Source organism: Deinococcus peraridilitoris DSM 19664 (assembly GCF_000317835.1).
Lineage (GTDB): Bacteria > Deinococcota > Deinococci > Deinococcales > Deinococcaceae > Deinococcus_A > Deinococcus_A peraridilitoris.
Genome location: NC_019789.1, coordinates 54,855 through 110,675, shown reverse-complemented (window position 1 = coordinate 110,675; position 55,821 = coordinate 54,855). Strand labels below are relative to the sequence as shown.

The 55,821-nt window shown below is 61.7% G+C and carries 58 protein-coding genes and 1 pseudogene (1 of these 59 cut by a window edge); 32 read left to right on the top strand and 27 right to left on the bottom strand.

Going from position 1 to position 55,821, the window contains the following annotated elements; genetic code table 11:
- Nucleotides 1-355 precede the first annotated feature (355 nt).
- The 5 genes from DEIPE_RS19250 to DEIPE_RS19225 all read left to right on the top strand — a co-directional run bounded on the left by DEIPE_RS19250 (nt 356) and on the right by DEIPE_RS19225 (nt 5,745).
- A complete protein-coding gene (locus tag DEIPE_RS19250) occupies nt 356-1,543 on the top strand; it encodes a cysteine desulfurase-like protein (RefSeq protein WP_015231255.1) in 1,188 nt (395 codons plus the stop codon).
- A gap of 724 nt (nt 1,544-2,267) precedes the next feature.
- Nucleotides 2,268-3,368: an IS4 family transposase gene (locus DEIPE_RS19240; RefSeq protein ID WP_015231253.1), complete on the top strand. Its 1,101-nt coding sequence runs from the start codon at nt 2,268-2,270 to the stop codon at nt 3,366-3,368.
- 594 nt (nt 3,369-3,962) lie between these two features.
- Nucleotides 3,963-4,367 carry a hypothetical protein gene (locus DEIPE_RS19235; RefSeq protein ID WP_041231778.1) on the top strand — a complete coding sequence of 135 codons (405 nt, stop codon included), beginning with the start codon at nt 3,963-3,965 and terminating at the stop codon, nt 4,365-4,367.
- A gap of 296 nt (nt 4,368-4,663) precedes the next feature.
- The gene (locus tag DEIPE_RS22625) at nt 4,664-5,287 is read left to right on the top strand and encodes a ParA family protein (protein ID WP_052326829.1); all 624 of its coding nucleotides are present in this window, start codon (nt 4,664-4,666) and stop codon (nt 5,285-5,287) included.
- 173 nt (nt 5,288-5,460) lie between these two features.
- Nucleotides 5,461-5,745 (top strand): hypothetical protein, encoded by a 285-nt coding sequence (locus DEIPE_RS19225; RefSeq protein WP_015231250.1) that lies wholly within the window; start codon nt 5,461-5,463, stop codon nt 5,743-5,745.
- A gap of 95 nt (nt 5,746-5,840) precedes the next feature.
- Here DEIPE_RS19225 and DEIPE_RS19220 read toward each other — a convergent pair whose 3' ends face one another.
- From DEIPE_RS19220 to DEIPE_RS25105, 3 genes are all read right to left on the bottom strand, one after another.
- Entirely contained in the window at nt 5,841-6,803 is a 963-nt protein-coding gene (locus DEIPE_RS19220) for a tyrosine-type recombinase/integrase (protein ID WP_015231249.1), read from the bottom strand.
- Nucleotides 6,804-7,028: 225 nt separating this feature from the next.
- On the bottom strand, nt 7,029-7,436 hold the full coding sequence (locus DEIPE_RS19215) for a PIN domain-containing protein (RefSeq protein WP_015231248.1): 408 nt from the start codon (nt 7,434-7,436) through the stop codon (nt 7,029-7,031).
- On the bottom strand, nt 7,433-7,981 hold the full coding sequence (locus DEIPE_RS25105) for an AbrB/MazE/SpoVT family DNA-binding domain-containing protein (protein ID WP_245557674.1): 549 nt from the start codon (nt 7,979-7,981) through the stop codon (nt 7,433-7,435). Before DEIPE_RS25105 ends, DEIPE_RS19215 begins: the two co-directional genes overlap by 4 nt.
- Nucleotides 7,982-8,125: 144 nt before the next feature.
- Between DEIPE_RS25105 and DEIPE_RS25600 the strand changes: the two genes are divergently transcribed.
- Nucleotides 8,126-8,920, top strand: a complete 795-nt coding sequence (locus DEIPE_RS25600; protein ID WP_015231246.1) for an IS5 family transposase — start codon at nt 8,126-8,128, stop codon at nt 8,918-8,920.
- Between the two features lie 148 nt (nt 8,921-9,068).
- On the opposite strand, the gene DEIPE_RS19190 is transcribed toward DEIPE_RS25600, so the two are convergent.
- The 8 genes from DEIPE_RS19190 to DEIPE_RS19155 form a co-directional block, all read right to left on the bottom strand.
- Complete coding sequence (locus DEIPE_RS19190; RefSeq protein WP_015231245.1) at nt 9,069-9,989, bottom strand: AEC family transporter; 921 nt, start codon at nt 9,987-9,989, stop codon at nt 9,069-9,071.
- Nucleotides 9,990-10,007: 18 nt separating this feature from the next.
- Nucleotides 10,008-12,194 carry a glycoside hydrolase family 31 protein gene (locus tag DEIPE_RS19185; RefSeq protein WP_015231244.1) on the bottom strand — a complete coding sequence of 729 codons (2,187 nt, stop codon included), beginning with the start codon at nt 12,192-12,194 and terminating at the stop codon, nt 10,008-10,010.
- Nucleotides 12,195-12,207: 13 nt separating this feature from the next.
- Nucleotides 12,208-13,239: a tagatose 1,6-diphosphate aldolase gene (locus tag DEIPE_RS19180; protein WP_015231243.1), complete on the bottom strand. Its 1,032-nt coding sequence runs from the start codon at nt 13,237-13,239 to the stop codon at nt 12,208-12,210.
- Nucleotides 13,211-14,089: a PfkB family carbohydrate kinase gene (locus tag DEIPE_RS19175; RefSeq protein ID WP_157449093.1), complete on the bottom strand. Its 879-nt coding sequence runs from the start codon at nt 14,087-14,089 to the stop codon at nt 13,211-13,213. The genes DEIPE_RS19180 and DEIPE_RS19175 overlap by 29 nt, the downstream gene beginning before the upstream one ends.
- Complete coding sequence (locus tag DEIPE_RS19170) at nt 14,086-15,390, bottom strand: L-fucose isomerase (RefSeq protein ID WP_015231241.1); 1,305 nt, start codon at nt 15,388-15,390, stop codon at nt 14,086-14,088. Before DEIPE_RS19170 ends, DEIPE_RS19175 begins: the two co-directional genes overlap by 4 nt.
- Nucleotides 15,387-16,181, bottom strand: a complete 795-nt coding sequence (locus tag DEIPE_RS19165) for a carbohydrate ABC transporter permease (RefSeq protein ID WP_245557686.1) — start codon at nt 16,179-16,181, stop codon at nt 15,387-15,389. Before DEIPE_RS19165 ends, DEIPE_RS19170 begins: the two co-directional genes overlap by 4 nt.
- Before the next feature lie 119 nt (nt 16,182-16,300).
- Nucleotides 16,301-17,176: a carbohydrate ABC transporter permease gene (locus DEIPE_RS19160; protein WP_015231239.1), complete on the bottom strand. Its 876-nt coding sequence runs from the start codon at nt 17,174-17,176 to the stop codon at nt 16,301-16,303.
- 78 nt (nt 17,177-17,254) lie between these two features.
- The gene (locus tag DEIPE_RS19155) at nt 17,255-18,496 is read right to left on the bottom strand and encodes an ABC transporter substrate-binding protein (RefSeq protein ID WP_015231238.1); all 1,242 of its coding nucleotides are present in this window, start codon (nt 18,494-18,496) and stop codon (nt 17,255-17,257) included.
- 131 nt (nt 18,497-18,627) lie between these two features.
- Between DEIPE_RS19155 and DEIPE_RS19150 the strand changes: the two genes are divergently transcribed.
- Genes DEIPE_RS19150 through DEIPE_RS19140 form a run of 3 tightly spaced genes read left to right on the top strand, consistent with a single transcriptional unit; the run spans nt 18,628 to nt 21,790 of the window.
- Entirely contained in the window at nt 18,628-19,311 is a 684-nt protein-coding gene (locus DEIPE_RS19150; protein ID WP_015231237.1) for a GntR family transcriptional regulator, read from the top strand.
- On the top strand, nt 19,308-20,732 hold the full coding sequence (locus tag DEIPE_RS19145) for an NAD-dependent succinate-semialdehyde dehydrogenase (protein ID WP_015231236.1): 1,425 nt from the start codon (nt 19,308-19,310) through the stop codon (nt 20,730-20,732). Before DEIPE_RS19150 ends, DEIPE_RS19145 begins: the two co-directional genes overlap by 4 nt.
- Nucleotides 20,729-21,790, top strand: coding sequence for a M24 family metallopeptidase (locus DEIPE_RS19140; RefSeq protein WP_052326828.1), 1,062 nt, complete (start codon nt 20,729-20,731; stop codon nt 21,788-21,790). Before DEIPE_RS19145 ends, DEIPE_RS19140 begins: the two co-directional genes overlap by 4 nt.
- A gap of 380 nt (nt 21,791-22,170) precedes the next feature.
- On the opposite strand, the gene DEIPE_RS19135 is transcribed toward DEIPE_RS19140, so the two are convergent.
- On the bottom strand, nt 22,171-23,235 hold the full coding sequence (locus tag DEIPE_RS19135) for an IS630 family transposase (RefSeq protein ID WP_015231234.1): 1,065 nt from the start codon (nt 23,233-23,235) through the stop codon (nt 22,171-22,173).
- 260 nt (nt 23,236-23,495) lie between these two features.
- Here DEIPE_RS19135 and DEIPE_RS25595 point away from each other — a divergent pair, with 260 nt between their 5' ends.
- On the top strand, nt 23,496-23,834 hold the full coding sequence (locus DEIPE_RS25595) for a transposase family protein (RefSeq protein WP_083865900.1): 339 nt from the start codon (nt 23,496-23,498) through the stop codon (nt 23,832-23,834).
- A 97-nt stretch (nt 23,835-23,931) separates the two neighbouring features.
- Nucleotides 23,932-24,321 carry a transposase gene (locus DEIPE_RS19130; protein ID WP_157449092.1) on the top strand — a complete coding sequence of 130 codons (390 nt, stop codon included), beginning with the start codon at nt 23,932-23,934 and terminating at the stop codon, nt 24,319-24,321.
- Here DEIPE_RS19130 and DEIPE_RS19125 read toward each other — a convergent pair.
- From DEIPE_RS19125 to DEIPE_RS19115, 3 genes are all read right to left on the bottom strand, one after another.
- Nucleotides 24,289-25,419 (bottom strand): M20 family metallopeptidase, encoded by a 1,131-nt coding sequence (locus DEIPE_RS19125; RefSeq protein ID WP_015231233.1) that lies wholly within the window; start codon nt 25,417-25,419, stop codon nt 24,289-24,291. The two genes, DEIPE_RS19130 and DEIPE_RS19125, sit on opposite strands and share 33 nt — an antisense overlap.
- A gap of 124 nt (nt 25,420-25,543) precedes the next feature.
- Nucleotides 25,544-26,836 (bottom strand): amylo-alpha-1,6-glucosidase, encoded by a 1,293-nt coding sequence (locus DEIPE_RS19120; RefSeq protein WP_015231232.1) that lies wholly within the window; start codon nt 26,834-26,836, stop codon nt 25,544-25,546.
- A complete protein-coding gene (locus tag DEIPE_RS19115; RefSeq protein WP_245557685.1) occupies nt 26,823-27,656 on the bottom strand; it encodes an ROK family protein in 834 nt (277 codons plus the stop codon). Before DEIPE_RS19115 ends, DEIPE_RS19120 begins: the two co-directional genes overlap by 14 nt.
- Before the next feature lie 265 nt (nt 27,657-27,921).
- Between DEIPE_RS19115 and DEIPE_RS19110 the strand changes: the two genes are divergently transcribed.
- The 8 genes from DEIPE_RS19110 to DEIPE_RS25590 all read left to right on the top strand — a co-directional run bounded on the left by DEIPE_RS19110 (nt 27,922) and on the right by DEIPE_RS25590 (nt 34,266).
- Nucleotides 27,922-29,004 (top strand): ROK family transcriptional regulator, encoded by a 1,083-nt coding sequence (locus tag DEIPE_RS19110; protein WP_015231230.1) that lies wholly within the window; start codon nt 27,922-27,924, stop codon nt 29,002-29,004.
- Between the two features lie 36 nt (nt 29,005-29,040).
- Nucleotides 29,041-30,267, top strand: a complete 1,227-nt coding sequence (locus tag DEIPE_RS19105) for an ABC transporter substrate-binding protein (RefSeq protein WP_015231229.1) — start codon at nt 29,041-29,043, stop codon at nt 30,265-30,267.
- Nucleotides 30,268-30,310: 43 nt separating this feature from the next.
- The gene (locus DEIPE_RS19100) at nt 30,311-31,186 is read left to right on the top strand and encodes an amidohydrolase family protein (protein WP_015231228.1); all 876 of its coding nucleotides are present in this window, start codon (nt 30,311-30,313) and stop codon (nt 31,184-31,186) included.
- Nucleotide 31,187: 1 nt separating this feature from the next.
- Nucleotides 31,188-32,078 carry a carbohydrate ABC transporter permease gene (locus DEIPE_RS19095; protein WP_015231227.1) on the top strand — a complete coding sequence of 297 codons (891 nt, stop codon included), beginning with the start codon at nt 31,188-31,190 and terminating at the stop codon, nt 32,076-32,078.
- Nucleotides 32,071-32,952: a carbohydrate ABC transporter permease gene (locus DEIPE_RS19090; protein WP_015231226.1), complete on the top strand. Its 882-nt coding sequence runs from the start codon at nt 32,071-32,073 to the stop codon at nt 32,950-32,952. The genes DEIPE_RS19095 and DEIPE_RS19090 overlap by 8 nt, the downstream gene beginning before the upstream one ends.
- A gap of 333 nt (nt 32,953-33,285) precedes the next feature.
- Nucleotides 33,286-33,597 carry a hypothetical protein gene (locus tag DEIPE_RS24555; RefSeq protein ID WP_052326826.1) on the top strand — a complete coding sequence of 104 codons (312 nt, stop codon included), beginning with the start codon at nt 33,286-33,288 and terminating at the stop codon, nt 33,595-33,597.
- Nucleotides 33,518-34,123 (top strand): molybdopterin-dependent oxidoreductase, encoded by a 606-nt coding sequence (locus DEIPE_RS22615; protein ID WP_169316625.1) that lies wholly within the window; start codon nt 33,518-33,520, stop codon nt 34,121-34,123. Before DEIPE_RS24555 ends, DEIPE_RS22615 begins: the two co-directional genes overlap by 80 nt.
- The gene (locus DEIPE_RS25590) at nt 34,015-34,266 is read left to right on the top strand and encodes a molybdopterin-binding protein (RefSeq protein WP_425387769.1); all 252 of its coding nucleotides are present in this window, start codon (nt 34,015-34,017) and stop codon (nt 34,264-34,266) included. The genes DEIPE_RS22615 and DEIPE_RS25590 overlap by 109 nt, the downstream gene beginning before the upstream one ends.
- 250 nt (nt 34,267-34,516) lie before the next feature.
- Here DEIPE_RS25590 and DEIPE_RS19080 read toward each other — a convergent pair whose 3' ends face one another.
- A complete protein-coding gene (locus tag DEIPE_RS19080; protein ID WP_245557673.1) occupies nt 34,517-34,825 on the bottom strand; it encodes a hypothetical protein in 309 nt (102 codons plus the stop codon).
- Nucleotides 34,826-35,422: 597 nt separating this feature from the next.
- Here DEIPE_RS19080 and DEIPE_RS25585 point away from each other — a divergent pair.
- Nucleotides 35,423-35,797 carry a carboxymuconolactone decarboxylase family protein gene (locus tag DEIPE_RS25585; RefSeq protein WP_425387759.1) on the top strand — a complete coding sequence of 125 codons (375 nt, stop codon included), beginning with the start codon at nt 35,423-35,425 and terminating at the stop codon, nt 35,795-35,797.
- Nucleotides 35,798-35,841: 44 nt separating this feature from the next.
- Nucleotides 35,842-36,036, top strand: a complete 195-nt coding sequence (locus DEIPE_RS25580; protein ID WP_425387758.1) for a hypothetical protein — start codon at nt 35,842-35,844, stop codon at nt 36,034-36,036.
- A gap of 365 nt (nt 36,037-36,401) precedes the next feature.
- Here the strand turns inward: DEIPE_RS25580 and DEIPE_RS22610 are convergent, their stop codons facing one another.
- Together DEIPE_RS22610 and DEIPE_RS19065 are read right to left on the bottom strand one after the other, a co-directional pair.
- A complete protein-coding gene (locus tag DEIPE_RS22610) occupies nt 36,402-37,418 on the bottom strand; it encodes a cysteine hydrolase family protein (protein ID WP_015231224.1) in 1,017 nt (338 codons plus the stop codon).
- 64 nt (nt 37,419-37,482) lie between these two features.
- The gene (locus DEIPE_RS19065; RefSeq protein WP_015231223.1) at nt 37,483-38,988 is read right to left on the bottom strand and encodes a PQQ-dependent sugar dehydrogenase; all 1,506 of its coding nucleotides are present in this window, start codon (nt 38,986-38,988) and stop codon (nt 37,483-37,485) included.
- A 714-nt stretch (nt 38,989-39,702) separates the two neighbouring features.
- On the opposite strand from DEIPE_RS19065, the gene DEIPE_RS25575 reads away from it, so the two are divergent.
- Complete coding sequence (locus tag DEIPE_RS25575; RefSeq protein ID WP_083865897.1) at nt 39,703-40,083, top strand: NAD(P)H-hydrate epimerase; 381 nt, start codon at nt 39,703-39,705, stop codon at nt 40,081-40,083.
- Between the two features lie 626 nt (nt 40,084-40,709).
- On the opposite strand, the gene DEIPE_RS19060 is transcribed toward DEIPE_RS25575, so the two are convergent.
- Both DEIPE_RS19060 and DEIPE_RS19055 read right to left on the bottom strand, forming a co-directional pair.
- Nucleotides 40,710-41,474: a Crp/Fnr family transcriptional regulator gene (locus DEIPE_RS19060; RefSeq protein WP_015231222.1), complete on the bottom strand. Its 765-nt coding sequence runs from the start codon at nt 41,472-41,474 to the stop codon at nt 40,710-40,712.
- Between the two features lie 11 nt (nt 41,475-41,485).
- Nucleotides 41,486-42,061, bottom strand: a complete 576-nt coding sequence (locus tag DEIPE_RS19055) for a TetR/AcrR family transcriptional regulator (protein ID WP_015231221.1) — start codon at nt 42,059-42,061, stop codon at nt 41,486-41,488.
- A 275-nt stretch (nt 42,062-42,336) separates the two neighbouring features.
- Between DEIPE_RS19055 and DEIPE_RS19050 the strand changes: the two genes are divergently transcribed.
- The 10 genes and pseudogenes from DEIPE_RS19050 to DEIPE_RS25090 all read left to right on the top strand — a co-directional run bounded on the left by DEIPE_RS19050 (nt 42,337) and on the right by DEIPE_RS25090 (nt 50,864).
- Nucleotides 42,337-42,933 carry a YceI family protein gene (locus DEIPE_RS19050; RefSeq protein ID WP_015231220.1) on the top strand — a complete coding sequence of 199 codons (597 nt, stop codon included), beginning with the start codon at nt 42,337-42,339 and terminating at the stop codon, nt 42,931-42,933.
- Nucleotides 42,934-42,936: 3 nt separating this feature from the next.
- The gene (locus tag DEIPE_RS19045) at nt 42,937-43,359 is read left to right on the top strand and encodes a hypothetical protein (protein WP_015231219.1); all 423 of its coding nucleotides are present in this window, start codon (nt 42,937-42,939) and stop codon (nt 43,357-43,359) included.
- A 228-nt stretch (nt 43,360-43,587) separates the two neighbouring features.
- The gene (locus tag DEIPE_RS19040) at nt 43,588-44,142 is read left to right on the top strand and encodes a carboxymuconolactone decarboxylase family protein (protein ID WP_015231218.1); all 555 of its coding nucleotides are present in this window, start codon (nt 43,588-43,590) and stop codon (nt 44,140-44,142) included.
- Between the two features lie 225 nt (nt 44,143-44,367).
- Nucleotides 44,368-45,348 carry a thioredoxin-disulfide reductase gene (gene trxB / locus DEIPE_RS19035; protein ID WP_015231217.1) on the top strand — a complete coding sequence of 327 codons (981 nt, stop codon included), beginning with the start codon at nt 44,368-44,370 and terminating at the stop codon, nt 45,346-45,348.
- A complete protein-coding gene (gene trxA, locus DEIPE_RS19030) occupies nt 45,345-45,683 on the top strand; it encodes a thioredoxin (RefSeq protein ID WP_015231216.1) in 339 nt (112 codons plus the stop codon). Before trxB ends, trxA begins: the two co-directional genes overlap by 4 nt.
- Nucleotides 45,684-45,713: 30 nt before the next feature.
- The gene (locus tag DEIPE_RS19025) at nt 45,714-46,295 is read left to right on the top strand and encodes a carboxymuconolactone decarboxylase family protein (RefSeq protein ID WP_015231215.1); all 582 of its coding nucleotides are present in this window, start codon (nt 45,714-45,716) and stop codon (nt 46,293-46,295) included.
- A gap of 704 nt (nt 46,296-46,999) precedes the next feature.
- A complete protein-coding gene (locus tag DEIPE_RS25100) occupies nt 47,000-47,854 on the top strand; it encodes a trehalase-like domain-containing protein (RefSeq protein ID WP_245557672.1) in 855 nt (284 codons plus the stop codon).
- Nucleotides 47,779-48,798 (top strand): glycoside hydrolase family 15 protein, encoded by a 1,020-nt coding sequence (locus tag DEIPE_RS25095; RefSeq protein WP_245557671.1) that lies wholly within the window; start codon nt 47,779-47,781, stop codon nt 48,796-48,798. The genes DEIPE_RS25100 and DEIPE_RS25095 overlap by 76 nt, the downstream gene beginning before the upstream one ends.
- A gap of 875 nt (nt 48,799-49,673) precedes the next feature.
- Nucleotides 49,674-49,970 carry an EthD family reductase gene (locus DEIPE_RS19015; RefSeq protein WP_015231214.1) on the top strand — a complete coding sequence of 99 codons (297 nt, stop codon included), beginning with the start codon at nt 49,674-49,676 and terminating at the stop codon, nt 49,968-49,970.
- A gap of 126 nt (nt 49,971-50,096) precedes the next feature.
- Nucleotides 50,097-50,864 (top strand): annotated as a pseudogene (locus DEIPE_RS25090) (NAD(P)H-hydrate epimerase).
- 169 nt (nt 50,865-51,033) lie between these two features.
- On the opposite strand, the gene DEIPE_RS19005 reads toward DEIPE_RS25090, so the two are convergent.
- The 7 genes in view from DEIPE_RS19005 to DEIPE_RS18975 are tightly spaced (at most 58 nt apart) and all read right to left on the bottom strand, a layout consistent with a single transcriptional unit that may run on beyond the window.
- A complete protein-coding gene (locus DEIPE_RS19005) occupies nt 51,034-51,291 on the bottom strand; it encodes a cyclic nucleotide-binding domain-containing protein (RefSeq protein ID WP_157449087.1) in 258 nt (85 codons plus the stop codon).
- The gene (locus tag DEIPE_RS19000) at nt 51,263-52,543 is read right to left on the bottom strand and encodes a glycoside hydrolase family 1 protein (protein ID WP_015231212.1); all 1,281 of its coding nucleotides are present in this window, start codon (nt 52,541-52,543) and stop codon (nt 51,263-51,265) included. The genes DEIPE_RS19005 and DEIPE_RS19000 overlap by 29 nt, the downstream gene beginning before the upstream one ends.
- Nucleotides 52,544-52,601: 58 nt before the next feature.
- Nucleotides 52,602-52,979, bottom strand: coding sequence for a PRC-barrel domain-containing protein (locus tag DEIPE_RS18995; RefSeq protein WP_157449086.1), 378 nt, complete (start codon nt 52,977-52,979; stop codon nt 52,602-52,604).
- A gap of 48 nt (nt 52,980-53,027) precedes the next feature.
- On the bottom strand, nt 53,028-53,528 hold the full coding sequence (locus tag DEIPE_RS18990; protein ID WP_015231210.1) for a DUF1440 domain-containing protein: 501 nt from the start codon (nt 53,526-53,528) through the stop codon (nt 53,028-53,030).
- 30 nt (nt 53,529-53,558) lie between these two features.
- Nucleotides 53,559-55,187: a GMC family oxidoreductase gene (locus tag DEIPE_RS18985; protein ID WP_015231209.1), complete on the bottom strand. Its 1,629-nt coding sequence runs from the start codon at nt 55,185-55,187 to the stop codon at nt 53,559-53,561.
- Complete coding sequence (locus DEIPE_RS18980; protein WP_015231208.1) at nt 55,180-55,794, bottom strand: gluconate 2-dehydrogenase subunit 3 family protein; 615 nt, start codon at nt 55,792-55,794, stop codon at nt 55,180-55,182. Before DEIPE_RS18980 ends, DEIPE_RS18985 begins: the two co-directional genes overlap by 8 nt.
- On the bottom strand, nt 55,784-55,821 hold the final stretch of the coding sequence (locus DEIPE_RS18975; protein WP_015231207.1) for a hypothetical protein. It continues 976 nt past the right edge of the window; only the last 38 of its 1,014 coding nucleotides appear in the window; the start codon falls outside the window, past its right edge; its stop codon occupies nt 55,784-55,786. The genes DEIPE_RS18980 and DEIPE_RS18975 overlap by 11 nt, the downstream gene beginning before the upstream one ends.

The window sequence follows — 55,821 nt, the reverse complement described above, 5'->3', positions numbered from 1 at the left end:
TTGGTGGGCGCCTGACAGTCGCGTAGTGGGCCGCGGTGGCGCTCGTACTGATTGCAGGTGTGGGCGCGACGCTCGCAGACATCGGGCGACGCATGGGTTACCAAGCGCATGATCCTGGAACCCATCCATCGGTACGTCCACCACAAACACCCCCACCCACAGGGGCGAGTCCAACCACGCAATTGGCTCTGTCGCGGCGACCATCGCGTTCTCCGTGGACGGTAGTGGAGCAGGTTTCCGCGTGCCCATCTTCACAGCAACCGGTAAAGGGAGCTGATCACGCCACGGCGCATCCTCGACCTCGTGCAGGAACGTCCCGGTCGCATGATTGTTGCCCTCGCCTATACTCCCCTCCATGAACCGCACCGAGATTCGCGCGCAGTTCCCCTCGCTGGCCAACGGCCGGGTCTACCTGGACAATGCGGCCGGCTCACTCCTGCCTCAGCACGCGATTGACGGCGTCACCCGACACCTGATCCGCTACGGCGCCATCAACAGCATGATCGGTCACCAGCCTGGCCGCGAGATGCTGAACATCAAGCACCGCGCGCGCGAGGGCACAGCGTTGTTCTTCAACGCTCAGCCTGAGGACGTGGTGCTGGGCCCCAGCGCCACGGCGCTGGCCTTCCGCATGGCGACTGCCTTCACGCGCCTGTGGGGACCGGGCGACGAGGTCATCGTGTCTGGGCTGGAGCACGAGGCGAACGCCAGCCCCTGGCGTGACCTGCAACGCTCCGGTGTGAGCGTGAACGTCTGGCATGCACGCACCCCGGACCTTCGTCTCGACCTGGAGGACCTCAAGGTGCTGCTCTCACCACGCACGCGGCTGGTGGCGGTCACCACGGCCAGCAACGTGCTCGGTAGCACCGTGGATATTCGCGCGGTCACGGCCCTGGCCCGCGAGGTGGGGGCATGGACGTTTGCGGACGCGGTGCAGAGCGCACCGCACGAGTTTCCGGACGTGCAGTCGTGGGGTGCTGATTTCGTGACGTTCAGCATGTACAAGGTGTGCGGACCACACCTGGGTGCGCTGTGGATCCGCCCTGAGTTACGCGCGGAGTTGCCCTGGCCGAAACTGGTGTTCTTCCCGGACGCCGATGTGCACGGCCTGGAGCACGGCACCCCCCAGTTCGAGTTGCTGGCGGGCTGGCTGGGCACCCTGGATTACCTGCGTGAGTTGGGTGGCGCGAGCGACCTGACCCGTGAGGCGTTGAATACAGCGGCCAAGTGCATCCGCGAGTTGGAAGAACCGGTGGCCACGCACCTGCTGGCTGGACTGGTGGCCCGACCGAACGTGACGGTATACGGCCCACAGGAGATGGAGCGCCGCGTTGGCACGGTCGCCTTCCGGGTGGCTGGCGAAGCGCCGGAACAGACGGCCACGCGCCTCAGCGAACAGGGCATCGATCTGTCCGCAGGGCATTTCTACGCCGTGCAGCCCATGACGGACCTGGGCCTCTACCCGGCGGGCGTAGCCCGAGCGAGCATCGCGCATTACACCAGCATGGAGGACGTGGAGCGGCTACTGAACGCGCTCCGGTGAGGGAAGGACCCCGCTTCCCGTCATCTCATCGGGTACCACTCGGAGGCACTGACCGCCATTCACCCAAACCCCAGTCCCGGCTGGCGACGCCGCTACTGGGCGATCTTCAGCGCCGAAAGAGCGAGTCGACAGCACCCGGTCGTCTGCAACGAAGACAATAGGTGTTTGGGCCGCGACTGTCCTTTGGGCCCGCCCGCCGTGTGTACACTCATCAGGTGAGAATGTCCGTCGAGCTTCCAGGCGCGCTGTGGCAAACCCACGCCTGGTGTACTTCACGGTTGGACGGAGCACCGACGACGCTCACCCTCCGCGCGCCTGAGCTGCGACCACCCGAATCTCCGGAAGCGTGGAGGTATGGGGAACTCCACCCTGAATGGATTGCCGGGCTGGTGAAGCGCCGCGCTGCGCTCCTGGCCAGGCAACAGGTCCCTTTCGACCTGTTGCCTGGCCGCATCCTTGGCGTCCTGTCACACGCGGATATGGATATAGGCGAAGGAGCGCCCGCTTCGAACGGCGTTATTGATAACATCTACCTCCCTCCGTGGGACACCTGGTTCGCGTTCGTTTCTTTCGACACGACTGGCATGCTGCTGGCCTGGATTCCCGCACCCCTCGAAGCGCTCGTTGAGTCCGCGCGCTCAGTACCCCACAACTTGGTTCGGGTAACGTCCTGAAGGGCGATTTGATCGCAGCGTAGACACAAGAAGAGCGGCATCAAGGGAGTGTGTCGCTCCAAGAAGCCGCTCTGGCTGATCCTACCAAGCTCGGCGAGGTCATCAAGCACCATCTGCCATTCCTACGCCGAGATACCCTGCAACGCCTCGCCGACGTCGTCACCGCCCTGATTCAAGCTCGCTCGACCAAGCACGCCCAGCTTGCCCTCCATCTGCCCGGCACAGTCGGTGCCGTCAGCAAGCTGCGCCGAGTCGAGCGCTGCCTACACGACCCTCAGCTCGATCGCGACGTTTTCTTGAAGCTCCTCGTGCCACTGCTGCCCGACGAGAAGCTGGTCATGACCATGGACCGCACGAACTGGGAACACGGCGAAGCCGACCTGAACCTCCTTGTGCTGGGCGTAGTGCTTGAAGGCTTCACCTTGCCCCTCGTGTGGATGGCCTTGCCGCACGGGGGTAGCAGCGACACCGGAGTGCGTGAGCGTTTGGTCGCTCAACTTCTCAAGGTCTTGCCCGCGAAGCGGTGGCGTGTTCTGGTTGCCGACCGTGAGTTCGTCGGGGCGGCGTGGTTCACGTTTCTGAGGCGGCGCGGCATCAAACGCTGCCTGCGCATCCGAGGTGACGCTCGGATCGACGACGTGCGGCTCGACGAGGGCTGGGGGTACGTGCAGCCCGGACAAGTGGTCGCGCTGCTCGAAAAAGCGAATGTGTACGGCAACGTCATGCAACTGGTCGTCACCCGCACCGACGCCGGGGAACTGCTCGCCCTGGCGACCGACCTGAAGATCGACGAGACGCGGGCGGTGTATCGTTTGCGCTGGACCGTGGAGTGTACCTTCAGCACTCAGAAATCCAGAGGCTTCGACCTGGAGGCGAGTGCCATGACCAGGCCGGATCGGCTGGAACGCTTGTTCGGGGTAGTCACGCTGGCTTTGGCATGGTGTTTGCGTGTCGGCGTGTGGTGTCACCAGCAGCGGCCCATCAAACGCAAAAAACACGGACGCCGTGCAGTGAGCCTCGTCAGGTACGGCCTGGAGCTTCTTTCCGCTTCTTTGCGTTGGGACACGAGTGACTGCCTGACACTTTTGGCGCTTGTCATGCAGCCTTTTCCCGCTCCAGCACACCACTCAATCCAAGTTGTGGGGTACTGAGGTCCGCGCGGGTAGTTGCCGCGACGGAACCGCTCGTGTGGCTTGACGAAGCGTTACGTGCGAAACAGTTGTCCGGAGGCGCTGGTGGGGCCGATCATGTCGAGGTGCTTTCAACTCTGGCCGAGCTGCTGACAGCTCACCTCCCTTCAAAACCAGACTGAAACATGAAAATTCGGTTCCTGTAGCGTATTTCTGCGATGACGACTGCGCGCAGCCTCGGAAGGCGCGGCGGTCCGTACCCTGGGTTTACCCACTGAACGTCGGTGCGGACGGCGTGATCTGCACGTTCGACGTGAACACCACGCACCGAATGGCACACCCCTTGCAGGTGATGCGCGCGGGTGGACCGCGAGAGCGTGCAGGGCATGGACGTGATGTTGGACAGCTGCGTCATGCGGCCAAGGTCTGTGCAGCTGAAGGAGAAACAGGGTGGGATCATTCTTACAGTCGTTGGCTGACGGTCTCGATCCGACAACGGCAGAGCCCACACCGTCCCTGAAACGCTCGACGATTGGTCTTCGCACGGCTCACTGTACTTGTCTGCGTATCCTTAAGGCATGCGGCACCCTCCTGCCCGACCTGTGTCCCTCTCCTGTGAGCGGCGCGCGGACCTGGCCACCCCACTACTTCACCATCGTCCTGAGCGCGGGGTTCGTGGTGCTCGCCTTCAGCATGAACGGCCCACCCCTGCTCGCTTTGGCGTTCGGCGGGCTGGGCAGCCTGTACTTGAGCATGTCCTTGTATTTGATTGTCCGCGACCAGCGGATCGGCAGCCGCGTCGACCCCGACCGGCGAACCCTGCACTGGTGGGTGGACTTCCCCCCTGTACAGGAGCAAACCATCGCCCTGGCGGACATTGCCGTGATCATCCTGGACGAATCTTCAGACGCGCCGCGCGTGCGGGCACTACCATGCTGGGCGTCACGTGGCGTTCCTGAAGGTGATGACGTGCTCCGCACGCAAGTGGAAGATGACGGCGCGACGGTTAACCTGCGCTAGGCGATTGTTTATCCTACGCAGACGGCTCGCTGGCTCAACCGCCGCTATTGGCAATCTCCCGCGTAACAGTCCACTGGGCTTTCTGCAGGGATTTACGGCTGTATAGGGCCTGCCATGGAGACAGGCAGTATATGGTTTAAAAAGTCGGCGGAGTGTAAAGCTTGGTAGTTCAATATTCTGCAAATGCAGAATATTGGTTCATTTTGCAGAAGTCTGCAATTGTGCATTATCGGTACGTATTCTGCTCTCGCATCAGGTCCAGCAAGGATCAGCCAGAGATGTGTCACAATGAACTGATGGTTATATCGCTCACATCAAAAAAAGGAGGCTGTGGAAAAACTACCTCGGCCATCCACCTGAGCGCGCTGCTCGCACGTCACGGCAAGACTTTGCTGATCGACATGGACGACGCGAAGCACTCGATCTCGTGGAAAGCTCGTGGGGGAGAGCAGCTTCCCTTCACCGTGACGGACTATGGCGGCTCACTGCGCCTGGCGCGCAGCCATGAGCATTTTGTCATCGACCAGAAAGGTGGCTTGACCGGTGACGGCATCATCGACGCCTACAACGACGCGGACGTGTTGGTCGTGCCCGCCATCGTCGAAATGATGACCCTCGAGAGTATGCTCCAGACAGCAGACGCCATCAAAACCGTCGACCCCACGCTCGCCAAGCTGCGCGCACTGTTCGTGCAGACAACCCCGCACAACAAAAGGCTCGTGGAAGAGGCGCGCCGTGAAATCGAGGAACTGGGCGTGAAAACGATCAGGCAGACCGTCCGCCACACCGAAGATTTCAAGCACGCCGTCAACAGTGGCAAACTTGCGAGCAACATGGGCAAGTACGGCCGGCTCGGCTGGTACGATTACGAGCGGGTATTCGACGAGTTGCGCCTGGCCGCGCCTGCAGGTGCCTTGTGACTTTCGGACACCTGAGAGGAAATCGTGACACCGCCGATGCTCCCGTCGAAAGTGAGCCTGTCGATCAAGCCACAGCACGCGGGACGCCACCAGCAAGAGGGCGCAAGGCGTCAGCAGGCAAAACGGCTCCGGGGACCAGATCAGCCAAACCTGCTGAGCGGGAGACCGCCCAGATGACTGAGGCTGCCGAAGCGGCGGTAGAGCAGTCTGGCGTCCGGGACGCACTCGCCGAACTCGATGAGCTGTCGAGTCTTCAGGAACGCAAGGTCGGCATTACCGGGCGTGTCCCGGAAAGCCTCAAGGACGAACTGGAAGCGTTCTTATTGACCAACAAGAAACGCATCGGTCGCAAGCCCTCCGCCGACATGCTCGTCGCCGCCTGGATCAGCCTGACCCTGCACGACGAGGACACGCAACGCAAACTGCTGTTGATGCTGCGTGAGCGCCTCAACCGGTAAGTGATGCCATGGAGGCCCCGGCATCATTGCCGGGGCTTGCTGGCGGGTGGATCCGTGGTGCAGTGAAGGCTGAGCACCAAGGTGACCTCGGTTGACTACCACACACCCACGCTTTTCTTCTGGCGTTTATCGGCCCGCTTGGTGTACGTTCGGGTGGTCTGGATGTTCGCATGACCGAGGAACTGCGCAACTAGGTCGAGGTCGTTGGTTTCCTCGATCAGGCGCACGCCCGCGTAATGCCGCAAAGCGTGCACGCCACGCCCACGCAGCGCCTTCTCGGGAATCTCCGCGATCACCGCCAGTTTCCTGACTCGTTTGCGCAGCCCGTAGGAACTCAAGCCGATCACCAGCCCGTCCGGCCGTCTGGGCAAGGCCCGCAGGGCGCGCGTCAAGGTGAGCGCCAGGGTGACGCTGCGCGGCTTGCGTCCTTTGCCACGTTGCACGGTCAACTGCTGGCGTGCGAAGTCGATGTCGTCCCAGCGCAGGGCGCGCACTTCACTGTTGCGCAGCCCGGCGTAGGCGCACAGCAGGATGATCACCCGGTCGCGCGGCCCGGCGATCTGCAACAGACGCTCGAGTTCATCCTGCGTGTAGGCGTCGCGTTTGTCGGACGGATCGACCGTGTCCTTCACCGGCCGGGGATGTTCGAAGGGATCCGCTGTGGTCGCGCCCGCCCAGCGCAAGGCCCGGTACAGCCACTTGGCGGCCGCGAGGCGGTTCTGCACGGTGGATGGTCGCAAGGCGCGCCTTGAGGCCGTTTCATTCTCGAGGCTGCGCAGGTACAGGGCGCCCGCGTCACGGCCAGGCCGCAGCAGGTCGAACTGCCCTTCATCGAGCAGCACCCGGACGCCGCGTTTGTAGTCTCGCAGGGTGTGGGCACTGACCTGGCCACCGTTGGGGCCATACACGGTCAGGTACGCTTCCGTGAGCTGCCACAGGCCGTCAAATTCGCGGTCGCGGGCCCAGGTCACGGCACGGCGGCGCAGTTCGTCTTCGGGCAGGGCGGTCAGGGGCATTGCGCGCGCGAGGGGTGTCGCAGCGTACGGCACGAGGGTCATGGGTCCACTCAGCTTACGCTCTTTTTGGTTGCGATAAGAGCAGTTGTCGCAACCAGTGTCTTATCGCAGGCTCCAGTAGTCGTGCTGAAAGCCTTCAAGATGGTCCGGTCAGCCCGCAATTTTGAGTTCAGACAACTCTTGCGACGCTGAGTCGTGCGTCCCGCTACGCAGGCTGAACGGTGGCCTCGGACGGCCCTCGGCTGGAAATTCCTTATTTCCAACTGCTCACCGGATGACTTGTATCTGGACGGGCAGGTCGGGCAGGCTGGCCCAAGCGCTCTCAGCCGTGAGGGCATCAGCGCCGTGGTGTTCAGCAGTGGCGAGGCACAGGGCGTCTCCGAGGCTGAGGTTGTAGGGGCGGCGCCGGGCATAGTAGAAGCTGGCAGCATGCTGAGCGGCGCTGGGAAAGGGCACGACTTCGAGCACCTGCGTGAGGACGCCGAAACGGCGGCGCACCCGATCCACGGTGAACGTGCCGTCGCTGACGAGCTTGCCTTCAGCCTCGACGACGTTCGCGCTGCTGATCAGGCAGTGCCGGTCGGTGAGGGCCTGGGCTACCACTTCCCAGCCGGGCTCCTTGCGGAAGAAGGCCATCAGGGCGCTCGCATCCAGCAGCAGAGGACGGGCACTCACTCGTGTCCCTTTTCGCGCTCGGCTTCCTCGCGGCGTTCCTGCAGGAGTTCACTGGTGAAGTCGCGCCCGTCGTCTTCAGCCAGGCTCCCGGCGAGTTCCTGAACCAGGGCGGCTCGGGTGGTGACGCGGATGCCAACCTCGTCTTCAATGAAGAGGATAGTGTCACCTTCCTTGACTTTGAGGGATTCTCGGAGCGGTTGGGGAACTACAACTCGTCCCTTTGCAGTAATTGATGCGGTGTACACTCGTGATTCCATCGTAGCCCTCCTTTGACATGTGCCACTTAGCTTTTCTATTCCCACCCTACCATCTCCAGTTCCCCTCAGTTTTCCTATCCTTGTGGTAATTTGTATTACAAAAAACCTGATGAGTCGGCAGCGTGCGTCCACTGGAGCATGGCGCCGCTCCAGGCGAGCGAGAGGGACGAGTGGAATAAGCGTCTCGTGACCTCGGCCGTCGAGTTGGATGTTGCCTCTTCCGGCTTTCGATACGTACTCCAATTCATGGGAGAAATGAGTTCCCTTACTCCTGTTGTAAAGATCCACGAACGGACGCTTCTCAATTGGGGCAAGCTGTTGGGTTGAGTCGGTGCTGAGCGCTCAGCACCGATCCGGCTGCGCCGGCCTTGCTTATAATCGACGCGTCTCTTTAGAGGCTGAGGTCAGAACAAGTGTCGGTATCTTGGCAAAATGGTCGAGCATCTCGTCCCTGACGATCTCTGGGTCATCGTGAAAACCGTCATTCCCGCTCAAACACCCCGACCACACGGGGGTCGAACGAAGATCCATGCCCGCCGTACGTTGGCGGGGATTCTCTACATCCTCCGCTGGGGTCTCCCATGGCGCCAGCTCCCTCTCGCTCTCGGCTTCGGGAGTGGGCAGACCCGCGAGCGCCGCTTCCGAGAATGGCTGCGTCAAGGCGTTTGGGCACGTCTCCTACGCCTCGTCCTCGACTATGCTGCTCGTCAGGGTGCGCTCGACTGGTCGCGTGCTTCCATCGACTGGGCCAGTCTCCCTGCACCGCGCGGCGGCGTCGCCACCGGCCCAAATCCCACAGATCGCGGCAAGGCCGGGTGCAAGCTGCACCTGCTCGTCGACCGGCAAGGTCTTCCGCTGGCGGTAACGATCAGCGGCGCCAACGTGCACGATTCCCGACAGCTTGAGGCAACCCTCGCTGCTGTGCAGGGTGTACGCAACGGCAAGGGGGGTCGGCCACAGCGTCGCCCAGTCAAGTTACACGCCGACAAGGGCTACGACTACTCACGATGCCGCACGGCGTTGTATCAGCGCGGCATCGTCCCGCGGATCGCACGACGGGGCATCGAGTCCAGTAATCATTTGGGACGTACTGCTGGCGAGTGGAACGTACTTTGGTGTGGCTGTTATCGTACAGGAAGCTGGCTTTGGCGTGGTGTTTGCGTGTCGGCGTGTGGTGTCACCAGCAGCGGCCCATCAAACGCAAAAAACACGGACGCCGTGCAGTGAGCCTCCTCAGGTACGGTTTGGAGCGCCTTGCTGCCGCCTTGCGCTGGGACACGGGTGAGCGACAAGCTCTCCTGAGCCTCGTCATGAAACCTTTTCCCGCTCCAGAACAGCACTCAACCCAAGTCGTGGAGTACTGAGATCCAGGTCCCTACGGAATGGGAACAAGTTGGTGAAAAGTGACGATGGTGGCGCTGATGGTGAAGGCGCTGGTCAAGGTGGTAATAAAGATGGTCCGTCCGACATCGTCGTAGTCGCCGCCAACTTCGACGGCAACTCCAAAGATGTTCACGGCGGTGGGGAGTGCTGCACTGAGGGTCAGTACGGCGAGGTCCAACCCCTGGAGTCCGAGGAGCAGGCCTACACCAACGGCAAGGGCGGGCGCGACTGCGCTTTTGAGCAGTACGGCAGGCCAGTTGATGGCGGTGAGTTTCCAAGTCCAGGTGCGGGCAACTTGAATGCCGAGCAGCAACAACATGGTAGGAACGACTGCGCCACCCAGCAATTCAAGAACCCGGTCCGGTACCACCGGGAGGTCGGTGTTGGTGGTGTTGAGCAGCAAGCCGACCACTGCCGCCCAGATGGGTGGTAATTTCCAGGCTTCGAGGAGCCGCTGTCTGAAGCGCCCACCGTTGCCAGAGAGGAGCGCGGGGCCAATTGAGAACATCAGCAGCATGCTGAGCACGAAGATGATGACCGAACGCTCCAGCCCTGGAATTCCATACGCGAACAAGGACAGCGAGAGTCCCATATTGCCGGTATTCGCGAAAAGACTGGCCGCGACAACCCCGTTGCGGCGTTTTTTGGGTTGCTTCCACACCAGCAGGTAACACACGACCGCCAGCACCACCATGAACAGCAGGTATGCGATGGCGAGGCGGCTGGCGTTGTCGGCCGGAATGGAGGCGTGCGCGGCCGTCGAGATGATCAAGGCCGGTGTCATGAAGTACATCGCCAGCCTGGAGATCGGCAAGGGATCGAGGCCGGGCATCATCCTGCCGGCGAACGCGCCCAGTGCGACGATGCAGAACGCAGGAAGGACGGCGTTCAGCGTGAAAAGCAGAGTGTCCATGCCGTCCTTCCCAGGTGCTCAGCGTTCGAGGAGATGCGTGCCAGCACGGACGACGGTAACTTCCTGCCCGGCGAAGGGGATGTGCTCTGAAGTGGTGTGCTCCTCGAACACGAGGACCTGTGTGATTCTGCCAGCTTCAATTTCTCCGGTGTGTTGTCCGGCGGGGCCGAGTGGAACGTAGGAACCGGCACGACCAAAGACAGGGATCCATTCGAGAGGCGCGGTGATGTCGTACGTCCGGCCACCTTGAAAGACTTCACCCGTGAAGAGATGCGTCCACTGGCCCTCAGGCAGGTAAACGCGAACTTCGCCGCCGCTCTGCACGACCGGGGCGACAAGAAGTGCGTCGCCGAGCATGTACTGCTCTTCGAAGGCCCAGCTTTCGGGCTCGTTGGGGAAGGCGTATGCCATGGCGCGCGTCACAGGGCGGTGGTGATCGACGGCTTCCTGGCAGAGGCGCTCGAGGTAGGGCAGCAGGCGGTACCGAAAGTACACCCAGTTCGTGACAATGCCTTCGGCTTCATCCCCGAAGTACCAGGGTTCACGAGGGGTAGTGCCGTGGAAGCGCGCGTGGCTGCCCAGCATGCCGACCTGGCTCCAGCGCACGTACAGTTCCGCGTCGGGTTTCGGGCCGTAGAAGCCGCCGATGTCGTGACTATGGTAGGGCACACCACTGAGACCCCAGCTCAGTCCGCCGTGCAGGCTGCCGATCAATCCGCCCCAGTCCGTTTGGGGGTCGCCACCCCAACCGAGCGCGTAGCGTTGGCTGCCCGTCCAGCCTGCGCGTCCCCAGACGAGCCCACCGCTCGGGCCGCGTTCCTGGGTCGCTTCGTAAACAGTCTGATTGAAGAGCAGGCCGTACGCGTTGTGGTGCCGCACACCATCATCGCCGTTGCTGGCGTAGGCGTCTTCGGGGACCTGCTCGGCGAAGTCTGTTTTCATGACGTCCACGCCGATGTCGAACAGCTTATTGTGGTTTGCTTTGTACCAGGCGCGCGCTTCGGGATTGGTGAAGTCGATCAGGCCGCTTGGTGGCAGTGGCGTCAGCAGGCTGCCGAACGGCGCGGGATCCCAGTGGTACACGTAAGTGTCACCCTGCCGGTCTTTCAGGAAGTATCCTTTGGCCGCCAGGTCAGCAAAGTGTTCATTGCGAATGGAGATCAGTGGGTACTCCCAGACGCACAACTTGTAGTGCAGGCTCTTGAGTTCACGAATCCAGGCGGCAGGGTCAGGGTAGCGGGAGGTGTCGAAATCGAGAGTGCAGCGGGTGTCGACTTCCAGCCAGGCGCGACCGTCCAGTGTGAAGACATCACAGGGGATTTGGCGTTTACGAATTTCCTGCGCGATCTCCATGGCCTCTTCGGCCGTGCGGTAGTACGCGCGGGACATCCATACACCCAGGCTCCAGCGAGGCACTTCAGGAGCACCTCCCGTGAGGTTGGCGTATGCCGTGAGGATGTCGGCGGGAGAGTCACCGAGGAAGACGAACGTGTCGAGGCGTTCTTCCTGGCTGAGCAGGCAGTACGCCCGGTGCGACCAGTCCGGGAAGCCGACACCGTGCACGACGCGGGTGGTGGTGTTGGTGAAGACGCCCCAGCCGTAGGGACTCCACGCAAAGGGGGCATTCTTGTAGGCGTACTCGCTGTTGACGCCGTACGCATCCTCGTTCCAGTTGATGACACGCTCGCCCCGCTTATTCACGCGGCCGAACTTCTCGCCGAGCCCATAAATCTGCTCTCCAGCCCGAAGTTCGAAGCTGAGCCCACTCCACTCGCCTTCGCGGATGGCGGTGGGAATGCGGAACCCTCCGCCCATGTGCAGATCGTTGCTGCTGCTCAGACGTGTTTTGCCGTTGCGAGTGATGTGCAGGAAGAGGGTGGCGTGAGTGACCGTGATGGCGTCTGGTCCGCAGGTGAGGGTGGTGGCGGTGTCACTGCGCGTGATGGTCGCTGTGACAGGTTGCTCCTGCTGCACGACGAGGCCGTAATCAGGGTAATCAGCGCTGCCGAGCGTCAGTCGCAGCACACCCGGCGCGTGAAAGGCGACGCGCAGGGAGCCGTTCGGGGTATCCAGCGTGAATCCACGGGTGTCCTGGTCTCGGTACGAGGCATTCTCCACGCTTTTGAAGGTGCGGGGATCGACGGTGACTTTGTAACCGCCTGTGGTGGTGCTGGGGGTAGGAAGGGCGCTTTGGGTGCTGGTCATGAAGTCTCCGTGTTCAGTAATCGCCATGAACAAGTTCTGCCGTCGTGTGACCCGTGGGGCTGATGCGGAAATCCGTGGTGATGGCTTGTGGTGTGATGTCGTGCAGGACTTCGTTCAGGCGGCTCAGGGCGGAGCGGCCTTGCTGACGGAGGGCGCTGCGGGTTGCGTCGAGGTCCGGGTAATGCTTGAGGGACTCGGACCACACGGCACGTCCGGCCATGTAGCCGCGCGCGCCTGCACGCGCAGCTGCTTGCATCGCTTCGACGAAAGCGTTGGTGTCCATGCCGCCGCTGAGCAGCACCCACGGGACCGGCAGCGCCGCGGTGATTTCACGCATCAGCTGTTCAGCTTCGGCGACGCTGCTGCCACTTCCACCCCATTCGCTGACGCGTTGTGGTGCGACGGGCAAAGCGAGCTTGTAAAGGTCAACGCCGAATGCCGGATCCTTGAGCTCTTCAATGGCGCCCATCGTGAGTTCTGGGATGAGCGCAGCGTATTCCTGATCGCTTTCACCCTGGAGCTGGTAAGGCAGGATTTCGAAGATGTAAGGCCGGTCGAATTCGCGGCAGGCGTCTCCCATCTCCTGCACGAAAGCGAGCTGCTGGGCTTTGACGTCTTCGGGCGCGTCTGGACGGTACCAGGCGAGCACCTTGATGCCTTCAGCGCCGTGTTTCACCGCCTGCTCGACCGTCCAGCCGGGAATAGCGCCGCTCAGGCGGTGTCCGCGTTCGACTTCACGAAACGCGTGGTGCTCGAGGGTCATCAGCAAGCCGGTGTCGCGCTTCACGTGAGGCATGACCGTGTGAAAGCCCAGGTACGGATCGACGAGGATACCGGTCGCGACGTCGGAGAGGGTTTCAGCAAGCAGGCCTTTGAGTTCGCTGACTTCTGTGTCGACGTCGCTGGTGGGCTTCCCGGTTGCGCGTGCCGCCACTTGCATCAATGGTGGGCGTTGGTCGACGGCCAGGACACCGAAACGGCCGTGGCCATCAGAAAGACGGGCGAGACAGCGGGCTTTACCGGGCGTAAGTTTCTGCTGAGTCATAGTTCTTCTCCATAAGCGTTGTGGTGGAAGCGTCAGTGGGGAGTTCACCTGTCGCGCATCGCACGGCGGCGGCCGCAGCAGCAAAGTGAAGCGGGCTTGGGTGTTCGTGAAGCAGGGCAGCCGCGTATGCGCCATGGAAGACGTCGCCTGCGCCGGTGGTGTCGAGTACGGGTACCTGGCACGCCGGAATGACCGCAGTTTGTGTCCAGACGCCTCGCGGGCCCAGGGTGGCTGCGACCACTTCCGCTCTGGGAAGCTGGGTGAGCAGCGCGTCAAGTCCGCCAAGGTGCTGCGTGACTGCTTCATCCGCGATGATGTGCGTGCTCAGGTGCGCGAGTTCCCAAGCGGCAGGTTCGTCTCGATCGAAGTCGAGGATGACTCGGGCGCCGACGGTACGGGCTTGTTCGGCCAGCTGTTTCGCCAGGTGCGGAGCGCGGCAGTCGAGCAGGACAACGTCGTGACGCGTGAGGTTCAGAAGGGGCAGGGACGTCGCGGGTTCACTCTGGGCTTCGCGGAAAATGAAGCGTTCACCGTCAGGGACCACGAGAATGGTGTTCACTGGCGTCTGGAAGCCGGCGGTGGCGGGTAGACCCAGCTGCACTCCGGTGACGGCCAAGCGGTCTTGCAGGCGTGCGCCGTACGAGTCATGTCCGAGGTGCGTGACCAGCAGTGCTGACGTACCGACACTGGCTGCGGCCATTGCAGCAACCGTCGCGGGTCCGCCGGCATCTTCCCGGCGCGAAGTGACTTCCGTTCGGGCGTGGCGCGGCGGGAAGTCGGCGACGCGCAGGCGCACGTCCCAGCAAGCCCATCCGCCGCACACCACCCGGCCAGTCGCTTCGGTGCTCACGACCACCGCACCACTCCGGTTGCTTCGCGCGCAGGAAGAACTTCGTAGCCCAACCAGAGGCACAGTTCCAGCAGTTCTTCTTCGCAGTGTCCGAGCGCGAACACCAGGTGGTGCGGCAAGCGATTTTCGAGGATATTCGCGAGGAAGACTTGACTGGTCACGCTCTGGCCTGCAATGCGGAAGTCCGTCACCCAGCCACTGACCCCTTCGTAGCGGCTTTCACGCTCGACGACCTGACCGCTGAAGACAAAGGCCCGGTTTCCCTCCAGGAGACGCAGCCCGCTCACCGGGCCGGGTTTGAGGGTCATGCCGCGCACGGCGGGTACCTGCCGATTGAAGTGCTTCTCGATGCGGGTTTCGCTCGCCCATTCCTGCGCGACGTTGCCGCAATGCCAGAACATCAGCGCGTCCGCACTGGTGTGCGTCAGGTCCAGCAGTGCGCCTGGGGTACCGCTGATTTTCTGGGCGGCGAGCATCGAGAGTGCACCAAAAGTGTCTCCTTCGCAGGCGACGGGCAATCCTCGGTCGGCGAGGCGCGCGCAGGCCAGGCAGGCCATGGAGCCCAGTTCTTCGGGAACTTCCGGCCAGCAGCGCAACGCGACCGCGTCGTACCCTGTCGCGGCGTCCGCGAGGGCCGTTTCGATTTTGAGGGCCTGCTCGAGTGCAGCCGGGGTGTAGTCACTGGGCTCGTGGGGTGTGCTGGCCGCAGCGGCGTTGGCGACCGTGCCGATGAATTCCTGGAGCGGTGCGTGGTCAACGGTGCTGAGCGCGACGGGTTCGCTTTCAATCCGGTAAAATCCTGGCGCGCTGCCGCCGAGTTGCAAGATGCGCGCATCCTTGAGTTCGCGGGCGACGCTGGCGCCCCTCAGCGAGGTGACCAGTTGCGTGTGCAGTGACACGTCGTCTGGTGCGCCGTACAGCCACCGGACGGGTTTGGTTCGCTGGGCGGGCAGCGAGAGCGTCATGTTGAGGCCGCACAAGGCGTTTTGCGGCAGCCGTCCTTCTTCGAATGCTTCTGGCAGCGCCCATACGACGGACGGCAAGTCCAGTTCGAGCAGAGGGGTGACGAGGTCCCCGGTGGCAAAGGTGACATGCTGGATCAGCAGCAAATCTGGTGGGGTCTGGAGCAGTACGTCGCAGGTGGCCTGCGTTTCACCGGTTTCCGCGATGGGCGCGCAGACGTGCAGTTCAAATCCGTACTGGTTCGCGAGGTCGCGCAGGACTGCTTCGGTGCGTTCCTGGAGGCCCATATGGGCCCCTCGGAACATCGGGCGCACAATCGGGACGTACGTGAGTTTCATCCTTTAACTCCTCCGGCGGTCAGTCCGCTGACGACGCGGTCCTGGAACATCACCACGACGACGGCGACAGGGACCATGGCAAGAACCAGCGCGGCGCTGATGAGCGCCCACGGAAAGGCAAATTCACCTTGGTAGAGGGTGATGCCGACGGCCAGCGTGCGCATGTCCTCACGCTGAATGAGGGTGAGGGCCAGCAGAAACTCCTCCCAGGCGTTCACGAAGGCGAGAATGGCGGCGGTGAAGACGCCCGGTGCGGAGAGAGGAAACACGACTTTCCAGAGGGCCTGGGCGCGGGTACAGCCGTCGACCATCGCGGCATTCTCGAGGTCACGGGGAATCTGCTGGAAGAATCCCACCATCATCAAGGTGCAGACGGGCAGGCTCAGGACGGTGTAAGGAATGATCAGGGCAAGGTGGGTGTTGAGCAGACCGAGCGCACGCATGGTCTGGAAGAGTGGCACGATCAGCGTGATGAGGGGGAACATGCTGATGCCGGCAATCACCGCGAGGATGACTCCCCGGCCGCGAATGTTCATGCGGGCAATCACGTAGGCGACTTGGCTGCTGATCCAGACGCACAAGCCTGCGGAAACCAAGGAGATGAGGGCACTATTCCCAAACCAGCGCCAGAACGGTTTCGGTGAGGGGTCGTTGGGATTCAGTCCGAGGACCGTAGCGTAATTCGACAGCGTGACGGCGTCAGGGAAGTACGTGATGGGCAGCCTGGACAGTTCACCTTCGGGCTTGAGGCTGGTCAGCAGCATCCACACCAACGGAAACACGCCGTTCATGACCACGGCAATTCCGGCGATCCAGATCAACAGACGGCCTGTGTTTCTGCTGTTCCAACTGGCTCCGCCGAAGGCGCCGCGCGCGGCGCGGTCTTGTGCTGCGGTGTGTACGGGATTGTTCATTCGGCATCTCCGCGAATGTGGCGCAGGTAAAAGCTCGTGATGATCAGGCTCAGCAGGAACAGCAGGACCGCAATGGCTGCTCCGAATCCGAAGTTTCCGAACTGGAGCGTCTGCTCATGAATGACCATGGCGATCGTCGTGGTGACATCACCTGGACCGCCGCTGGTCATGATGTAGGGCACGTCGAAGGTCTGGATGGCGGTGATCGTGCGGAAGATGACCGCGACGATGAGTGCAGGTTTGAGCAACGGCAGGGTGATTCGCCAGAATTTGGTCCAGGCCCGCGCGCCGTCCACGTCCGCGGCTTCGTACATTTCTTTTGGAATGGTTTGCAGGCCCGCCAACAGAATCAGGGCGACGAAGGAGGAGGTTTTCCAGATGATGGCGAAGCAAGTCGCGAAGAACGCGAAGCCTGGCGCGCTGAGCCAGTTGGGGGCAGCGAAACCGAAACGGCGGATGACGTCGTTGATCACGCCGTAATCACTGTTGAAGAACCACGCGAAGATCAGGGCTGCGAAGGCCATGCTCATCGACCACGGCAGCAGCAGCGATAGCCGCACGGGCCACTTCACCCGGAAGGGCAGGTTGGCGAGCAGCGCGAGGATCAGGCCGAGGATCATGCCACCGGGAACGGTCACGAGGACGTACAGGCCGGTGACCTTCAGGGCGTTGATGACTTCGCTGCTCCGCAGGGCTTCCAGGTAATTGTGCATGCCGATGAAAGGCGGATTGACCGGCCCCATGCTGTAGTCGAACAGGCTGGTGTACAGCAATCGGCTGACAGGGTAAACCACTACCAGGGCGAGAAGTAGAACTGCGGGCAGAAGAAGCCAGAACGCCAGCTGCCGTTCGGAAAGTTCGCGGCGGATCAAGGGAAGCCTCCAATAAGGCAAAAGAAGAGCCTGAGGGGCACCATTCGGCGCCCCTTGATCGTGTCGTGGTGTCTGTGCTTACTTCAGCAGGCTGCTGAGTTTGTCCTGCATGTCCTTGAGGGCCTGATCGACGCTGCGGACACCGGCAATCACGGCGTTCACGTTCGTGTTGATGGCAGCGCTGATCTGCGGATAGCGTGGGGAGACAGGGCGTTGGCGGGCCGCTTGCACGGTCGGCAGCGCGTCTTTGAACCAGGGGTTGACCTTGAGGACGTCGGCATCGCGGTAAAGGGCAGGGAAGACGGGGAGGTTGGAGGCTTCGATCGCGAGGGTTTTGCTGACTTCCTTGCCGCCGAGGTACTGCACGAGGCTCGCGGCGGCTTTCTTGTTGGCACTGAAGGCGCTCACGGCCCATTCCCAGCCGCCCAGGCACGAGTAAGACTGGCTTCCCGCGAAGGCAGGAAGTTTCACGACGCCTACTTTGTCTTTCACCGCGCTGTCCGCATCCTCCTGGAATCTGTTCCAGCCGTAGGCCCAGAGTTGCGCGAACACGTAATTGCCGGATTGGAAGAGGCGGCGCGTGTCATCGGTTTTGATTTCGGCGCTGTTGTTGGGCGCCACATTTTCTTTTTTGGAAAGGTCAACGAGGAACTGCATGGCTTTCTGGCCTTGCGGTGAGTCGATGTTCACCTGGCCGGTGCTGCTGAGATTGCCACCTTGCCCCCAGAACGGCACGAGGAAGGAGCACACGGTGCCTTCAATGGGCGCGGCTTGGTAGGAGAAGCCGCGCAGGTTGGGGTTCTTTTCTTTCTCGACGATGGTTTTGGAAATGCGGATCATGTCTTCCCAGGTTTTGGGAGGAAGGAGGCGGTGCTTGGCCAGCAGGTCTTTGCGGTAGTAGAGGAACATGGCGTCTGCGAAGGCTGGAAGCGCGTACAGGCGACCGTTGTAGGTATTGGCGGCGGCGTACGCCGGCAGGTACTGCTTGAGCAGGCTGTTTTTGTTGGGGATGTAGGCGTCAAGGGGTTCGGCCCAGCCGCTTTGGGCGTACTGAGCGACGCGGACGATGTCGAGCAAGAAGATGTCGATGCTTTTATCGCCGCTGTTGAGCACGGTGGAGAGGTACTGTTGTTGCGCTTCGCTGGTGGCGCCGCCGACTTCGAGTTCGACTTTGACGCCAGGGTTGTTTTTTTCGTATTCCGCGAAGATTTTCTTCATGACGTCCGGGCGCTGCTGTCCGCCGACGAAGACGCGTAGCGTGGTTTGTGCGAATGCCTGGCTGCTGAGCAGCACGAGACCAATGGCGAGGGCGTGTTTCATGGTTACTCCTGAGTGGGGTGGGGCACCGGAATGTGCCAGACGTGTGGCGGACAATCGGACAAGTTGTTGATCGCTTTGGATTTTAGATCTAATATCTTGCTTTCGTCAAGCCTGCTTCTTATACTGACGGCATGATCACCCTGGATGCGCGTCCAGTCCTGCGCGAGCGCTCCACCCTCAGCGCGGAAGCCTACACCGTCATCCGCGCGGCCATCTTGCGACGGGAACTACATCCCGGTAAAAAACTCAACGTCCGTGAACTCTCCGAACGCCTGGACCTTTCTGCCACGCCCGTCAAGGAAGCCCTTCTCGCTCTCTCCCAGGAAGGACTGGTGCTCTCCATCCCCCGCCGGGGTTATTTCGTGCCCTCCATCGACTCCAGCGAAATCATGGACCTATACCTGCTGCGCAGCGTGATCGAAGGACTCGGCGCACGCCTCGCGACCCAGCACGCCAACCACCAAACCGACCACACCCTGCTTGACATCCTCGGCGAACTCGACAGCGCCGCGAACACCGAACACACCGAGCAGTACGGCAACCTCGACTTCAGACTTCACCAGACCATCTGGGAAGCCAGCGGCAGCAGCCGACTGATCAAAACCGCTGAAACTCTCAGTGGACAAATCCGCCTGCTGATGAGCCACTCGAATGAACTCCCCAACCGCCTCACCACTTCGATAGAGGAGCACCAACGCATCGTCGATGCCATCCTGAACCGTGACGCCGCACGCGCCGAGCAGGAAATGCGCCATCACCTCGAAAATGCCGCCAGGCTCATGAGCGACAGCCCTCCAGGAGCGAACGACCAATGAACACCGCGATTATCAACGGTCAGCCACACCAGGCCCACACGTCCTTCAGCGTCACCAACCCCGCCACCTTCCAAGTCATCGCTGAAGTCAGTGACTGTGGCCCCGAAGAAGCTGCGCGCGCCATTGACGCGGCGGCGGAAGCCTTCACGCGTTGGCGACGCACCACCGCGTACGAGCGCGCGCAGCTGCTGATGGCCTGGCGCGAGCGTATACTGGCGGACCAATCCAACCTCGCGCGCATCATGACAAGCGAAATGGGTAAACCCATCAAGGAATCCGAAGGCGAAATCGCCTTCAGCACCACCTTCCTCGAGTACTACGCCGGGGAAGCCAAACGAATTCCGGGCAGCCTCGTTCCCAGCCAGTTCGCCAACAAACGGCTGATGGTGACCAGTGAACCCGTTGGCATTGTTTATGCGGTAACGCCCTGGAACTTCCCCGCGTCCATGGTCGCCCGCAAAGTTGCCCCCGCGCTTGCCGCCGGGTGCTGCTTCATCCTCAAACCAGCCGACCGCTCACCACTCACCGCGCTGCGTCTTGCTGAACTGTGGCACGAAGTCGGCGGTCCTCAAGGCGTCTTTCAGGTCCTTCCTACCAGCAATGCCGCCGCCCTCAGCGAAGTGATGATGCAAGACGCCCGCGTCCGCAAGCTGACCTTCACCGGCAGCACCCCCGTCGGCCGGCTCCTCGCGCAACAAAGCGCCGCGACCCTCAAACGCGTCAGCCTGGAGCTGGGCGGCCACGCTCCCCTGGTCGTGTTCGAAGATGCGGACATCGACTTGGCGGTAGAAGGCACCATTGCCAGCAAATACCGCAACGCCGGCCAGACCTGCGTCTGCGCCAACCGCATTTACGTCCACGCTGACATCATGAGTGAATTCTCCCGTCGTTTCACGCAGCGCGTCGAACAGCTCGTCGTCGGTGATCCAATGGAACGGACTACTGACATCGGCCCACTCGTCGCGGCCGAAGCCGTCGAGAAAGCGGAGCGACACGTCGAGGATGCCCTGTCACTCGGCGCAACGCTCACCACTGGTGGAAACCGACCGAACCGCACCGGGCACTACTTCACCCCCACCGTTCTGCAAGGCGTACCCGCAAGTGCCCTCATCACCCGCGAAGAAACCTTTGGTCCAGTCGCGCCGCTGATCCCCTTTGAAAGGGAAGCGGACATCATCACACTCGCCAACACCAGTGATTACGGACTCGCCGCGTATTTCTGGACGCACAACCTCGACCGGGTCTTCCGCATCAGCGAAGCACTGGAGTACGGTCTGATCGGCGTCAACGACCCATTGCCCAGCACTGCTCAAGGCCCCTTCGGCGGCGTCAAGCAAAGTGGGTATGGCCGTGAAGGCGGGTCGTGGGGTCTTGACGAGTACATGAGTACGAAATTCGTCAGCATTGGAATCAAACTGTGAACTTCCCACGTCGGCTCGAGCGGCTGCGGCAAGCCATGCACGAAGCGAACATCTCCGCCGTGCACCTTGTCCGCCCAGAGAACCTCGCGTGGCTCACCGGTGCCCGCACGCACATTGCCCTGATGGGTGAGCGCGGCGTGCTGGAAGCCATCATCACGCCCGACCACTGCACCTTCATCAGCAACGCCATCGAAGCCTGCCGCCTCGAAGAAGAAGAAGGTGTCCCGCCCATCCAGGCGTACGGCTGGTGGGAAACCCAAGAGCGCGAACGACTCGTTCAAGAAGCACTCGGTGGGCAGCAAGCCATCCTCGACCTTCCCGCTCTTCCCGCTGCCCTCGAACGTCTCCGGCAACACTTCGAACCCGACGACGACGCAGCGCTGCTCCAACTCGGCCGCGACGCTGGAACGGCCATTGCCCGGGCTGTGCGGGAACTCAGACCGGAACTGACGGAATTCGAAGCGTCCGCCCACCTGGCTAAGGAAGTCATCGCACTGGGCATGACGCCCGTCGTTAACCTGTGCGCCGGCAACGAACGCCTTCAGAGCCGCCGCCACCCCTTACCGACCCATGCGCGCCTGGGATCCAAAGCCCTGCTGGTCCTCTGCGCCCGCCGCAACGGCCCGATTGTCAGCGTGAGCCGCATGGTCAGCTTTACGCCTCCCGACGCCCAAGAGGAACAGCGCTACCGAACCCTGCTGGAAATCGAAGCGCAAGGGCTGAACGCCGCCGAGCGGGGCGGCACGCTCGAAGAGGTGTTCAGGGCCCTTCAGACAGCCTACGGCACGCATCACATGCCCGAGGAAATCACCCTCCACCATCAGGGAGGCCTCGCTGGCTACCGCCCCCGTGAATCACGTGCGGAACCCGGTAACACCCTCACCGTGCAGGATGGACACCTGCTGGCGCTCAACCCCAGCATCAGCGGTTTCAAAGTTGAGGATACCTTTTTGCGTCGAGACGGTCGGCTCCTTGACCTGACCCTGCATGACTGGCCGACCCTGCACATTCAAGGGCGAGCTCGGCCGGGCATTCTGCATCCGACCATGACTTGGTGAACGCATTGACCAGAAGCACCAGTGTGGCGGGATTCGTTGCTCCGTGCGAGACGGAGAACGCTTCCGCAGGGGTGATGGAGAGGATCGGCCATGGCTGAGCAGGGTGACGACGCGCCCCGGGTCGGTTAAGGCGTCCCAGCTTCCTCCCTCGAGCGTCACGAAGCTACGACCCTCGAGCTCCTGATGCGGTTGGGCAGTATTCGCCACCGCGATCGCGGCAGGCCAACGCACAAGCAGAAACACTGATTGGCGACCGGTGTTACAGCTAGTGTTTTGTCCCAGTGATGACCGTGCTTTTCGCGCTGAGCGCGGCTTCAGGGGCAATGGAACGTGGGATAGAGTCGTCGCAACTTGATCCGGGCGTTCTCGGTGCGAAAGTGCTACACGACCTTTGGGCGCTGCCGGTTGCGCGCGTCCTGCCAGGCCGTCACCTGCCGCTCCAACTCGTCCTTACTCGCAATCCGTCGGTTCAGGCACTGCGTCGCCAACGCGGCAAGTTCGATCTCGGCGATATTCAACCAGGAAGCGTGTTCGGGCGTGTAGTGCCACTCCACGCGACGAGCGATGCGCCGGGCCACTTCGGGTTTGAAGGCTTCGTACAGCGCGTTCACACTGTGCGTGCTGAGATTGTCCGTCACGAGGACGACCTTCTCGGCGTGCCGGTACTCCACCTCAACCAGGCGCCGTAGTTCCTGAGCAAAGTCGATGTTGGCCCGCCGATCCTTGACGCGCACGCTGCGCTTACCCGCCAAAGGCTCGACGGCCAGGAAAATATTGGCCGTGCCATTGCGGGTGTACTCGTAGTCTTCGCGCGCTGCTTGACCCGGTGCGACTGGCTGTCCGACCCTCGGCGTACCACGCAACTCTTTGCTCGCCTCGTCCAGGCACACGACGGGAAAGCGAGGATCGTAAGGTCGGGCGTACACGTCCAGCACGTCTTCCATCTTCTCCACGAACTTGGCGCTTGGTTTAGGCACACACCATGACTTCACCTGCCAGGGTTTGATCTGGTTGTGCTTCAGGGTACGCTGCACGGTCATTCGCCCAACCGAATCGAGGTGCCCGAGTTCCACCATTTGGTCGGCCAGCAACCTCACCGTCCAGCGCTTACGGCCCTCGGGTGGATCGCTGCACGCGAGCACGATCAAGTGCGCCTCGGTAACGCCGTCGATCTTCGGTGGACCACCCGGCCGAGGGCGCTCGTAGAGGGCACCCCGGATTCCTTCTTCAGTATAGCGCCGCACCACGGTGCTCACGCGGTTGGTACTGCATCCCAACACCTCCGCGATTGACTTGTGAGTGCGGCGTTCGCCTTGCGAACGATCCGCCAGCAGCAAGATTTGAGCCCGCGTGATCGTTCGCGCTTTCGCAGTGCCCTTGGTGGTGAGGTCACTCAGGTCGAGGCGGTCTTGCGATTTCAGGGAAATATGAGTGTGGCTGGACATGGCCCGCGAGCCTAGCCAGTGGGAGAAGCTCCTTCTGGGCCGGTCATTCCATTGCCCCTGAAGCCGCGCTCAGCGCGAGAAGCACGGTCATCACTGGGACAAAACACTAGTAGCCCTGAAATATGCATCCTCTCGTTCTCCAGCACGAAGGCCCCGTCGTACAACGCGTTCAAGTCACAAAAGGGACAGTCAGGCTGTGGAGTGAACCCATTGTTGCGGCTCTGCGTCAACCTCGGTGCAGCGAGGAGACAAGCTGAGATATGGATGCGCTCCTGCTGGCCCTGCTCCACGCCGTCTTTCCCAGCGGCCTCAAATTTCGTGACCTACAAGTAGAAATCGGGGCTGAACAGGTCCATCTCCAGGCCGCGAGTACCTCAGGCTCGGCACCTTGCCCACAGTGTGGAACAGTCTCAACGCACCGGCACAGCCATTACTGCCGCACACTGCTCGACGTCTCCTGGGCCGGCTTCGGTGTCTTGATCAAGCTCGATGTGCGGCGTTTCCGGTGCCGTGCAGCCCAGTGCTCGTGTCAGTGTCTTCGCCGAACGACTGCCGGCGCTCACGACACCCTACGCCCAGCGCACCACCCGCTGTGCTGACTGCCTACGGCGACTGGGAACGACGCTGAACGCACGAGGTGGTTCCCGGCGCGTTCACGACCTGCACGTGCCCGCCAGTCCCACGACTTTGCTCCGCGTGGTACGTCAAACCCAGGTCGGAACGGGAACAGCGAAGACCATCGGCGTCGACGATTTCGCCTTTCGGCGCGGCCATATTTACGACACGATCATCGTCGACCTCGACACGCACCAGCCGATCGACGTGCTACCTGACCGTTTGGCGGAAACGCTCGCCACCTGGCTGCGGACGCATCCGGAAGTCGAGACGGTGGTCCGCGACTGCTCCACAGATTACGCCGCTGGGATCAATGAAGGGTGCCCTGCGGCGCAGCAGGTGCTGGACCGCCCAACGGGTCGGGCGAAGCCCACCCTCCGACTGGCATGTCCTCAAGAGCCTTCGGAGGCTCTGCCCTTTTCCTTCCAGGGGCGAAGTTCACATGCCAAAAGACGCGGGAGTCTGGCTTAACATGCTGCTCAGTACACGCGTGTAATCGAGAAGTTCGGTGATCGCCACGAATTCTGCAGTCGTGTGCGCTAACGCTGGATCTCCGGGTCCAAGTCCCAGCGTCATGATGCCTTGCGCGTGGGTATAGCGTCCATCAGTGGAAAAGGACCACAGGCCCGGCGACGCAGGATGGTGCAGTACCTGTTCCAGAGTTCGCTGTATCTGCTGTACGGCGATGTGATCAGGCTCAGTGTAGAAACCAGGCAGGTGCATTCCTGTTGGACCCGTGGTCCACAAAGGCGGCACGGCGTACTCGGCAGGCAAACCTTCTGTGAGGCGCGCCATCATGCAGCGCATCTCCGTCTCGCTTTCAGAGGAAGTGCGCCAGTCCAGTATGATCCGCGTGACGTTGGGAGTGAGGTTTCCACTCGCTGTGTCGGCGTTCATGACGGTAGGTGCGATGCTGGACGATCCCAGCACCGGGTGGGATGGTAAGGCCGCATCCCGCAGTCGCACCAGGAATTCCGCAAGGGCGAAGTGCGGATTATCCTGCGAACGCGCAAAACCAGCGTGGTGAGCTACTCCGCGGAAACGCACGGGAAAACGCGCAACACCCCGATGGCCGATCATCAAGCTGTTTTGTGAGGGTTCGCCGACCAGGCAGAGGCCCACGTCCATGTCGAGGTGACGTGTGAAGTGCGCCGCACCGATGCCTCCGATTTCTTCTTTCACCATGGCTGCCACGAGCACGCTGCGTCGCGGTTTCACGGTGATCGCTCCATACACCTGCGCCGCGAGGGAACCTTTGATGTCCACCGCGCCCCGGCCATATAGACGGCCCTCCTCAATCACTGCGCCGTAAGGAGGGTGGGGCCATTCCTCATGGTTTCCTACGTCGACGTGATCGAGGTGCGAGAGCAGCAACCAGCCGGGACCGCTTTCCTGACCGCGGATGACCCCCAGGACGTTTCCGACTTCGTCCACGCGCACGTCATCGTAATTCAGGCGTTCCATTTCCTGTGTGACGCGCGTGGCGATCTCGTCTTCACGACCGCTCAGGGAAGGAATGCGAATGAGGTCTTGAGCGAACTGCACCATGCTGACTTCCAGGTTGCTCATCGGAGTCTTCCTTGTGGCACATCGGAATGGAGCTGCCGGGGCTGGAAAGCTGAAACTCATTTCCGCAAGGAGACGGTTGAATCCTACGAAATTACGGTTTTGCGTTTCACGGGTGCAGCTCACCTCAGGTGGAGGGCGGGTCCGCCCAGGGATCCGCAGTGCGTGCCGGGCAGGGTGGCAGGAGGGGTGTTTCACCGTGAACAACGGCGTGGTAAGCGCACACGTACATGCCAGCAGACCAGGCTTGCAGCGGGTGACCCATGGGGCGTCCGCTCCGTCCATGCAGCCATTCGTTGAATTCCCAGGGTTGAGTGCGACCCAGTTTATTGGCCCTGGCCAGCGAGTGCAGCATGCTCTGCGCGTTGTCATGGTTGCCGGCGCGCTCTAACGCCAGGACATAGAAGCCGCCAAGAAACGGCCAGATGCCGCCGTTGTGGTACTGATCAGGCAGGTTGAGATTCCGGCTGCGGTAGTAGTCACGCCAGTCACGCTCACCCGGGTAGATCGGCGGGTAGAAGGCTTTCAGCGGCGCCGGGTCGTTTGTGCCCGCTGCGTGGGCGTAGTCGAGGATGCTGCGTGTTTGCGTCTCACTGGCAACGCCAAAGAGAATTGCGAGCATGTTGCCAAAGCCGTCGAACGTATCACCGAACTCCCGGAATCCTGCCCACGACAGGAAGTACGGTTTTTCGGTGAGTGTAGCGGTCTGCTGATGCAGCAAGAACCATTCCAGCCGGAGTGCCCGGAGGGTTTCAAGCTGGGCGCCAAAACGCTGTCCATCCCACGGGCGATCGAGCCACAGCAACAGGTTGATTTTGCGGCGCACATCGTTTGCTCGCACCCGGTGTGCTGCGCCGTCCTCACCGAGGGCGGCGCTGAGGTACCCGGCCGCTTCGAGCGTCCCGACGTAGAGTGCGTTGGCGTAGAGGGTGTTGTAGCGCGTGGCGTACAAGTCCGCCCAGTCCGCGGCTTCGGGCGCTTCGAGCAGACCGCAGTCATTCATGTCCTGATAACGCAGCCACAAGAGAGCCGCTTGAATTCGTGGCCACGCTGCCCGGAGAAAGGCGGTGTCATTCGTGCGGCGGTGACAGGCATAATGACCCAGCACGAACCACATGTTTGCGTCGATGGCTCCGGCGTTCTCCGTGGTCACGTTTCCTGTGCGGGTATCGACGTTGAGGGGAAGCATGCCGAGATCGCTTTGGTGATCGCCGAGGGTGATCAGGCTGGCCCGACAGGCCAGCAGCAGCGCCTCGTCTCCGGTAATGAGTGCGCCCAGCGCGGTAATGGGGGCGTCGCGGGCCCATACGTGCGGATACCCTTGATTCAACGCGCTGGCTTTCAACCCAAGGGGTGAAGCGCAGGCTTTCAGGACCTCCAGTGCGGCGTCATACGCTTGCTCGATTTCATTGATGGTCATGGGTGTCCTTGTTCGCTTGAGCGAGCCGTGACGCCAGGTGTAGTCCTCCACGCAACGCGGCATCATCACCGAGTTGGGTCAGTCGTGGGATGGGCATTTCTATTCCGCGTACGCAGGCGTCGGCCCACGCGGAGTGCAGCAAAGGTCCGCACCGCAGACCAACTCCTCCTCCGAAGATCAGATGCTCCGGATCGAAACTCAACGCGATGGTGCTCAACAAGAAACTGAGAGCATCGGTGATCACTTCCCGCGTGCGTAATGCGGCTTCACCAGGGTCGGCGAGCGCCAGGTGTGCGTCCCCGCTGCCCCCATACAGGGCATAAAGTCTCTCAATTCCCGGTCCGGACAAAACCTCCTCGAGGGTTGATCCGACTTCTGACGCGTAAGGCAGTAACCCCAGTTCTCCGGCCCGACCGCGGGATCCGCTCATAATCTTCCCGCCACGAACAAAACCACAGCCGAGACCGGTGCCGAGTGCGATGAAGGCCAGGTCCGGCAGATTTTCACCTAATGCAGCAAGGTTCGCGTCGTTGATGAAGGTAACGGGGCAGGGTAGGGCGTTGCGCAGCTGACCGAGTGCGCCGCTGGTTTGCAAGGCCGTGAGGTTCGGCGCGTCGTAGAGCTGGTCTCCTTGAACGACGCCTGCGACACCGATGACGACGTGCTGCAAGGATTGGCCGAGGTTCCGTTCAGCGTGCTGTACCGTCCGGAGGATTTGCCTGACTGGGTTGTGCTGGTCAATGGATTCGCGGTGCCTCGAGGTAAGCTGGCCGGTCAGGTCACCCAAGGCGAAACGCAGATGCGTTCCTCCGACGTCCATGGCCAGGACCGCTTGGGTATCGGACGTGGGCTGGCCGGTGCTTGGCGTCATTGAGTCACGCTCCTCGGTTGGCAATTCGGTGTGCTGCCCTAACTATAAGCAGTTTTCCAGCAAGATCTCCACTCGTCAGACGGTCTTCTGCGTGGCCTGAGGCAGGAGGAGCCCTTGACGTGTGTGGGTAAAGCAACTACGCTTTAGGTCAATTCAACTAACTAATGCCTGGATGATCTGATCCGCGTCACGCTTTCCCGTAAAGGGGTCGCTTTTGAATACCGCGCAGCAAATCCTGAGTCACCTGTTGACCTGCGGCCCGGCCTCACGCGCGGAACTCGCCCGCAAGCTCCTGCTGTCGAAACCCACCACCTCGGCCGTGATCGAACAACTGATCAGCCGTGGAGTGCTTGCAGAAATTGGTCAGGGGCACAGCACCGTCGGTCGGCCACCCATGCTGATCACCTTGAACGCCCGTCATCGCTTGATTGCCGGGGTCGAAGTAGACGCCGGACGTGTTCAGGTGGCGCTCGGCGATCTTCGAGGTGTCACGATCGATGTACGCGACTACCCCTGGGCTTCAGGCCAACTGGGCCGTCATATTCGTGCGGCTTTGGATGACCTGGCAGCACGTCACGCCACTTCAGGGGTGCACACCGTCGCTCTCGGCCTGCCGGGCGTCGTCGAAGCTGGCAGGGTGCGCTATGCACCGAATCTTCCGGAGTTGGAAACCCCAGGAGTTCTCCAGGAATTGCGAGACGAGCTGGGAGAAGCAACCTTGCTCTACAACGACGTCAACCTCGCTGCGGTGAGTGAAGCCCGGCATGATGAACTGCTGGTTTACGTCGCCATCGGGAGTGGTTTTGGGGTCGGCGTCACGCACGGGAAAACGTTACTGTCCGGCCACCGGGGACGCGCTGGCGAATTGGGCTACCTGCCCACCGGCGTGGGCACCACGCTGGAAGATTTGCTGTCCGAACGCGGGCTGGCCCGCCTGCTGGGCTTGCACACGGAACAACTCACCGAGCAACTGCTACCCAGTGAACCCGTGATTCTTCAACGGCCTGCAGCACAACCTTTCTTCGAGGGCCTCACCCTGGCACTTCAGGTGCTGAGCGTGACGCTCGACCCGGCGCGCATCGTGATTGGCGGGCGAGTCGGCGGGAGGCTCTTCGCTCACCTTCCCGCCTTACGTCGCCAGCTGGAAGCCACTCTTCCCTTCGTGCCGGACCTCACCGTCGCCGCCGATGCCGAGCGGGCAGTCAGCCTCGGTGCGCTGCGTATGGCCGCGAAACACGACGTACAAGACCTGCTGCACGCGCTTGGTACGCGCGATCAGCGTCCCGTGAGCGCCTGACCCACACTTGGTTACCCGTTGTACAGGAGGAAGCTTATGCGTAGATTCTGGTTCACCGTTCTGACCGCCTCGCTCGCCCTCGCCACGCCCGCCCTTGCAAAGACGACCCTGGTGTTTTCGTACTGGGGTGACCCGGCGGAACTTCCGCCATTCCAGGAGATCGCCAGGAACTTCATGGCCGCCAACCCGGACATCGAAATTCAGGTGCAGCACGCGCCCTGGTCGGGGTACTGGACCAAGCTTGACGCTCAACTTGCCGCGAAAGCCGGCCCGGACGTGATGTTCATCACCAACGTTCCCACCTACGCCAGCCGCGGGCAACTCGAACCGCTCGACGCGTACATCGCCCGGGACAAATTCCCGATTCAGGAATTCAACCCGGAGTTCCTGAGAACCCACCAGCTCCAAGGGAAGCTCTACTCCATCCCCCGCGATAACGACACCATGGTGCTGTACTACAACAAGGACGCCTTTGATGCGGCCAAGGTCGCTTACCCGAACGCCAACTGGCGCTGGAACGACCTGCGAGCCGCTGCCATCAAACTCACCGAGCGCAGTGGAAGTCGCGTGACCCGCTACGGTCTGGTACTGGAAAACAACAAGTGGCCCACCTTCGTCTACCAGAACGGTGGCAAAGTCTTCGACGACCCGCTGAGACCCACCAAGTTCATGCTTAACGACGCAAAAGGTGCGCAGGCGATCCAGTTCATCGCGGACCTGATCAACAAGGACAAAGTCGCTCCCGCCTTTCAGGAAATGGCTCAGATCGGCGACAGCACCCAGCTCTTCTCCAGCGGGCAGGCCGCGATGGTCATGACCAACGCCGCGCGTCTCACCACCTTCAAGAACGCGCCGTTTAAATGGGCGGTCGCTCCGCTTCCGTCCGGACCGAGCGGCCAGAAAGCCAACACGGTGGGTGGTGCAGGTTTCGCGATGAACGCGAACAGCAAAAACAAAGCGGAAGCCTGGACGTTCCTCAAGTACCTGGCGGGCGCCGAAGGACAGGCAATCTTTGCCAAAGCCGGCGGCGCGGTTCCGGCCATGAACCGAAACGCGCAGGTACGCACTGCGTTCAATGCCCCCTTCAAGGACATCTTCCTGATGGAAAGTGACCGCAGCGGCGTCTACCCGAACTTCGCGAAGTACGTGCAGATCAACAACACCCTGATCGGTCCCGCCCTGGATACCGTCTGGAACGGGGAAAGCACCGCCGCAGCCGCACTTTCCAAGATCGCTCCGAACGTCAACAACCTGCTCAAATAAAGCGCTGCAACGCCTGCACCACGCTCACGTCAGGGAGGATCCTTTGAAGATCATTGACGCGCATGTGCACTACGGTCACTGGGACCGCCTCAATACCCGGGAGGCGGAAGCCGGGTTTCTTGAGGAGCTCTCGGATGTCTGTGCGCAGGTCGGCATCGTGAAAGTCGGACTGCTCGCCAACCCAGGGCGAGGCAACGACGCACTCGCGCGGGCACTGGAACGTCGACCTGACCTGGTGATCGCGATGGGACGACTCGACCTTGACCGGGACCCGGTCAGTACCGTCGAGGATTTCTATCAGCGTGGCTTTCACGGGATCAAGGTCATCGGCGTGAGCCGCAATTACGATGACGCCGCTTATTACCCTTTTTATGAACAGGCGCAGGCACGCGGTCTGCGGATCTTGTTTCACACCGGCATTCTGGGCGGTCCGGTCGATTACCTGATGGGCAGCCAGGAAGACGCCTGGAAAGCCCCACCGGAAGGAGCAGAAGAAGAAGCGCTGGTGCAGCGCCTCGGCCGTAACATCCGCACCCGCCCGTACGGATTTTCCAGCGCGCGCATGCAGCCCATTTACCTGGACACCATCGCCTTTTACTTCCCCGAGTTATTCATGATCGGCGCGCACCTCGGCTGGCCTGATTACCGTACCGCCTGCGCGATTGCCCGCTGGCGGCCCCGGCTGTATTTCGACGTCAGCGGTGGGGATGTGGTGCATCACCACATCATCGACGGAGGATACATCAACCGCGAAATCTCACCGCGCAAGCTGGTGTACGGGAGCGACAGCGATCTGCGGCGCATTGCGGCGGATGTCAAGCGCTGGCGCGACGCGTTCACGGAGATGGGGTTGAGCGAAGCGGACCAGGAAAGGATCTTCTACCGAAACGCCGCGCACATCTTCGGGCTGGAGGACTGACGTGACCCGCTCAAGCATGGCGGTCGCTGAAGCACGCAGTGCCTGGCTGTTCCTGGCACCCAGCCTGCTGCTCTTCGCGGTGTTCGTGCTGCTGCCCGTGCTGGCGGCTTTTGGTATTTCCTTTACCCGCTGGGATTTGTTCACCGCGCCGCACTTCGCCGGTCTGCAAAACTACAAGGATCTGATCGTCCGTGACGAACTGTTCCACAAAGTCCTGCGCAACACCCTGGTGTATGTGATCGGCACGGTTCCCGTTCAGATGCTGCTGGCGTTACTGGTCGCGCTGCTACTCAACCGTGGTGTCCGCGGCCAGACGGCCCTGCGGGTAATTTACTTCCTGCCGGTGGTGTCTTCTACCGTGGCTGTCGCGCTCATCTGGTCGTGGATCTACAACAGCAACTTTGGTGTGCTGAACGCCTTACTCAGCCAGCTCGGCGTGCAGGACCTGCCTGCCTGGCTCAATTCGTCAAGGTACGCACTTCCCGCGCTGATCATCGTGGCGATCTGGCAGGGGCTGGGGTACTCGATGGTGCTGTTTCTCGCTGGTCTGCAAGGCATTTCCCGGGAAGTATATGAAGCGGGCGCCATTGACGGGGCGGTCGGTTGGCGCAAACACTACCACCTCACTCTGCCGCTGCTGTCCCCCACGACATTCTTCGTGACCATCGTCAGTTTGATCGGTTCTTTTCAAGTCTTCGATCTCGCGTTCGTGATGACACAGGGCGGGCCAGCGAACGCCACCAACACCATCGTCTATTACGTTTATCAGAATGCTTTTCAGTTTTACCGAATGGGTTACGCGAGTGCTGCCGCCATGATTCTCTTCGCGATCATTCTGGTGCTGACCCTGCTTCAGTACCGCCTGCAACACCGCTGGGTACATTATGAGTAAGGCGTTGGGTCAGCCGGACCGCGCACTCGCTGGCAAGGGCCGGAGAAGTGCCCTTCCCAGCATGATCAACTGGACGGTGTTTTTGTTGCTGCTGGCCGGCGCTCTCAGCATGAGCGCACCGTTCGTGTGGATGATCTCCACCAGCCTTAAACCCGCTGCAGAGATTTTTCGTTATCCGCCTACGCTGTTCACCGAGCAACCACAATTCGGCAATTACATTCGACTGTTCGAAGTGGTTCCGTTTGCGCGCATGATGCTCAACAGCCTGATCGTGTCGATCTCGGTGACGCTGCTGCAACTGCTGGTGTGCAGCATGGCCGCCTTCGCCTTTGCGCGCCTGCGCTTCCGCGGTCGTGAGACCCTCTTTTTGCTGTACCTCAGCGCGCTGATGATTCCGTCACAAGTCACGCTGATCCCCAACTTCATCCTGGTGCGCAATCTCGGATGGATTGACAGTTACGCCGCCCTGATCTTACCGTTCGCCTTCAGCAGCTTTGGAACGTTCCTGTTGCGTCAAGCGTTCCTCACGGTGCCTCGTGAGCTGGAAGAAGCAGCCCGGATCGACGGCGCCACGTACGCGCAGGTGTTCTGGCGGGTCATGCTGCCCCTTGCTCGCCCCGCCCTTGGCGCCCTTGGAATCTTCACGTTCGTCGCTCAGTGGAATAACTTCCTGTGGCCGCTCATCACCACCACCAAACCTGAAATGAACACACTCACCGTCGGGCTCAGCAGCCTGCGCGGTCAGTACAACACCGACTGGGGCTTGCTAATGACCGGCAGCGTACTGGCCATCCTGCCGATTTTTATCGTCTTTATCGTCGGCAACCGCTCGTTCATCAAAGGCATCACGTCCGGCGGATTTGGCGGGCGCTGACTGCCAGCACCTCACCTGCGGCTTTTTTCAGCAAAGAAGGTACCGGCACGTGAACTCACGAAGCAATGACACAAACATCCGGATTGTCCCGGACTGAACACCGTCAGCCGTGCGGCTGCTCGCCGGGTAGAGAAGGCTGATGATTACGAGCACCTGCCGGTGAAGCAACCCAGACAGGCAGAGCCATCGACCCAACCATGCAGTTGCAGTTTGGGCGACAATAGAAGATGAGTCTGCGTCCAGCCTGAGCGAAAGCGAGCGACGTGAGACATACTCGAGGAACGGCGCGCACCCAAAGCGGCACATTCACTCCGCACCACTCCAGGAGGACGTATGAGTCACCAGGTCCCCGTCTCGCACCATGATGACCAAGACGAGCTCATTGCGCGCCTTGATCGGGGTGAAGTGCTCGAAACCCCACTCACGCGGCTGCGCGCGGCACGGTTCACGCCGCAGACCCTGATGTTCGTGCGCAGCAGCAACCCTTACCCACCTGGAAAGGACACCCTCGCCCCCGTACCCCTGACGGGCATCCTGCAGGTTGACGGCCTCGTCCGCGACACCTTTGAGTTACCCCTACCTGCAGATCGAATGCGTCACTCAATGTGCCGGGAATGGCCGGGCGTACTACACCAACGCGGGTGACATCGAAGGGTGCCAATGGGAAAAGGGGGCCGTCGCCAACAGCCTGTGGGGTGGGGTGCGCGTACAGCAGCTGCTGGAACGCGCCACGCCAATGCCGGGCGCGCATTACCTGACGGCCACCGGAATCGATGGACGAACACCGTATGAAAAGAGTATCCCGCTCTCCGACGTGCTCGAGCACGGCCTGCTGGCCTACACCCTGAACGGCGAACCACTGGGTGGCGTGCATGGTGGTCCTGTTCGCCTGCTGATGCCGGGCTTCTTCGCGACGGTCAACGTGAAATGGCTGCAGCGCCTGACCCTCACCGCGCACGAGACACACACGAAGCGCAGCAGAAACGCTACCGCGTCCCGGACGGCCATGGCGGGACGCGGCCCTGCTGGAAACAACCCATCAAAAGCATCATCTGGAGCCCCCTGGCAGGCCAGAGCCTTCACAGCGGAACGCTGGAAGTCGCCGGCTGCGCCTGGAATGACGGGGCAGCGCTGCTGGAGCGGGCGGACGTCAGGACGGACGGTGGACTGACGTGGTTGGAGGCGGATCTTGACCAGAGCTCATCATCTTTCGGGTGGAGACGCTGGCGTCTTGAACTGCAGCTTTCGCAGGGTGAGTACACCATCCTGGCGCGCAACGGACACAGCGGGTCGGACACAACCCATGATTGCTGACGTGAAATGCAACCTGGATGGGTACGAGTACAACGGTGTCGATCAGGTTCAAGTGACGGTTACTGACTCCTGAAAGTCCAAGTTGGCTCTCATGCCTTCGGCACGACTTCGAGCTAGGGACGGCGAGCTTTGCCCTCCACTGGTGAAATGCTGCTGACGGACAAGCTCCACTTTGTTGTGCAGTACTTTCGGTGTGATGTTCCGGGCGTGACGCTCGTGGGGACTTCGTTCAATGCCTGTTGCCAGCCGTTCAGCTTTCTGGGTGCAGGTGTTGGACATGGATGTCGGCACGCGTGAAATCCTCGGGCGGGAGGGCTTCTTCTGCAGCTCGACGCAGCAGCGCGAGTTGACCTGCGTGGGTCATAGCGTCTGACAGGGGCCCTTGCAGCAGGTGTTGCGCCTCACCCAGCGTCAGGTTGGTCTGCCGCTGCAAGATCCCATCCAGGGTGGCCAGCACCGAGGTAAAGCGCTGCGACTCCTGCGCCCAGGAAAGATCGTCCAGCGGGGTGTCAGGCCGATCCTCGATTACACGAAGAATGTAAATCAGCAGACCTGTCATGTGCCGCAGCATGGCGTCAGGTGTACGGACGCCGTGACCCAGCTCGAATGCTTCAAAACCGGCAGGTGCGTTATGAAGTGCTTTGCTGGTCCGGTACGCCAAGCAGGCGAGGTAACGACGCAGGAGTTGCTGCGTGTCCTTCAGGTGGTTTCAATGGGTGCTGCTGAAGCAGCGGTGACCTGCTGGCAGAAATTGTGGCAAAGTCAGCACCGGGCGTGGGGAGAGCTGGTGCTCACCGCTGAACCGGATGACAGGTTTCTCTTCGCGCTCGATGTGCCCACGATTTCGAGCTTGCTCCTACGGCTGTACCGCCGTCCGAGCATGATGATCTCTTCCGTTTCGTGCTCAGCCTGCTGGCTGACAGGGCGACGTGTTTTGCTCCACTGTCCGGTCCCAAGAGTTCACTCCAACACGAACGGGTGAAGGGCGCCCGCGTGACGACCCGCACGGAGAGGGAAAGGAGCGCCCCGCTCGACTGTTGGCCGCCAGCACGTATGCTCATCGAGACGTACCTGCGGTATGACTTGGGCCGCCGCTGAGAGTAGTGGGGCCGACTGAACTTCACGAGACACCACACTGGTGAGTCAGATTTTTACCATGAAACAGTTCGCGAGTTGGATCAGCGTGATTCCCTACGAGGAAGCCACCAGCAAGCTCAAAATCCTGTACGACCCCATCAGAGGCCCGGGGAATAATATCGACAACATCATGCTGGCGCACAGCCTGCGTCCTCACACCATGGAAGGGCACATGGCGCTCTACAAGAACGTCCTGCACTATCACGGCCACACCCCGCCGAAGTGGCTGCTGGAAGTGGTTGGGGTGTACGTGAGCCTGCTGAACGGCCGCGAGTACTGCGTGGAGCACCACCACGCCGGACTCACTCGCCTCCTCCGGGATGACGACCGCGCGCCATCCGTGAAGCCCTGGAGAACCAGACGCCAGACCAGGTGTTCGCCGGAAAGGAATTAGCCATTTTGCGCTACGCGAAGGCGCTTACAGAGTCACCCGCTTCGATGAAGCAGACTTCGCTGGCGGACATGCGGGCAGCCGGTGTGGACGACGGTGAAATCCTCGAGGTGAACCAGGTCGTCAGTTACTTTGCGTACGCGAATCGAACGGTGCTCGGTTTCGGCGTCACGACCCAGAGAGACATTCTTGGTCTTTCACCCGGTGACTCGGACGACCCGGACAACTGGAGTTACCAGTAAGCACTTCATAATCGGACTCGAGCACTGTAAATCCGTGTCCCTCAGCCGTTCGACGTCCACGGCTTTCGTCGGTGAATCCCAGCTGTGAATTCCAACTCGGGGCGGTACAACAAACCTGGTTTCAGGTCCTCCTCTGCGGGATACGAGCTTGCCGCTGCAGCGTCCTGATGAACAAAGAGGGGCCTCGGCGATAACAGCACGAGGCCTTCCTAGAGCGTTTGTCCGCTACATTGATGGAGAAAAGCACTCCATCAATTCCGCTCCCACCCGCTCCAGCACTGGGTTTACTCGCTCCGCTCGGTCAGAGACATTGATCAAAAACCGATCAATGTCTCTGACAACCGCTTTAAGCGGCGTCGATGTGACTACGACCCGGACGGATCCTTCGAGCCGTACACGTTCGTGACGTCCACTGCACGGGGACCGAGGTGCTCGCGGCGTTTGGCGTGGAGTGGCCTTTCACTCCACGGCATGTTACCCACAATCAGCTTCGGGACGTTCACGAACACGGTGGTTCCCGCGCGTCTCACCACGGCATCGAGGGGAATGAACATGTCCTTGTGCAGAATCACGCCGCGCGGCACGATTAGATGCGCTTCCGCGTCTTCTGTGGCCGCGATGATTTCCTGCACCGTACCGATCTCCCCGTGGTCCGAGCCCAGGACCGTATCACCCACCTGCACCGTGTTGGACGCACCTTCTGAGGGCGCCAGGGCCAGAAGGAACTCATCGACCTGCATGGTGACATTCCCGATGAGAGGGTAATTGACGTGTACCGCCGCTTCGTACGACGGCATGCTTTCCGAGCCGATGGCGTTCGTCAGGTAGGTCACGTCGTACCCCAACTCGGCCGCGTGTCGTCCGGTGCTTTCCACGCAGAGGTTGGCAGTCATCCCGGCGATGACGAGGTGCGTGATGCCCAGCCGCTCCAGGTGTTCAGGCAAGTCTGTACCGAACACGTCGTTGACTTTGTGGGGCTTGAGGATGATATCGCTCTGCTGGGGTTGCAGCTCAGGATGAAAGTCCGCACCCCAACTGCCCGCCAGGAACATCTTGTGTTCGAACATCACGCGGTTGATGGCGGTGAGGCGTTGCAGATTGTGCTCTGCGTAGTCCTCTTCTGTGAAGGCCATCGGTCCCAGCAGCACCGGCACACCATGCTCCCGCGCTCCCTGAATGGCCCGTTTGAGGTTTTCCACCACGCCCACCGTCTTCACGGTGGATTTGGTCATTTCCCAGGCCGCGCCACCCTCAGAAAGGAAGTCGTTGACGGGGTCGATGACGAGCAGGGCTGTCTGACCACGGGGGAAGCTGAGATCTCGCTGATTGCCGGGCTTGTAGTTCGATTCCGCAGTATTGAATCGGTCGGCTTCCTGTGTCATCTGTTCCTCCCGCGTGACGCGGCTTTGTTGAGTGTTGAACGGCCTGTTGCACCGGTGGTGTTGCTCAGGGAACTGTGCGGGTGATTTTCCAGACGACGCCCGTTTTGGGCGGGAACTCGTAGGGGGGTTTGCCGTCCTTGATGCGTGCCGGATTCACCCGCGCCACGCCGTAGTCCACGATGTACATCGCGCCGTCATTGAATTTCAGGTCAAAGGGCCGCTCCAGCCCCTGGCCCATGGCGCCCTGTCCCGAGGCCGGCCCGGGTTTGGCGTTGCGCGCGAAGGGTACGGCCCGCTTGGTGTTCGGGTCGATGCGGCTGATCTGGTACCCGGTGGGTTTGTCACGCAGCGGATTGGTGGCCGGGCTCAAGTCACCCCACTCGGCGACGAACAGCTGGTTGGCAAAGGGGCCCCAGTTGTCCGGTGAAAAGTGCAGCCCTGACGGCGACGAGTTCCATTCGTGCAGGCCCGCCACCAGATTTTTGTCGGGCGCTGAGAGCTTGCTCGCTTCGTGGTTGATCAAAAACTCCAGTTTGGGAGGCTGCATCACGCCGCCCTGCATGATCGGCGCGAGCTGCGAACCGGGCGGCGTGAACTTTGCGTCGGTGAGGGGTTCCAGGGCGGCCGAGAAGTCCGGCCAGCCGTACCAGGTACCCTGTTTCACGCGGTAGGTGGCGTCCCACTGGTCTTTCACACCACGCGAACCGCGAATGTCGAAGCCGTTCACGGCGACGAACATCTCGCCTTGCTTGTTCCACGCGAGGTCGATGGCGTTGCGCAGACCCGAAACAAAAGGCCGCAGGGTAGCTTCGGCGTTTTTGGGATCGAAAGTCAGAATGGAGCCGCCGCATTTGTTGGTGCCCTTGATGACCTGTCCGGCTTTTGTTTCGGTGCCGAACGGCACGAAGGCGCCGGTGAGGACGGTGTCGCTCTGATCGGGTGTGCGGAAGTCGGGGGTCATGAAGTTGCGTCCGGTGAGCACGATGTCCTGGCAGGGCCTCGCGTGCACCTGGGGGCTGCGCGCCACAAAGGGCCCCAGATCGATGCCGACCACGCCGGCGTTGGTCGCGGGGCCCACGGCGACGTACATTTTTTCGTCCGGGCCCACCTCGATGCCGTTGATCTGGTGTTCGGACTGACTGTCGACGATGCCTTTGAAGAGCTGGGTGACCTGTCCGTTCAGTGTGACGCGCGAGACCGCGCCCGTGCGGTCCTTGCCGTCACGGTGGGTGATGTAAAAGGCCCCGTCATGCCAGACCAGGCCCACCGCAGACGCGCCGATGCCTTTTTGCTGGAGATTGACCACTTCCACGGCCCGGCCATTGTCGATGCGCATGAGGCGCGCGGGAACGGGCTCTTCGACGAAGGCGCCCCCGGCTTCCAGCACGTACATCCGGCCCTGGTTGTCCCAGGCGACAGAGGTGGCGTAGGTCAGGCCACCCACGACTTTCTCGACCTTGTAGCCGGCGGGGACCTGAATGGTCGGGAAACTCTGCGCTCCCTGGCTGCCACCTGCTGACGCGGCCACGGCGCTCGCCATGATGAGGGTGTCCCACCGGAATCTGCGCATATGAACCTCCTTTGAGTGTTGCTGGTGCTTCAAGTGTGGGCTTGACGTTTCGCTTCTGGTTACTTCGTGACGCTTCCGTCAGCCGTGGACGCCTGAACTGGATTGGCCGGACGGGTCGGTCGTTCCTGAGGTGGGGCAAGCGCCGTGATCGTTTTACGCAGTTCAGGTTGAAGAACATGACAACCGGTTTGTGTCGTTCAGCCGACATCAGCCAAAGACGTGAACACTTCGTGAAGACAGGGGTGCTTTATGTTCCTGCACAGCCACCTGAATCAGGAGATGTCGAAATTGTCATCACCTGCGTATCCTCTTGTCATGACGCGGGCATAGTGGTGACCTGGCAGACGCGACATGACGTCGCCTCATCCGCCGGAGGAGAGACCAAGCCAGCTGACGGACCGGTCACGCTCATCAGCTGCTTGCCTCCCGGGTGCGGGTCAAGGTGAGGTTCATTCTTGAGCACTGCGCCATCTGGTCGTGTGCCTGGCACGCTTCACCCTCCGGGCTGCGTAGCCTGGCCGGAGATCAGAGGTGAGCATGAACAATCAGCCAGAAGTGACCGCTATCGCGCTGCCAAAACGACTTCGGCCTGTGATCTCAGCGGGCGGAACTGAACACCGAAGAACCCGTGGAGCCGCAGGTGGGATTTCGTGCACACTGCATGGATTGCCGTAACCATGGACCGGGGTACCGCTCTTCGCTAAGAACAGGGTGATGGCGTTCGGACGCGGTCTTCCCGTCGAACGCGCTTTGTTCTCAACTCCGGGTGTGGCGGGTCACGGCCAGCAGCTTCATGGGCTTTTGTCCTCGGATGTCTCATTCGGAGCGTTCGGTGGTTTCATCGTTCGTGCCGCGGCAGGGTTTTCCGGTCCCAGCCGTCACGATAGAGCAGATGCGCGAGGTGGACCGCTCTCCTCAACGGCGACGCGGTCCACCGCTCCTGCCGATGATGGAAACGCGGGTCGTTCGCTGGCAGAGTTGACGCTGCGAGAACTGGGCGAGTGCTTCGACCGTGTTTGCGTGCTGGTGCTGGCGGGAGGTGGAAGGAACGGAGGAGGGGGCCTCTGCGTGGCGCGTCATCTGCAGACCGGGTGAGTGAAGTGCTCGTGTGCTTCGCTGATCCTGAGCAACTGACGGACGCCACGCGGCAGCAACGCAGCATTTTCAGCCGTACTTGAGGGCGCGAGATCCGTATCCGTGACTTGAGCGCCTTGCTGCCGGTGCTGAGCGTGGACGCATTGATTGGGTATGGCCTGATGTCTTCACCGCGGCCGCTGATGGAGAAGCTGATCGAATGGATGAACGCCTGCGGTGTCCTTGGCCCTTCTTGAGGAGCGAACGCCTCGACTGATGACACACCAGGTGTAGTGATATGTCCGGTGGCCACCTCACCCTGGCCTGGCCTAACACCAGTTAGGCAGTGACACTGACGAGTGCGCTGTACCTCGCGGACTTTGGCATCCCAGAGTAGGTGCACCGCTCGCTGGGCTTACCTTACCGGAATCCGTTTGGTCGACCATTCTGGCTACCGTTGCAGAAGAACGGGGCTTGGATGGAAGAGTCAGCGGCTTCGTGAGCAGCACGGCTTCCGAAGCGAAAGATGCGCTGACGGCAGAGTGTGCCCTGGCGGCCAGACGTCACGCTGGAACAACAGCTGCGTTGTGGTTGGTTATGTATCGATGCGCGGACGAAACCTGCCTTCACGGCGAACGCTGAGGGTTTCACTTGAATGCTTCGAGTTCCAGCTCCTCGACGAGCTGCTGGAGCCCGATAACATTGACTTGGTAGTGTCCGCGGGTGCCTTTGACGAGTTGACGCTTGCGCCACAAGCTCAGTGCGTGCGTAGCGCTGACACGGTTGGTACCGGCGAGGCTGGCGAGTTCGTCGTGACGCAGTTCCACCTGCAGCTGGTACGTGCCGTTCTCCGTGGGCGTACCGAGACGCTGGGCGAGTTCGATCATGACATGAGCCAGCCTCGCCTGCACGGGCTGGCTCATGACGCCGAGTTTCGTTTCGAGCTCTGCATTGCGGTGCGCGAGCGCGGCCGCGAAGGCGAGGGCGGCACTGGGAACTTCACGGACGACGGTCATGAACTGCTCACGGCTGATCGGGCAGATCAGTGCTCGCTCGCTGACTACCAGGGCGTCCGCAGCGCAACTTTCGGCCTGCGTGAGGAAGTTCTCGCCGAAGAAGTCATCCGGACCGCAGACGTGCATGACGCGCTCGCTCCCCAACCAGCTGGGGGTGGAAAGTTTCACGTGTCCTTCGATCAGCACGTAGAGGTACGCGGCGGCATCACCTTGGCGAAAGACGTGCTCACCACGGCGGTAGGGCCGGTGGGGACAGATGGCGCCGACGGCGTGAAGTTCAGTTTCGGTGAGCTGCTCACTCCAGCGAGCGCCCTTCACGGCCCAGGCTCGCACGGGCGGCGGGTCTGCCGGACGGAGGCCCAGCAGGCTGAGCAGGTGGTGGTTGAGGTGTCGCATACGCTCCTGAGTCAGGGTTTGAGGAAATGATCGAAGTACAGCGTCAGAAAGTTCTCCAGTGGTGCATGGTTGCGGCTGGTTTTCATACGCATCAGCGCGCCCTGCCAGGCGTCGAGCAGTGACGCAGCGAGTGCGGAGGCATCAACGTCACGTGTGATGTCGCCGCGTTCCTGACCGTCGAGCAGGCACTGGATGACGAGCTGCTGCTGTGCCTGCAGGGCTTCGCTGCAGGCGTGAGCCAGCGTGTCACTGACGCCACCCATCTCCTGGCTGAAGTGACCGAGCAGACAGCCTCCGTCCTGTTCGAGTTGCGGGCCCAGCGTTCCGAACAGCACCTTCAGCCGTGTCCGCGGCGACAGCGTTTCATCACTCAGATGTGCCTTGAAAACCGTCAGTGCTGCGGCGTTGTAGTGCTGCAACAGCTCCCGGGCAAAATCCTCCTTGCTGCTGAAGTAATGGTAGAAGGAACCTTTCGGTACGCCGGCAGCAGCAAGGACGTCGTTGATCCCGGTGTCGTGATACCCGCGGTTGCGGGCCAGCTGCAAACCGGCCTGAAGGATGTGCTGGTGTGTTTCTCGTCGGGCCATGAAGTCCTCCTGGAGTAGACCAGTTTACTTGATCAGATAATCCTGATGATGACAACCCAGAGATGACAGTTTGACCCGTGACCAGTGCGGTGGAGTCGATCGAACCAGCTCTTTCCCAGGAGCGGTGAGGCACGCAGGGGCGCACCTGTCAGGCAAGGAAAGCGTCATAGACCCGTGTCGTGTGTTTTACACAAGGCCCAAGGGAGGAATGACAAGCTGACCGCCAGATCAGCACATCACCACGCGGCCTGCTTGCCGGCCGTCAGGAGGTTCATATGAAACGATACGCCTTGACCTTGACGCTCACTGGTACCCTCTCGCTCGCCTTGGCAGCACCGCAGACCTTCAAGATCCTCTCCGAGAACGAAGCGCAGAACGTACTGATTGTCGAGAACGAAACGGCGGTGGAGAACTTCACCGGACGGACCAACAAACTCAGCGGAACCCTCAGCTTTGATCCCCAGGCGAAGAGCGGCAGCGGTTCAGTACTGATCGACGCCAGCAGCATCGACACGGGCCTCACCCTGCGCAACGAGCACATGCGCGGCAAAGACTGGTTCAACTTCGATGCCCGCCCGGAAGTCAAATTCACGACGACGAGCGTCCGTCACCTGGAAGGCGACCGGTACCGCGTGCAGGGCAGCGTCACCATGAACGGCGTGACCCGGCCTGTCACGGCGGACGCCACTGTACGCTACACTCCCGCAAACGAGGCCACCAGGGCGGTTGGAGCCAAAGGAGACGTGGTCGCGGTGGTCGCGAAATTCAATGTCAAACTCAGCGATTACGGCGTCAGGAATGCGGCCGTCAACGTGGGACGTGTCAATGACGTCGTCCCGCTCACGGTGAAATTCATCGCCAGCAACAAATAAGGCATGCGCAGATTTCTGCCTCGCTTCGGGTTCGTCATGATGATGACCGCGCTGATACTCGCTGTCAGTATCCTCGTCGGTGCGGTGTTCACCACCCGAGGTGCGCAGCTCGTACAGCGTGTTGAGCCCGGCACGACCGGGAGCGCGTCGCTGTTCGGAGATTCTGGGCAGGGTACCCTGATCGGTTCGCCGCAGCTGCTGATCATCCGTGACGAGCAGGCGTTTCTGCCCGGACGTGGTCCGGCTGGGTCTCGGCTGGTGAGCGAGCAATACCTGCGAGAACACCAGCTTTACCCTTTGCAGGCGAAAACCGTGGGTTTCATTCGAGATCTGCTGTTGCTGGGGACCTTGGGCCTTTTTGTGCTGGGTGCAGCCTTGTGGTGGCCACGGCGAAAAGTCGCGGTGGCCAGAGCAGGCATAAGGTGAGATCGCCTGCCTGATAGTCGCTCCCCAGGTAGGCGACGCCGCGGCGGCCACTCCATGTCCTGCGCATGTCGTATGCGCGACACAAGACCACCCGCTCCTCAGGCAGGCTGCAGATCAGGTGTTCATGGAACGGACCGACCCACATTCAAGTCGACTGGTCTACTTCAAAACCCTCGAGAAGCCTGACAGCCCCGAAAGCCCACCTCCCAAACCGAAAAGGAGCACGACATGCCACGCATCAGCCCCATCAACCCGGAAACGGCCAGCCCTGAACTTCAGCAGACCCTCTACACCGTCAAAAGCAAAATGGGCGGAAAACTCCCCAACCTCGTCACCACCTTCGCGCAATCGCCCGCGGCGCTCAACGGCTACCTCGGCTTCGGGAACGGCGTGCAGAGCGGAACTCTCAGCCCTCAACTGCGTGAACAGATCGCCCTGGTCGTCGCGCAGGCGAACGGTTGCGATTACTGCCTCGCCGCGCACAGCATGCTGGGAAAAATGCGTGGGCTTGACGACCAGAACGTCCGGCAAGCCCGTCAGGGTCAAGCCAGTGACCCGAAAGTTCAGGCGGCCCTGGGTTTCGCCCAGGCCATCGTCGAGCAACGTGGGCGCGTCACCAACATGGATCTTCAGGCAATCCGTGACGCCGGTTATAACGACGAAGAGATCGTCGAGATAACGGTGAATGTCGCCTACAACATCCTCACCAACTACCTCAACAATGTCGCCGACACCGACATCGACTTCCCGCACGCCCCGCCACTCAGCAGCGCCGCCGATTGAGCCCTTCCATGAGGAGCCTGAAGTCATTCGAGGAAAGCGAGCCCTTGAGAAAGGACGATCAGGCGGGAATGGAATGTTGGCGCGTTTTTGGAGCAACCTCTCGCAGCAGCCAGATGAAATCAACATCAGCCTTCACTGATCCCCGCCAGGCGTTAGCCACATCCCTGACTCCCTGAGCAGCGAGCCTCCAGCCGCTGACCCGGAGCGTCCACACTCAGGAGCAACATGCGTGCAATTCATGAATACGACGTGGTGATCATCGGCGGAGGACCGGCCGGATTGACGGCGGCGATCTACACCGGACGGGGCAGCCTGAGCACCCTGATCCTCGAAAAAGGCCAGCCGGGCGGGCAGATCGCCCAGACCGAAGAAGTCGAGAACTACCCGGGCTTCCCGGATCCCATCAGCGGCATGGAACTGTCCCAGCGCATGGTGCAGCAGGCCGAGAAGTTCGGCGCCACCCTGGAGATGGACGAGGTGGAGGGTATCGAGCGCTCCGCCCAGGGCTTTGTGATCAAAGGCTACGAAGCGAACTACACGGCCCGCGCGGTGATCATCGCCACGGGGGCCAATCCCAAACGGCTGGGCATTCCCGGAGAGGAACTCTACTGGGGGCGGGGGGTCAGCACCTGCGCCACCTGCGACGGCTTCTTCTACCGGAGCAAACAGGTGGTGGTAATCGGTGGGGGAGACGCCGCCATCGAAGAAGGCCTCTTTCTGACCAAGTTCGCCGACACCGTGACGGTCATTCACCGCCGTGACACCCTGCGGGCCAACAAGGTGGCGCAGGCGCGGGCCTTTTCCAATCCCAAGATGAAGTTCGTCTGGGACAGTGCCGTGGAGGAAGTGCTGGGTGACCAGGCGGTCACCGGGGTGAGGGTGCGCAACCTCAAGAGCGGTGAAGTGCAGGAGATGGCCACGGACGGGGTATTCGTGTTCATCGGTCATGAGCCGAACACCGGTTTTCTGGGTGAGCTGGTGAAACTGCGTGATGACGGGTATGTGGAGGTCAACGACGAGATCTTCACCTCGGTGCCGGGGGTCTTCGCGGCCGGGGACGTCAGTGACTACTCCTACCGCCAGCTCGCCACCAGCGTCGGTGCCGGAACCCGCGCCGCCATGAGCGCCGAGCGCATGCTTGCCCACCTGGAAGTTCAAGAAGTGGCAACACGAGAAGAGCAAGAGCAAGACGAGGTCACCTTATGAGCGTTACACCCACTGTGCTGTCCGACGATACCTTCAACGACACCACCGCCAACGGCCTGACGCTGGTGGATTTCTGGGCGCCCTGGTGCGGACCCTGCCGCACCGTCGGGCCGATCGTCGAGCAACTCGCCGGGGAGTACGCCGGACGCGTGCAGGTCGCCAAGATCAACGTGGACGAAAACCCACGGATGGCCGCCGAGTTCGGCATCCAGGGCATCCCGACACTGCTGCTGCTGAAAGACGGCCAGCCGGTTGACGCTGTGATCGGCGCTCATCCCAAGCGCGCGATCGCCCAGATGCTCGACCAGCACCTCGGTGCCTCCCCTCAAGGCTGAACACCACACCAGAGCAACGGAAAGGAAAGCGTGAGCAAGCCTTATCACCTTCAGCTTCCCCAGGTTACCCTCGAAAACGCCGAACCCGAAGCGCGCGAAGTGCTCGAGCGCGCCAAGCGACAGGTCGGGCGGCTGCCCAACATGTACCTCTTGATGGCCAACCACCCTGGGCTGCTCGAAACCTACCTGAACGGCTACGACCACTTGCGCAAGTCCTCACGCCTGAACCCGGTCGAGCAGGAAGTCGTCTTTCTGACACTCAGCCGCGAAAATAGCTGCGAGTACTGCACCAGTGTGCACAGTTTCATCGCCGACCAGATGTCCAAGGTTCCCACGGAGGTCACCGACGCCATTCGTGACGGCCGGCCCATCCCGGACGCCCGGCTCGAGGCGCTGCGCACCTTCGTGCGGGTCATGCACGACACGCGTGGCCGACCGGACCAGGCGGCTGCCCAGGCCTTTTTCGACGCCGGGTACAGTGAGCAGCATATCCTCGACGTGATCCTGGCGATTGCCGTGAAGACCATCAGCAACTACGCCAACCATGTCTTTAACACCCCGCTCGACGAGGCGTTCAGTTCGCGCGAGTGGCGTGGTGAGCCCGTTACCTGAGCTGGCTGGAGAGACACAGCGCATCCCTTCAGTCAGGATGAATACAATGTGAAGCCCTTCACGTGCGATGGACGTGAAGGGCTTCATACGGCGAGGCCAGAGGGGCAGTTCCCGGTGTCCCTGCTTGGTGGTCCGAGAGAGCGGTGCCTGTGAGTGGTTCCCGAACAGGTCATTGCGGACCATCCGCCATCTTTCGTGCGCGGGAAGCGGATCGATCGGAAGGACGCTGCGGACCTGACGATACAGGTCGTGACTTGCCAGCGCCAGTCGAGCAGGTCAAGCCAGCTGGAGTTCTCCGCATGCGCGTGATTCGGCTGCGTCATGCCGTTACCCGACGACGCTTCCTTCCGGTGAGCTGTCTTCCCTGACAGCAGGGTGAGCTGCTGTGTGCTTTTGCCCCGCAGGATCCGGTCGGCCCTGACGTGAGTATCCTGACGCTTTCAGAGGGCAGGAGGCGGTTTGTTCGAGGCGCCAAATGTATGTACCCTTTGGGCTCTGATCGTTTCCCGTCTCGTCGTGCTCGTGACTCGCCCGTCTGCCAGAGAGGAGAGCCCTGAACGCGGAGTGCCAAGATACGTTCGCCAGAAATCCGCATTCATGGCGCTTCAGCTTACATCTTCCCTTGAGTGTTCCACCATTTCGTCGTGGACTTGACACGTCCAGGCATCCGTACCCCGTAGCCTGAATGAAGATCAGAGGTCAGCATGAACAACCAGCCAGCAACGAACATGATCAGGTCACGCGAAGGCGAGCTTCAGGGCGCGCTGCCAGACCTTCAGATTCGTGACCTGGGTCTGCTCAGCGACCGCCGCACCAGCGCGCTCGTCACGCCTTTGGGTGAAATCGTCTGGTATTGCCCGGCGCGTTTTGATGCACCGTCACTCTTCGCGCGATTGCTGGATGAGCAGCGCGGCGGCTCATGGCGCATTGATTTGCCGCACAGCGTGCCCGCCGGACGCCGGTACCTGTCGGACAGCGCCATCCTCGAGTCTCGCCTGCAAGTGAGCGACGATGAGTTGGTCATCACGGACTTCCTGCCATTCGGTGAGGGGATTCCACGTGGCCTGTGCCGCGTGTTCTCTCGAGCTCCCCGTCCCTACCAGCTGCTCTTGCACGCCGCTCCCGATTACGCACGGCGCAGCGCGGTGCTGATGCGGGAAGGAAACGCCGTGCGGGTGGACGCGTGTGTCTGGCTGTACGCCTCGCATCCGCTGCAGCTTGAAGGTCAAGCGGTCGTGCTCTGCGTGCCCCAGGATGAACCGGCTTGGGCATTTTTGAGTGACCAGCGGTTGGAGCACGTCGATTGGGAGCTGGTGAGCCGGTGGAAGGCCCACACCCTCGAAGCTTGGGAGGGCGTGACGACGCACGCCACGTATCATGGCCCGTACGAAGAAGCAGTGCGCGCGTCCCTGCGGGCACTGCGGATGCTCACGCACCATGACAGTGGTGGCACGATTGCCGCGCCGCCACCAGCCTTCCCGAAGTGCCGGGCGGGACGCTCAACTGGGATTACCGGTACGTGTGGCTGCGGGACGCAGCGATGGTGGTCGGCGCCTTGACGCGCGTTGGTGGAGAAGGCACGGAAGGACGCGCGTTCCTGAATTTCATCTGCGGGTACGCGCCCCGCGAGAATGGCTTGCCCCTCGTGCCGTTTTTGTCTCTGGACGGGCAGGATCCTCCCGTAGAAGAGGAGCTCGACCTGGCAGGCTTCCTGAACAGCCGCCCGGTGCGGATTGGAAATGGCGCGCGTGGTCAGCTGCAGCTTGACGCGTACGGCAACGTGCTGCTCGCAGCGAAACTGATCTACCAGCGCTTCGGCACACGGGAGCATTGGCCGGTGGTGGAGCGCCTCGCAGATTTCCTCAGCCGGCACTGGCAGGAGGATGATTACGGCATTTGGGAAGAACGAAGCAAGCAGCCGTACGTGGCCGGGAAAGTCCTGGCAGCTTGCGCGCTGGAGTACCTCAGCGAGTACTCGAACACCGCGGAGCAGCGTGACGGCTCGCTGGGCGCGGCGGGTGAGATCCGCGCCTGGGTGCGCAAGCATGGCTTGACCCGTGAAGGAGCGTACGCGTACATGGCGGGAAGCGAGGGCGTGGACGTGACGGCAGCCTTGTTTCCCGTTTGGGGGTACTGCGAGCCGGACGCTCCGGAGTTGCTCGTGACGATGCAGGTCCTGGAGCGTGACTCCTGTCAGGGCCATCTGTACTGGCGTCATCTGAACGGCGAGCAGGCACGCAGGGAAGGCGCTTTCCTGGCGGGAACGTTCTGGGTTGCGCAGTACTGGGTGATGCGTGATGTGGGCAAAGCCCAGGAGATCATGGACGCTGCACTGCGTTACGCCAGCGACCTGGGTCTGCTTGCCGAAGAGGCAGACCCGACGTCGTGTGAGCCGCTCGGAAACTACCCGCAGACCTTCGTGCACGCCGCGTTGATCGGCGCGGCAATCGACTTGCGTGCCGCCCTGCAGCAAGAACAGGATGATCATAAGCAGCCGACATGAAAAAGCGCGTCTGGCCTTCACGGAGCACAGGCCCCACTCCAGCATCCCGCTACGGCGAGCTCAGCAAGGGCAAATCCTTGAAGTTCAGGCAGACTGGTACCTCCGCTGACGTCACGCACCTGAACTCATCATGCAAGGTCACATGAACCTGGCAGCCCGGTCCGCGGAACGACGCTTGGCCCGCGATGGGCTGAGGCTGGTCTTGCGGGCTTCCGCGTCAAAGCAACGGACGCGAGGCCACCTCCCGAGCCTGCTGGGTGACTTGACCGGTCGCGTGACGCCGCCGCATGACCCGATGCTGCGTTGCTCATGACTGCCAGCATCACGAGCGAAGTTGACGAGCACTTCGGTGACGACGACAAGCAGGGATGCGTCCGGGCTTCAGCCGCCAGGCTTTCCGTGCTCCGATCGGGGCCAGTGCCGCCGCACTCACTCCGGCAAGGACTGCCTGGGCTTGAGGGGGTGACGACACGATCGGAAACACGGACCCCCGCTGCACCGTAGCGTCCACCGTGCCACCGCACAATTCCGGGTAGCAGACGGACTCGCCATACCGAGCGGACACCCGACAACCCTCCATGGCGCCGGTGCAGCAATACTGTGCACCTACAGCGGGATCTGTCCCGCACACCTCGCGAGGTGTGCGCGAGGGCAGCCCCACCGCGTGTCTTTGTGACCTCCAGGCCCAGGGGTTCTTTGTGGCTGGTGTGTTCTCTGTACGACACCAGGTTCGCTGGGTGTGAGATACAACCACAACTAAGGCTTCCACTAGGGGAGCCCGAAGAGCTCCGCCAGCAAGCTGACACGCTCCGCTTCCTGCCGGCCACGAGCCTGCCGCGCAGGAGGAGAATCTGAGCAGAGACAGAGGAGGAGTGATGCAAAGACTGATCGTAATGTACCCCCACCCGGATGATCCCGCTGCATTCATGGATGACGACCAGAAACAACACCTTCCACTGGCCGCGAAGATGCCGGGCATCCTCGGAGTCAGCTACGGGCAGGTCAGCCCGGTCGGACCTGCCCCGGCGCCTTATTTCCTGATTGCTGAAATTGACTTCAGCGATGAGGACGCACTCCAGGCTGCCCTGCCGTCCGAAGCGGGCGCTCAGACTGCCGCGGACATTCCTCACTTTCCCCCGAAAGGGGCGACCTTGCTGCACTACCCGGTATAACGTGCGACGCGCGTTGCAAGGTTGTGGTGAAGCTGGTCGTGAAGTGGTGTCGCGTGAGGGCTGTCATGGCCTGAGACCTCAGGGCGCTTCTCCCGGAAAGACGCAACACCCTGTTGGTCGCTGCGGATGACTGAGCCGGATCACGCGCTCGTCTGGCCATTCGAAACGGAGGAGCGCGTACCGGTACCGGCCGTCACGGCTGAGCAGATGCGTGAGGTGGACCGTGTCACCCTGCAGGAGCAAAGCCCCTCGCTCCTGCAGATGATGGAAAACGCGGGCCGTTCACTGGCAGAGGTGACGCTGGGAGAACTGGGTGACCGTTTCGCTGACGCTTCCGTGCTGGTGCTGGCAGGCGGTGGCGGGAACGGCGGAGGAGGCATTTGCGCAGCACGCCACCTGACCGTCCGGGTGCGGGAGGTCCTGCTGTGCATCGCCGATCCTGCCAGGCTGACGGGTGCGGCACACCGGCAACATTAAATGTTTGCGCGCACCTCGGGACGCGAAGTGCGAGCCCCTGACCTTGCTGCCCTGCAGCCGACGCTGATCCTGGATGCCTTGATCGGTTATGGCCTGACGACTTCACCGCGAGGTGTCGTGGAGACGATGATCGACTGGGCGAATGCCTGTGATGCGCCCACGGTGTCACTCGACCTTCCATCAGGAGCGAACGCCACGACTGGCACCACTCCAGGAGCAGTGATTCGTCCTGCCGTGACCCTCACCCTGGCCTTACCGAAAACCGGGCTGGCTGTCGTTCCGACGGGCGTGCTGTTCCTGGCGGACCTGGGAATACCACCGCAGGTGTACAAAGAGGCGATCGGCGTCCCCATCCGCTCTCCGTTCGGCCGGCGCTTCTGGGTGCGGTTACGGCCGCTGCCCCTGAAGCGCGCGTGAAACGACCTGCGTTTACCTGACCGCTCCTGGAGATGCACTCGCGCGGGTATCTGAAGTCCACTTTGGTGGTCAGGGTGACGCAGGCAGAGCACGAAAGGGTCAAGTGGATGGGGCTGAGGACCACTCCTCACCGGTGTCGCGCCAGGATGAGCGAGGCGTCCGGTGCCTTTCAGGTTGGCAGGCTGGAGCCCGCGCCTGCTTTATGGGGTGTGCGTCGCTCACCATGCACCAGGCGTTCCAGGCCTGCGACAGCCACCTGGTTCTTTCCGCGGGAACCGCGCAGGAGACCCTGTTTTCTCAAGCGGCTGATGGTCTCTGTGGTCATCCGGCGGATCATGCGGGCGAGACTGGTAAGGTCGGCCTGGTTCACGTCGAGTTCCAGCCGCTCCAGGCTGCGGTCAACCTGCCTTGATACAGCGGCGCTCACGTTCACCTGCACTGTCCTTCACGTCGCTGAGCCTGCCTTCCTGCTGCTGCCAGGGTGGACCGACCGGCAACGCCAGCACCACGCTCTGGGTGGGCAGCACCTCCTTCCACTCTGCGATGAGTTGCTGATAGGCCTGACCGACCGGGCGGATGTTGCGGTCAAGATCAAACAGACCCAGCGCATTCACCTGCCCGTTATTCTCACGCAGCGCCGTGTCCCAATCCACCTGGTCGGTCAGCGAGTACCACGTGAAGCCCACGATGGGCAAGCCGTCATTACGAACGCGCAACACGTTCGCCCACTGTTTGTGCAGCCAGGTGACTGCTTCCGTGCCCAGCGGTCCTTGCAGCAGGTTCGTTTCGGTGTGCATGACCGGCAGGCGGTAGCGCGCGCAGTACTGACTGGTGATGACCGAATACCCGTAAATCTCACCTGCCCACTCGGTGTGACCGTCCGGGCGTACCAGGTGTTCGTTGGTGGCGTAATAGTCGTTGCCCAGAATGCAGTGATGCTTGAGGTTCTGCTCCAGGAAAAAGTGGTATTCCGCACGCGTCATGCCATGATCGAGCAGGTACTCGTACATGTCGCTACACACCCGGTACCCGTAATTCAGGTCGAGTGAAAGGAAGCGCACGGCGTTCATGAATTCCGCCGGACCGATCGCGGCCGGGTTTTGCGCGTGAAAGTACTCGCTCGACTCACTTTGAATGAAGATGGCATCCGGTCGTACCGTCAGGATTTCACGCATCGCCAGGACGTTCGCCTTCACGATGAACTTGAGGGCCGTGACGAACGCGGCATCACTGCTGAGCTGCTCATTCCACCAGCCGTACTTGGCGCTGAACAACGCGCAGATGTACATCTCATTGACGGGCGTGAACAGCTGCACCCACGGGTAACGAAGCGCGAAGGCCCGCGCGTACTGCTCCGGGAAATCCGGATTCTGGAAGTTGCCCAACCAGTCAGGGACGCCAAAATGGCACAAATCCACGATGGGTGTGATTCGGCGCCGCCGAAGGTCACTGAACGTCTCGTCAGCGAAACTCCAGTCGTACCGGTCCGGTCCAAGCCAGGTGTGATGGATCGGCGGCCCGTAGCGCAGGAAGTCGATGCCGAGTTCCTGCACAAGCTCGAAATCCCGACGCCACAACTCGTAATGACGGCATCTCTCCATCTCATCCATGCGCACTCTGCCACCCTGGATGGTCGGGTAGGAATTCTCGATTCCGGTCGCGAACATGAAGTAGTTCATTCAGACGCACCCGCCCGGAGGGCTTGCGACAGCACAAGACGGTGCTGGCGTCTCCCGTTCATGAGGCGTTGTCCTGCGGCTTCTGAGCGCTCAACTCACGACGCTCCACGCGCAGAATCACATTACGGCCATGTTCTTCTTGCACCCAACCCACGGGAATCAGAAAGGTTTCACCGCAGGCCCCTGCAGCACAGCGCCCCACGACTTCCAGCCACTGAATCCGCCACGAACCAGCGTGCAGGTACACTTCACCGATCACTCCCAGCTCAGCGCCCGCGCGGTCGTACACCCGACGAAACAGCCAGTTCAGAAGGGGCGCCGCGTGCTCGATGGTGCAGGCACTCAACGCCAGCAGGCCCTTGGGAAGGCGAGGAGCGTCCAGCCGCACCACCCTCGGGGGCGCCTGACTGCTGCCTTTCTGCACTTCGTTCCTCACCTGGCCTTCTCGGCTCATACCGCTGCTCACGAGCCACCACCCCGTTCCTTATTCATGAGCGTCGAAGAGCTGGAAGCAGGCTTCCGTCGCGATACCGAAGACCAGGTGCCCTGCCAGTCCGCGCGCGTGCGCCTGCCAGGGAAACGCCTGCGGTGGCTTGGTCAGTCCAAGCGCAGCGCTTCCCACCTCGTCCACCGAAAGCCAGAACACCGCGCCGAACAGCAGTCCTTTCGACCAGCCGGCCAGCGGAACGGCGTCACGCATCACCCCGTACGCCGCGCCGGCTCCCAGGCTGAGCGCCCAGTGAATCGCGGAGCCGTACTGCTGCCGCTGATCTTCGTCGAGTTCCCGGCCCGTCAGTTCCGCGACTTTTTCTGCTGCGACGCCGTACGCCATCTTTCCATCCCGTGCTGCGTCTTCCCGCTCACGGGCCTGCTGGTCTTCGTGCTCATACAAATAGGACGTGACTTTCCCCATCACCCACGCCGCCGCTGCGCCGGCGAGCGCACCCAGGGCCGCTTCGACCAGCACGTTACGCTCCTTGATCATCCGTATCCCTTGTCCTTTCCTCAGCTGCGCTCAAAGCGCACCTTGCCGTCCGAGTTCCTGAAGTCTTTCGCCCATCCGGCACGCGAGCGCCTGAATGGTCAGAGACGGGTTCACCCCGCCACCAGTCGAGAACAGCGCGCCGTCACACACCCACAGATTCGGAATGTCCCATGTTCGACCGTCCGCGTTCACCACGCTGTTCGCTGGTGATGAGCCCATCCGGCAGCCTCCCATCAGGTGAGCGGTGCCGTCCTCGCTCCACACGTTCGATCCACCTGCGGCGGAAAGCGTCTGCCGCATGAAATTCACCGCGTGCCGTGTGAGCTTGCGGTCGTTGTCTGAATACGAGAACGTGACTTTCGGGATGCGCAGGCCGTACTGGTCCACCTCATCCACCACCTCCACGCGGTTCGTGTCCTGCGGCTCGACTTCCCCGACGATCTTCAGGCCCGCCATGTGGTTGTACTTCGTCATCTCCTGACGCAACGCCATGCCCCACAAACCACGATTCGCGGTGACGCTGTGCGCCCAGTCCACTGGCAGAGGTCCCTGGCTGAGAAAGCAGTACCCTCCCGGGAAGTCCTTGCCTTCATCGGTGTAGTTCCAGTGCTCGGTGACGGCCATGCCGGGAGGGCCTTTGTACCAGCGGATTTCCTCGGGCATGGTACCCCACACCGCGTGGTTGCTGTGAACCATCAAACCCTTCCCGACCAGGCCACTGCTGTTGGCCAGTCCATCCGGGAAGTCACTCGTGGCCGAGTTCAGCAGCAGACGTGGCGTCTCGATGCTGTACGCGGCCAGCACCACGTTCCGGGCGCGTTGGTGTCGCCACTCCCCTGAGCGGTGATACTGCACTCCAGTGGCGCGCCCGCCTTGCATCTCGATCCGCCCGACCATCGCGAGGTCACGAATTTCCGCTCCGGCCTCAACGGCCCGGGGAATCCAGGTGACGAGGGCGGACTGCTTGGCGTTGGTGGAGCAGCCGTGCTTGCAGAACCCGCGGTACACGCAGGGGTGCGCCTCCCCGTGCGGGGCGGACAGTGTCGCGAGCGGCGTGGGTGCCCAGGCGATGCCCATGGCTTTCGCACCCCTGGCGAGCACCAGACCCGACGCGTTCACCTCGTGTGGGCGGTACGGGTACGCTCCGCGTTTCGGACCCCACGGGTACCGCACCGGCCCGCTGATTTTCAGCGCGGCCTCCACCTCACGGTAATAGGGCTCCAACTGCTCGTACGTCAAGGGCCAGTCATGACCGTACCCGCGCCGCGTGCGTGACTGGAACCATTCAGGTCGCCAGCGCAACGAGACCATCGTGAAGTGCACGGTGCTTCCCCCGACGCTTTTGCCACTGTTGTTGCTGCCCAACTCGATCGGGTCGTTCCCGCTGGTCAGGCGCTTGTCCGTCCAGAAGAGCTTACGCTGAGATTCTTCATCCGAAGCGAACTCCTCCAGTGGCCGCCAGTACGGTCCCGCGTCGAACGCCACGACCGTGAACCCCACCTCGGCCAGCTTGCACGCGAGCGTCCCCCCACCGGCGCCCGTCCCGACCACCACGAAATCAACCTCTTCATCCTCAGCGTACGAGCGCATGGGAATGAACGCGCCACGGCGGAACACATCCGGCGCCTGGCCATTCACCGCTCGTGGACAGTCACTCATGACGCGCCTTCGCTTCCCATGGGTCGCGTTCGTCCGCGCCGAGGCGCACGTACCCTCGTGGCGAGGCGGGACCGCCGAAACCGATCTCGCTCCACGCGGCCGGGTGCGCGTAGTAGATCGTCACTACCGTCCGCACCAGCACGCTGGTGAAGAACGCCTCGGCCGGCAGGTCCTGCCACGCGCCACCTTGAACATGGCCGTGCTGCACTTCGGTCAGGACCGTGTCCTGCTCCTCCGGCGAGAGGAACACGAAATCCTTTCCGTGCCTGCCGTGGCTGGTCTCGTTGATGCCACGCAGGCCCAACCGCCAGGCTTCCCGTGGAGGTGGCATGTCTGGCTGGCGGTACCCGTCCCACTCGTCCTCGTGCAACTTCCGGTCAATCCATGGGGTAATCGGCACGGGTTGCTGCGGCCGGTCGGGTTGCGGTATTAAGCGTCCGCAGATGGCTTCAAGCGTCACCCACTCGTACTTCGTGAGGTAAAGCCGCTTTGGAACGCTGTTGAGTCGCTGCGAGAGCACCTTGCGGGTCTGATCGTTCCATGACACGCTGTTCCACTTGTCCAGCACGTTGTACCCCACGTACGGACTGGTGAACTCACCGTTCATGCTCATCTCCTTTCAGGAGAGACAGGG

Coding starts and splice junctions, on each gene's coding strand:
- DEIPE_RS19170 (WP_015231241.1), bottom strand. CDS start 15,390: ATGAAACTCACGTACGTCCCGATTGTGCGCCCGATGTTCCGAGGGGCC.
- DEIPE_RS19190 (WP_015231245.1), bottom strand. CDS start 9,989: ATGGACACTCTGCTTTTCACGCTGAACGCCGTCCTTCCTGCGTTCTGC.
- DEIPE_RS22625 (WP_052326829.1), top strand. CDS start 4,664: ATGGTTATATCGCTCACATCAAAAAAAGGAGGCTGTGGAAAAACTACC.
- DEIPE_RS25580 (WP_425387758.1), top strand. CDS start 35,842: ATGAAGCAGACTTCGCTGGCGGACATGCGGGCAGCCGGTGTGGACGAC.
- trxA (WP_015231216.1), top strand. CDS start 45,345: ATGAGCGTTACACCCACTGTGCTGTCCGACGATACCTTCAACGACACC.
- DEIPE_RS18980 (WP_015231208.1), bottom strand. CDS start 55,794: ATGAACGGTGAGTTCACCAGTCCGTACGTGGGGTACAACGTGCTGGAC.
- DEIPE_RS18990 (WP_015231210.1), bottom strand. CDS start 53,528: ATGATCAAGGAGCGTAACGTGCTGGTCGAAGCGGCCCTGGGTGCGCTC.
- DEIPE_RS19105 (WP_015231229.1), top strand. CDS start 29,041: ATGCGTAGATTCTGGTTCACCGTTCTGACCGCCTCGCTCGCCCTCGCC.
- DEIPE_RS19045 (WP_015231219.1), top strand. CDS start 42,937: ATGCGCAGATTTCTGCCTCGCTTCGGGTTCGTCATGATGATGACCGCG.
- DEIPE_RS19060 (WP_015231222.1), bottom strand. CDS start 41,474: ATGCGACACCTCAACCACCACCTGCTCAGCCTGCTGGGCCTCCGTCCG.
- DEIPE_RS19050 (WP_015231220.1), top strand. CDS start 42,337: ATGAAACGATACGCCTTGACCTTGACGCTCACTGGTACCCTCTCGCTC.
- DEIPE_RS22610 (WP_015231224.1), bottom strand. CDS start 37,418: ATGACACAGGAAGCCGACCGATTCAATACTGCGGAATCGAACTACAAG.
- DEIPE_RS19115 (WP_245557685.1), bottom strand. CDS start 27,656: ATGGACGTCGGAGGAACGCATCTGCGTTTCGCCTTGGGTGACCTGACC.
- DEIPE_RS19015 (WP_015231214.1), top strand. CDS start 49,674: ATGCAAAGACTGATCGTAATGTACCCCCACCCGGATGATCCCGCTGCA.
- DEIPE_RS19250 (WP_015231255.1), top strand. CDS start 356: ATGAACCGCACCGAGATTCGCGCGCAGTTCCCCTCGCTGGCCAACGGC.
- DEIPE_RS19180 (WP_015231243.1), bottom strand. CDS start 13,239: ATGACTCAGCAGAAACTTACGCCCGGTAAAGCCCGCTGTCTCGCCCGT.
- DEIPE_RS25595 (WP_083865900.1), top strand. CDS start 23,496: ATGGATGCGCTCCTGCTGGCCCTGCTCCACGCCGTCTTTCCCAGCGGC.
- DEIPE_RS25585 (WP_425387759.1), top strand. CDS start 35,423: ATGAAACAGTTCGCGAGTTGGATCAGCGTGATTCCCTACGAGGAAGCC.
- DEIPE_RS19080 (WP_245557673.1), bottom strand. CDS start 34,825: ATGACAGGTCTGCTGATTTACATTCTTCGTGTAATCGAGGATCGGCCT.
- DEIPE_RS25575 (WP_083865897.1), top strand. CDS start 39,703: ATGGCGTTCGGACGCGGTCTTCCCGTCGAACGCGCTTTGTTCTCAACT.
- DEIPE_RS25100 (WP_245557672.1), top strand. CDS start 47,000: ATGAACAACCAGCCAGCAACGAACATGATCAGGTCACGCGAAGGCGAG.
- DEIPE_RS19150 (WP_015231237.1), top strand. CDS start 18,628: ATGATCACCCTGGATGCGCGTCCAGTCCTGCGCGAGCGCTCCACCCTC.
- DEIPE_RS19090 (WP_015231226.1), top strand. CDS start 32,071: ATGAGTAAGGCGTTGGGTCAGCCGGACCGCGCACTCGCTGGCAAGGGC.
- DEIPE_RS19185 (WP_015231244.1), bottom strand. CDS start 12,194: ATGACCAGCACCCAAAGCGCCCTTCCTACCCCCAGCACCACCACAGGC.
- trxB (WP_015231217.1), top strand. CDS start 44,368: ATGCGTGCAATTCATGAATACGACGTGGTGATCATCGGCGGAGGACCG.
- DEIPE_RS19065 (WP_015231223.1), bottom strand. CDS start 38,988: ATGCGCAGATTCCGGTGGGACACCCTCATCATGGCGAGCGCCGTGGCC.
- DEIPE_RS19125 (WP_015231233.1), bottom strand. CDS start 25,419: ATGAGCAACCTGGAAGTCAGCATGGTGCAGTTCGCTCAAGACCTCATT.
- DEIPE_RS24555 (WP_052326826.1), top strand. CDS start 33,286: ATGAGTCACCAGGTCCCCGTCTCGCACCATGATGACCAAGACGAGCTC.
- DEIPE_RS19120 (WP_015231232.1), bottom strand. CDS start 26,836: ATGACCATCAATGAAATCGAGCAAGCGTATGACGCCGCACTGGAGGTC.
- DEIPE_RS19000 (WP_015231212.1), bottom strand. CDS start 52,543: ATGAACTACTTCATGTTCGCGACCGGAATCGAGAATTCCTACCCGACC.
- DEIPE_RS19165 (WP_245557686.1), bottom strand. CDS start 16,181: ATGAACGGCGTGTTTCCGTTGGTGTGGATGCTGCTGACCAGCCTCAAG.
- DEIPE_RS19055 (WP_015231221.1), bottom strand. CDS start 42,061: ATGGCCCGACGAGAAACACACCAGCACATCCTTCAGGCCGGTTTGCAG.
- DEIPE_RS19040 (WP_015231218.1), top strand. CDS start 43,588: ATGCCACGCATCAGCCCCATCAACCCGGAAACGGCCAGCCCTGAACTT.
- DEIPE_RS25600 (WP_015231246.1), top strand. CDS start 8,126: ATGGTCGAGCATCTCGTCCCTGACGATCTCTGGGTCATCGTGAAAACC.
- DEIPE_RS19145 (WP_015231236.1), top strand. CDS start 19,308: ATGAACACCGCGATTATCAACGGTCAGCCACACCAGGCCCACACGTCC.
- DEIPE_RS19135 (WP_015231234.1), bottom strand. CDS start 23,235: ATGTCCAGCCACACTCATATTTCCCTGAAATCGCAAGACCGCCTCGAC.
- DEIPE_RS19225 (WP_015231250.1), top strand. CDS start 5,461: ATGACTGAGGCTGCCGAAGCGGCGGTAGAGCAGTCTGGCGTCCGGGAC.
- DEIPE_RS19220 (WP_015231249.1), bottom strand. CDS start 6,803: ATGACCCTCGTGCCGTACGCTGCGACACCCCTCGCGCGCGCAATGCCC.
- DEIPE_RS18985 (WP_015231209.1), bottom strand. CDS start 55,187: ATGAGTGACTGTCCACGAGCGGTGAATGGCCAGGCGCCGGATGTGTTC.
- DEIPE_RS19155 (WP_015231238.1), bottom strand. CDS start 18,496: ATGAAACACGCCCTCGCCATTGGTCTCGTGCTGCTCAGCAGCCAGGCA.